This window comes from Aquibacillus saliphilus (assembly GCF_020404745.1).
In the GTDB taxonomy this organism is placed as follows: Bacteria; Bacillota; Bacilli; order Bacillales; family Amphibacillaceae; genus Aquibacillus; species Aquibacillus saliphilus.
Genome location: NZ_JAIZAP010000001.1, coordinates 57,672 through 115,342, shown reverse-complemented (window position 1 = coordinate 115,342; position 57,671 = coordinate 57,672). Strand labels below are relative to the sequence as shown.

The 57,671-nt window shown below is 34.9% G+C and carries 64 protein-coding genes and 1 riboswitch (1 of these 65 only partly in view); of the genes, 9 read left to right on the top strand and 55 right to left on the bottom strand.

Going from position 1 to position 57,671, the window contains the following annotated elements; translation table 11 throughout:
• The 16 genes from LD272_RS00640 to LD272_RS00565 form a co-directional block, all read right to left on the bottom strand.
• Positions 1 to 545 carry the beginning of an RsiX family anti-sigma factor gene (locus LD272_RS00640; RefSeq protein ID WP_226034651.1) on the bottom strand. It extends 670 nt beyond the left edge of the window, so 545 of the gene's 1,215 nt are visible here — the first part of the coding sequence; its start codon is at positions 543 to 545; the stop codon falls past the left edge of the window.
• Entirely contained in the window at positions 535 to 1,071 is a 537-nt protein-coding gene (gene sigX, locus LD272_RS00635) for an RNA polymerase sigma factor SigX (RefSeq protein WP_226034650.1), read from the bottom strand. The genes LD272_RS00640 and sigX overlap by 11 nt, the downstream gene beginning before the upstream one ends.
• A gap of 105 nt (positions 1,072 to 1,176) precedes the next feature.
• Positions 1,177 to 1,677, bottom strand: a complete 501-nt coding sequence (locus tag LD272_RS00630; RefSeq protein WP_226034649.1) for an ECF transporter S component — start codon at positions 1,675 to 1,677, stop codon at positions 1,177 to 1,179.
• Between the two features lie 5 nt (positions 1,678 to 1,682).
• Positions 1,683 to 2,108 (bottom strand): DUF4430 domain-containing protein, encoded by a 426-nt coding sequence (locus tag LD272_RS00625; protein ID WP_226034648.1) that lies wholly within the window; start codon positions 2,106 to 2,108, stop codon positions 1,683 to 1,685.
• A 181-nt stretch (positions 2,109 to 2,289) separates the two neighbouring features.
• Positions 2,290 to 2,492, bottom strand: a riboswitch (cobalamin riboswitch).
• 79 nt (positions 2,493 to 2,571) lie between these two features.
• Positions 2,572 to 4,341 carry an ATP-binding protein gene (locus LD272_RS00620; RefSeq protein ID WP_226034647.1) on the bottom strand — a complete coding sequence of 590 codons (1,770 nt, stop codon included), beginning with the start codon at positions 4,339 to 4,341 and terminating at the stop codon, positions 2,572 to 2,574.
• Complete coding sequence (locus LD272_RS00615; RefSeq protein ID WP_226034646.1) at positions 4,341 to 5,057, bottom strand: response regulator transcription factor; 717 nt, start codon at positions 5,055 to 5,057, stop codon at positions 4,341 to 4,343. Before LD272_RS00615 ends, LD272_RS00620 begins: the two co-directional genes overlap by 1 nt.
• A 52-nt stretch (positions 5,058 to 5,109) precedes the next feature.
• On the bottom strand, positions 5,110 to 6,300 hold the full coding sequence (gene ccsB / locus LD272_RS00610) for a c-type cytochrome biogenesis protein CcsB (protein WP_226034645.1): 1,191 nt from the start codon (positions 6,298 to 6,300) through the stop codon (positions 5,110 to 5,112).
• Between the two features lie 22 nt (positions 6,301 to 6,322).
• Entirely contained in the window at positions 6,323 to 7,996 is a 1,674-nt protein-coding gene (gene resB / locus LD272_RS00605) for a cytochrome c biogenesis protein ResB (protein ID WP_226034644.1), read from the bottom strand.
• A gap of 25 nt (positions 7,997 to 8,021) precedes the next feature.
• Positions 8,022 to 8,588, bottom strand: coding sequence for a thiol-disulfide oxidoreductase ResA (gene resA, locus LD272_RS00600; protein WP_226034643.1), 567 nt, complete (start codon positions 8,586 to 8,588; stop codon positions 8,022 to 8,024).
• A 56-nt stretch (positions 8,589 to 8,644) separates the two neighbouring features.
• On the bottom strand, positions 8,645 to 9,382 hold the full coding sequence (locus LD272_RS00595) for a pseudouridine synthase (RefSeq protein ID WP_226034642.1): 738 nt from the start codon (positions 9,380 to 9,382) through the stop codon (positions 8,645 to 8,647).
• A 289-nt stretch (positions 9,383 to 9,671) separates the two neighbouring features.
• A complete protein-coding gene (locus tag LD272_RS00590) occupies positions 9,672 to 10,205 on the bottom strand; it encodes a spore maturation protein (protein ID WP_226034641.1) in 534 nt (177 codons plus the stop codon).
• Positions 10,202 to 10,792 (bottom strand): nucleoside recognition domain-containing protein, encoded by a 591-nt coding sequence (locus LD272_RS00585; RefSeq protein WP_226034640.1) that lies wholly within the window; start codon positions 10,790 to 10,792, stop codon positions 10,202 to 10,204. Before LD272_RS00585 ends, LD272_RS00590 begins: the two co-directional genes overlap by 4 nt.
• Complete coding sequence (locus LD272_RS00580) at positions 10,793 to 11,896, bottom strand: D-alanyl-D-alanine carboxypeptidase family protein (protein WP_226034639.1); 1,104 nt, start codon at positions 11,894 to 11,896, stop codon at positions 10,793 to 10,795. It abuts the gene before it with no gap.
• Positions 11,897 to 12,041: 145 nt separating this feature from the next.
• Positions 12,042 to 12,926, bottom strand: a complete 885-nt coding sequence (locus LD272_RS00575; protein WP_226034638.1) for a superoxide dismutase — start codon at positions 12,924 to 12,926, stop codon at positions 12,042 to 12,044.
• A gap of 103 nt (positions 12,927 to 13,029) precedes the next feature.
• Positions 13,030 to 13,620 carry an SMC-Scp complex subunit ScpB gene (gene scpB, locus LD272_RS00570; protein WP_226034637.1) on the bottom strand — a complete coding sequence of 197 codons (591 nt, stop codon included), beginning with the start codon at positions 13,618 to 13,620 and terminating at the stop codon, positions 13,030 to 13,032.
• A complete protein-coding gene (locus LD272_RS00565) occupies positions 13,611 to 14,357 on the bottom strand; it encodes a segregation/condensation protein A (protein ID WP_226034636.1) in 747 nt (248 codons plus the stop codon). Before LD272_RS00565 ends, scpB begins: the two co-directional genes overlap by 10 nt.
• Positions 14,358 to 14,506: 149 nt before the next feature.
• Here LD272_RS00565 and LD272_RS00560 point away from each other — a divergent pair, with 149 nt between their 5' ends.
• Positions 14,507 to 14,590: a YjcZ family sporulation protein gene (locus LD272_RS00560; protein ID WP_226035003.1), complete on the top strand. Its 84-nt coding sequence runs from the start codon at positions 14,507 to 14,509 to the stop codon at positions 14,588 to 14,590.
• A gap of 116 nt (positions 14,591 to 14,706) precedes the next feature.
• Here LD272_RS00560 and LD272_RS00555 read toward each other — a convergent pair whose 3' ends face one another.
• From LD272_RS00555 to LD272_RS00455, 21 genes are all read right to left on the bottom strand, one after another.
• Positions 14,707 to 15,072 (bottom strand): GNAT family N-acetyltransferase, encoded by a 366-nt coding sequence (locus LD272_RS00555; protein WP_226034635.1) that lies wholly within the window; start codon positions 15,070 to 15,072, stop codon positions 14,707 to 14,709.
• Positions 15,073 to 15,453: 381 nt separating this feature from the next.
• The gene (locus LD272_RS00550) at positions 15,454 to 15,918 is read right to left on the bottom strand and encodes a site-2 protease family protein (RefSeq protein ID WP_226034634.1); all 465 of its coding nucleotides are present in this window, start codon (positions 15,916 to 15,918) and stop codon (positions 15,454 to 15,456) included.
• Positions 15,919 to 15,987: 69 nt separating this feature from the next.
• The gene (locus LD272_RS00545) at positions 15,988 to 16,422 is read right to left on the bottom strand and encodes a peptidylprolyl isomerase (protein WP_226034633.1); all 435 of its coding nucleotides are present in this window, start codon (positions 16,420 to 16,422) and stop codon (positions 15,988 to 15,990) included.
• 15 nt (positions 16,423 to 16,437) lie between these two features.
• On the bottom strand, positions 16,438 to 17,736 hold the full coding sequence (gene lysA, locus LD272_RS00540; RefSeq protein ID WP_226034632.1) for a diaminopimelate decarboxylase: 1,299 nt from the start codon (positions 17,734 to 17,736) through the stop codon (positions 16,438 to 16,440).
• Between the two features lie 156 nt (positions 17,737 to 17,892).
• Positions 17,893 to 19,362, bottom strand: a complete 1,470-nt coding sequence (locus tag LD272_RS00535; RefSeq protein WP_226034631.1) for a spore germination protein — start codon at positions 19,360 to 19,362, stop codon at positions 17,893 to 17,895.
• Positions 19,359 to 19,925, bottom strand: coding sequence for a stage V sporulation protein SpoVABEA (gene spoVAEA, locus LD272_RS00530; RefSeq protein WP_226034630.1), 567 nt, complete (start codon positions 19,923 to 19,925; stop codon positions 19,359 to 19,361). The genes LD272_RS00535 and spoVAEA overlap by 4 nt, the downstream gene beginning before the upstream one ends.
• 60 nt (positions 19,926 to 19,985) lie before the next feature.
• Positions 19,986 to 20,402 (bottom strand): stage V sporulation protein AB, encoded by a 417-nt coding sequence (locus LD272_RS00525; RefSeq protein ID WP_226034629.1) that lies wholly within the window; start codon positions 20,400 to 20,402, stop codon positions 19,986 to 19,988.
• On the bottom strand, positions 20,392 to 21,009 hold the full coding sequence (locus LD272_RS00520) for a stage V sporulation protein AA (RefSeq protein ID WP_226034628.1): 618 nt from the start codon (positions 21,007 to 21,009) through the stop codon (positions 20,392 to 20,394). The genes LD272_RS00525 and LD272_RS00520 overlap by 11 nt, the downstream gene beginning before the upstream one ends.
• Positions 21,010 to 21,120: 111 nt before the next feature.
• Positions 21,121 to 21,876, bottom strand: a complete 756-nt coding sequence (gene sigF, locus LD272_RS00515; protein WP_226034627.1) for an RNA polymerase sporulation sigma factor SigF — start codon at positions 21,874 to 21,876, stop codon at positions 21,121 to 21,123.
• 10 nt (positions 21,877 to 21,886) lie between these two features.
• Entirely contained in the window at positions 21,887 to 22,327 is a 441-nt protein-coding gene (gene spoIIAB, locus LD272_RS00510) for an anti-sigma F factor (protein ID WP_226034626.1), read from the bottom strand.
• On the bottom strand, positions 22,324 to 22,677 hold the full coding sequence (gene spoIIAA, locus LD272_RS00505; RefSeq protein WP_226034625.1) for an anti-sigma F factor antagonist: 354 nt from the start codon (positions 22,675 to 22,677) through the stop codon (positions 22,324 to 22,326). The genes spoIIAB and spoIIAA overlap by 4 nt, the downstream gene beginning before the upstream one ends.
• Positions 22,678 to 22,785: 108 nt before the next feature.
• The gene (locus tag LD272_RS00500) at positions 22,786 to 23,988 is read right to left on the bottom strand and encodes a D-alanyl-D-alanine carboxypeptidase family protein (RefSeq protein WP_226034624.1); all 1,203 of its coding nucleotides are present in this window, start codon (positions 23,986 to 23,988) and stop codon (positions 22,786 to 22,788) included.
• 125 nt (positions 23,989 to 24,113) lie between these two features.
• Complete coding sequence (locus LD272_RS00495; protein ID WP_226034623.1) at positions 24,114 to 25,415, bottom strand: pyrimidine-nucleoside phosphorylase; 1,302 nt, start codon at positions 25,413 to 25,415, stop codon at positions 24,114 to 24,116.
• 24 nt (positions 25,416 to 25,439) lie between these two features.
• A complete protein-coding gene (locus LD272_RS00490; protein ID WP_226034622.1) occupies positions 25,440 to 26,264 on the bottom strand; it encodes a purine-nucleoside phosphorylase in 825 nt (274 codons plus the stop codon).
• Between the two features lie 12 nt (positions 26,265 to 26,276).
• The gene (deoB, locus tag LD272_RS00485) at positions 26,277 to 27,455 is read right to left on the bottom strand and encodes a phosphopentomutase (protein WP_226034621.1); all 1,179 of its coding nucleotides are present in this window, start codon (positions 27,453 to 27,455) and stop codon (positions 26,277 to 26,279) included.
• Positions 27,456 to 27,558: 103 nt separating this feature from the next.
• Positions 27,559 to 28,446: a site-specific tyrosine recombinase XerD gene (xerD, locus tag LD272_RS00480; protein WP_226034620.1), complete on the bottom strand. Its 888-nt coding sequence runs from the start codon at positions 28,444 to 28,446 to the stop codon at positions 27,559 to 27,561.
• Positions 28,447 to 28,452: 6 nt separating this feature from the next.
• Complete coding sequence (locus tag LD272_RS00475; RefSeq protein WP_226034619.1) at positions 28,453 to 28,671, bottom strand: YqzK family protein; 219 nt, start codon at positions 28,669 to 28,671, stop codon at positions 28,453 to 28,455.
• 657 nt (positions 28,672 to 29,328) lie between these two features.
• Entirely contained in the window at positions 29,329 to 29,784 is a 456-nt protein-coding gene (gene fur, locus LD272_RS00470; protein WP_226034618.1) for a ferric iron uptake transcriptional regulator, read from the bottom strand.
• A 119-nt stretch (positions 29,785 to 29,903) separates the two neighbouring features.
• On the bottom strand, positions 29,904 to 30,542 hold the full coding sequence (spoIIM, locus tag LD272_RS00465; protein ID WP_226034617.1) for a stage II sporulation protein M: 639 nt from the start codon (positions 30,540 to 30,542) through the stop codon (positions 29,904 to 29,906).
• A 90-nt stretch (positions 30,543 to 30,632) separates the two neighbouring features.
• Entirely contained in the window at positions 30,633 to 31,796 is a 1,164-nt protein-coding gene (locus LD272_RS00460; RefSeq protein ID WP_226034616.1) for an endonuclease Q family protein, read from the bottom strand.
• Position 31,797: 1 nt separating this feature from the next.
• A complete protein-coding gene (locus LD272_RS00455; protein WP_226034615.1) occupies positions 31,798 to 32,343 on the bottom strand; it encodes an NUDIX domain-containing protein in 546 nt (181 codons plus the stop codon).
• 124 nt (positions 32,344 to 32,467) lie between these two features.
• Here LD272_RS00455 and LD272_RS00450 point away from each other — a divergent pair, with 124 nt between their 5' ends.
• On the top strand, positions 32,468 to 33,379 hold the full coding sequence (locus LD272_RS00450; protein ID WP_226034614.1) for an aldo/keto reductase: 912 nt from the start codon (positions 32,468 to 32,470) through the stop codon (positions 33,377 to 33,379).
• 32 nt (positions 33,380 to 33,411) lie between these two features.
• Here LD272_RS00450 and LD272_RS00445 read toward each other — a convergent pair whose 3' ends face one another.
• The 5 genes from LD272_RS00445 to LD272_RS00425 all read right to left on the bottom strand — a co-directional run bounded on the left by LD272_RS00445 (position 33,412) and on the right by LD272_RS00425 (position 37,587).
• On the bottom strand, positions 33,412 to 33,636 hold the full coding sequence (locus LD272_RS00445) for a DUF3886 domain-containing protein (protein WP_226034613.1): 225 nt from the start codon (positions 33,634 to 33,636) through the stop codon (positions 33,412 to 33,414).
• Positions 33,633 to 33,965: an iron-sulfur cluster biosynthesis family protein gene (locus LD272_RS00440; RefSeq protein WP_226034612.1), complete on the bottom strand. Its 333-nt coding sequence runs from the start codon at positions 33,963 to 33,965 to the stop codon at positions 33,633 to 33,635. Before LD272_RS00440 ends, LD272_RS00445 begins: the two co-directional genes overlap by 4 nt.
• 141 nt (positions 33,966 to 34,106) lie before the next feature.
• The gene (locus LD272_RS00435) at positions 34,107 to 34,898 is read right to left on the bottom strand and encodes an SDR family NAD(P)-dependent oxidoreductase (RefSeq protein ID WP_369413902.1); all 792 of its coding nucleotides are present in this window, start codon (positions 34,896 to 34,898) and stop codon (positions 34,107 to 34,109) included.
• Positions 34,899 to 34,907: 9 nt separating this feature from the next.
• Entirely contained in the window at positions 34,908 to 35,873 is a 966-nt protein-coding gene (locus tag LD272_RS00430; RefSeq protein WP_226034610.1) for an MBL fold metallo-hydrolase, read from the bottom strand.
• A 91-nt stretch (positions 35,874 to 35,964) separates the two neighbouring features.
• Positions 35,965 to 37,587: a M20/M25/M40 family metallo-hydrolase gene (locus LD272_RS00425; protein WP_226034609.1), complete on the bottom strand. Its 1,623-nt coding sequence runs from the start codon at positions 37,585 to 37,587 to the stop codon at positions 35,965 to 35,967.
• A 147-nt stretch (positions 37,588 to 37,734) separates the two neighbouring features.
• Here LD272_RS00425 and LD272_RS00420 point away from each other — a divergent pair, with 147 nt between their 5' ends.
• Entirely contained in the window at positions 37,735 to 38,487 is a 753-nt protein-coding gene (locus LD272_RS00420) for a glycerophosphodiester phosphodiesterase (protein WP_226034608.1), read from the top strand.
• Between the two features lie 26 nt (positions 38,488 to 38,513).
• A complete protein-coding gene (gene rnz, locus LD272_RS00415; protein ID WP_226034607.1) occupies positions 38,514 to 39,440 on the top strand; it encodes a ribonuclease Z in 927 nt (308 codons plus the stop codon).
• A 150-nt stretch (positions 39,441 to 39,590) separates the two neighbouring features.
• Here rnz and LD272_RS00410 read toward each other — a convergent pair whose 3' ends face one another.
• Both LD272_RS00410 and LD272_RS00405 read right to left on the bottom strand, forming a co-directional pair.
• Complete coding sequence (locus LD272_RS00410) at positions 39,591 to 40,658, bottom strand: CAP domain-containing protein (protein ID WP_226034606.1); 1,068 nt, start codon at positions 40,656 to 40,658, stop codon at positions 39,591 to 39,593.
• A 172-nt stretch (positions 40,659 to 40,830) separates the two neighbouring features.
• Complete coding sequence (locus tag LD272_RS00405; RefSeq protein ID WP_226034605.1) at positions 40,831 to 41,265, bottom strand: CBS domain-containing protein; 435 nt, start codon at positions 41,263 to 41,265, stop codon at positions 40,831 to 40,833.
• A 243-nt stretch (positions 41,266 to 41,508) separates the two neighbouring features.
• On the opposite strand from LD272_RS00405, the gene LD272_RS00400 reads away from it, so the two are divergent.
• Positions 41,509 to 41,874: a YugN family protein gene (locus LD272_RS00400; protein WP_226034604.1), complete on the top strand. Its 366-nt coding sequence runs from the start codon at positions 41,509 to 41,511 to the stop codon at positions 41,872 to 41,874.
• A gap of 200 nt (positions 41,875 to 42,074) precedes the next feature.
• The gene (ytvI, locus tag LD272_RS00395; RefSeq protein WP_226034603.1) at positions 42,075 to 43,133 is read left to right on the top strand and encodes a sporulation integral membrane protein YtvI; all 1,059 of its coding nucleotides are present in this window, start codon (positions 42,075 to 42,077) and stop codon (positions 43,131 to 43,133) included.
• Between the two features lie 903 nt (positions 43,134 to 44,036).
• On the opposite strand, the gene LD272_RS00390 is transcribed toward ytvI, so the two are convergent.
• The 9 genes from LD272_RS00390 to cyoE all read right to left on the bottom strand — a co-directional run bounded on the left by LD272_RS00390 (position 44,037) and on the right by cyoE (position 52,237).
• Entirely contained in the window at positions 44,037 to 45,209 is a 1,173-nt protein-coding gene (locus LD272_RS00390) for a GNAT family N-acetyltransferase (protein ID WP_226034602.1), read from the bottom strand.
• On the bottom strand, positions 45,202 to 45,708 hold the full coding sequence (locus tag LD272_RS00385) for a GNAT family N-acetyltransferase (protein WP_226034601.1): 507 nt from the start codon (positions 45,706 to 45,708) through the stop codon (positions 45,202 to 45,204). Before LD272_RS00385 ends, LD272_RS00390 begins: the two co-directional genes overlap by 8 nt.
• An 86-nt stretch (positions 45,709 to 45,794) precedes the next feature.
• On the bottom strand, positions 45,795 to 46,250 hold the full coding sequence (locus LD272_RS00380) for a DUF420 domain-containing protein (protein WP_226034600.1): 456 nt from the start codon (positions 46,248 to 46,250) through the stop codon (positions 45,795 to 45,797).
• Positions 46,251 to 46,282: 32 nt separating this feature from the next.
• Positions 46,283 to 47,173, bottom strand: a complete 891-nt coding sequence (gene ctaG, locus LD272_RS00375; RefSeq protein ID WP_226034599.1) for a cytochrome c oxidase assembly factor CtaG — start codon at positions 47,171 to 47,173, stop codon at positions 46,283 to 46,285.
• 169 nt (positions 47,174 to 47,342) lie between these two features.
• A complete protein-coding gene (gene ctaF, locus LD272_RS00370) occupies positions 47,343 to 47,666 on the bottom strand; it encodes a cytochrome c oxidase subunit IVB (RefSeq protein ID WP_226034598.1) in 324 nt (107 codons plus the stop codon).
• Between the two features lie 3 nt (positions 47,667 to 47,669).
• The gene (locus LD272_RS00365) at positions 47,670 to 48,293 is read right to left on the bottom strand and encodes a cytochrome (ubi)quinol oxidase subunit III (RefSeq protein WP_226034597.1); all 624 of its coding nucleotides are present in this window, start codon (positions 48,291 to 48,293) and stop codon (positions 47,670 to 47,672) included.
• Positions 48,293 to 50,149, bottom strand: a complete 1,857-nt coding sequence (gene ctaD / locus LD272_RS00360; protein ID WP_226034596.1) for a cytochrome c oxidase subunit I — start codon at positions 50,147 to 50,149, stop codon at positions 48,293 to 48,295. The genes LD272_RS00365 and ctaD overlap by 1 nt, the downstream gene beginning before the upstream one ends.
• A gap of 39 nt (positions 50,150 to 50,188) precedes the next feature.
• Positions 50,189 to 51,238, bottom strand: a complete 1,050-nt coding sequence (coxB, locus tag LD272_RS00355; protein WP_226034595.1) for a cytochrome c oxidase subunit II — start codon at positions 51,236 to 51,238, stop codon at positions 50,189 to 50,191.
• A 66-nt stretch (positions 51,239 to 51,304) separates the two neighbouring features.
• On the bottom strand, positions 51,305 to 52,237 hold the full coding sequence (gene cyoE, locus LD272_RS00350) for a heme o synthase (protein WP_226034594.1): 933 nt from the start codon (positions 52,235 to 52,237) through the stop codon (positions 51,305 to 51,307).
• 586 nt (positions 52,238 to 52,823) lie between these two features.
• On the opposite strand from cyoE, the gene LD272_RS00345 reads away from it, so the two are divergent.
• Positions 52,824 to 53,729 carry a COX15/CtaA family protein gene (locus LD272_RS00345; RefSeq protein ID WP_226034593.1) on the top strand — a complete coding sequence of 302 codons (906 nt, stop codon included), beginning with the start codon at positions 52,824 to 52,826 and terminating at the stop codon, positions 53,727 to 53,729.
• A 163-nt stretch (positions 53,730 to 53,892) separates the two neighbouring features.
• On the opposite strand, the gene ftsW is transcribed toward LD272_RS00345, so the two are convergent.
• Together ftsW and LD272_RS00335 are read right to left on the bottom strand one after the other, a co-directional pair.
• A complete protein-coding gene (gene ftsW, locus LD272_RS00340) occupies positions 53,893 to 55,074 on the bottom strand; it encodes a putative lipid II flippase FtsW (RefSeq protein ID WP_226034592.1) in 1,182 nt (393 codons plus the stop codon).
• A 247-nt stretch (positions 55,075 to 55,321) separates the two neighbouring features.
• Positions 55,322 to 55,603 carry an Fpa/YlaN family protein gene (locus LD272_RS00335; protein ID WP_226034591.1) on the bottom strand — a complete coding sequence of 94 codons (282 nt, stop codon included), beginning with the start codon at positions 55,601 to 55,603 and terminating at the stop codon, positions 55,322 to 55,324.
• Positions 55,604 to 56,320: 717 nt separating this feature from the next.
• Here LD272_RS00335 and LD272_RS00330 point away from each other — a divergent pair.
• Both LD272_RS00330 and LD272_RS00325 read left to right on the top strand, forming a co-directional pair.
• Positions 56,321 to 56,812: a hypothetical protein gene (locus LD272_RS00330; RefSeq protein ID WP_226034590.1), complete on the top strand. Its 492-nt coding sequence runs from the start codon at positions 56,321 to 56,323 to the stop codon at positions 56,810 to 56,812.
• Between the two features lie 240 nt (positions 56,813 to 57,052).
• Positions 57,053 to 57,655 (top strand): YhcN/YlaJ family sporulation lipoprotein, encoded by a 603-nt coding sequence (locus LD272_RS00325; protein WP_226034589.1) that lies wholly within the window; start codon positions 57,053 to 57,055, stop codon positions 57,653 to 57,655.
• Positions 57,656 to 57,671 lie beyond the last annotated feature (16 nt).

Sequence of the window (57,671 nt, the reverse complement as noted above, 5' to 3'; positions counted from 1 at the left end):
TAGTTCTCTAACTCATTTGAACCAGATGTATCAATAAAGGTTACAGGGATTACAAAATTCGCATTATAGTCCATTACTGCGCTGTAAATAACCGTTGTAGTTGAATTTTGATCATAAACAATGTTACTATTCCTATCAAAATTTCTAGAATTGATATTATCTTCCACTTTTGCTTCCTCTGAACTGGACTCTTCTGAGCCTGCTTCATCGAACGTAGAGATTTCATCTCCATCATTAGTTGATAATCCAGTATCAGCGCTTTCCTGTGTTGAATATTCAGCTTCTGAGTTACCCAACATATCATTATTTTGCGACATATAGTCATTTGGCAAACTTTGAAATAGAAACACTAATAAAAAGATGACCACCAAAGATGCAAGAGAAGGAACTAACCAAATAGGCCTCTTTTTAGATCGCTTTTGGTTATTTTCGTCTAATTTTAGTAAAATCTGATTAAAAATTCTGTCCTTATCCTGTTCATCTTCCATAACAGGCATATCCTTCAACATACTTTTTAACCGATCTTCGTCTAATTTACGACTCATATCCTACATCCTCCTTTCTAGTTGCATCTTCTACCAAACTTTTCAACGCTTTCATACCTCTATGTTGTGTTGTTTTCACCTTACTAACACTAAAACCCAACGTATCTGCAGTTTCCTGTATTGTAAATGATTGAATATACCTTAAAATAATGACGCTCTTTTGATCGATACTACATTTATCCAAACAAGTATAGACTAATTTCATTTCATCATTTAATATAGCGATTTCTTCAGGTAAATTATTGTCATCACTAATTAAATGCCCTTTTTCACCCCAATCAAAAAAATCAAGGACACGTTTTCTTTTTTGCTTTCTAAAAAAATCAATAGCAACATGTCTAGCAACCGAAAACAACCATGTTTTTGGAGAGCTTTCGCCTTTAAAAGTGTCATAAGAATGTAGAACTTTGATATAAACTTCTTGCACTAAATCTTCTGCTTGTTGTTTATCTTTAACCATATAAATTAAAAATTGAAATAAGTCTTTATGATAATTGTCATAAAGTTCTTCAAACGCGGTCCTCATATAAAACCCCCGTTCAACAATATAGTCGTATCTATCTATGTAAAGGTTACACTATAACTAAGACAATGAACATAAAAAAAACACCAACTTTAGTAAGTCGGCATTTTAATGAATCCATTGTTTGTTGTATTTCTTAAAAACTCTTGAAAGGACTGGAAATAATATGATCATAAATAAACCATTACCTATCGCATGGTAAGTGTCAAATGGCAACCCTGCTAAATAGTAAGGAATAAATTTCCCGGCAACAGCAGCAGTTGCTAGTGAAACTACTAATCCATAAAAATAACCACTAAAGATAGCAAAAATGACTAGTAAAAAAACAGGACGGTTCATTTTAATCTTTCCTAGAAATCCACTAAATAAGCCGATTAAAGCCCATCCAATTATTTGCCATATCGTCCAAATCCCCATACCTAAGATTAAATTGGACAAATAAGTTACTAATAACGCTAGAATAACAGCAGAAACAGGACCAAGGAAAAATCCTGAAATAATAATTAGTGTTGTTACTGGTTGAAAACTTGGTATGTATTGAAACATGAATCTTCCTACAACAGCAAGAGAAGCTAATAATGCAATTAAAGTTAATTTATAAGTATTCATTCAAATCATTCCATTGCTTGTAAATCAAAAGTGATTTGATCTCCTACCTCAAGCTCATATTCATTAGCACCAACTGTTGGCATTTCCCCATTTATAGAGTACATCCAATACTTTCCTGACTCATCATCTTGTGAAATTCCTTCAATTGAAGTAATAAAACCTTGATCAGTTCCTTCTACGTCAAAGTTATCTTTCATAACGTCCATTAAAACAGCACCTTCTTCAAACGCTATCTCTTCTTCAGCAACTATTTCTTCACCATTATCCTGTGAAATTGTGACGATCGCAGTTTCCTCGTTTTGTGTTTCACTGGTTTGTTCAGTTTCCTGATTTTCGCTTTGTTCAGAACTGGATCCGTCCTGCTGGCATCCAGCAAGGATAAAGATAGCAATTAGAGTTGACAAAATACTTAGATAAAACTTGTTATTCATTGTGTACCCTCCATTAGTTTAATTTGAGGACATTTTAATGGGCTAGTACCAACTAGAAAGCTGATAACTAAAAAAACTTATCCGCAAAAGGATAAGTTTAAGACAGACCAGTATTATTTAAAAAGACATGTAGTCCCTTTCACAAAAAACCAGCTATCCCAACTGCTCAATCCCCGAAGCTTTGAAAATGGAAATTTTGACAGGTCTACTGACTTGTGCCTAATCCTACTTTGAGTCCTTCCCATATTTTACTAAATACAGTGGATCACTCATTTCGTAAGCACCTACAGTTGCGAGGACAGTTCTGGCATCTAACCAGATTCCCTTAAAATAATTAAAAGTACAATTATTTTAGCAAATAGCATCAAAATCTCTTAATATTCGATTAACAAAATTATTTTATCATATAAAGCACCCTAAATAAAGCGTTTGTTTCATAAGAAACAAGATTATTCATCATGATTTATGATAATTCGATATTTTTTGGTATTTTAAACGTAAAAGTGGTACCTTCTCCTTGTTTGCTCTGCACAGCAATAGATCCTTGGTGCGCTTCAACAATATTTTTGGCAATAGCTAAACCTAATCCAGTACCTGGTTTTGCCTTCGTTCTTTTTCTAGACTTATCTGCTTTATAGAAACGTTCAAATACAAATGCTAAGTCATCCTGAGGTATACCAGAGCCGTCATCTCTAATTGCAAATTGAATAGCATCCTCGATTTGTTCAACGATAATTGAAACATTCCCATCTTCGTCTGTATGATTGATCGCATTATCAATTAAATTCGTTAACACCTGCTCAATCCGGTCTGGATCGAAGGATAACTTTTGTAAATCATTATCCATTTCTAAATTCAAGAATATATTTTTCTCTTTAGCTAATCCTTGAAACTTACGAACGATACGGTCAAGAAACAACTTTAATTCGACTTCTTCAGTATTTAGTACTATGTGGCCAGCTTTCATTCTTGCCAAATCAAGCAATTCATTTACTAAACGTCCGATTCGTAAAGACTCTTCATGAATTATTGTAGCTAGTTCATTCTTATCTTCTTTACTTTCAGCAATATCATCTACGATTGCTTCACTATATCCTTGCAACATCGATATTGGTGTACGTAATTCATGGGAAACATTGGCTATAAAATCTTCTCTGAGTTTATCTAATCTACGTTCTTCTGTCATATCCCTAAATACAGCTACTGCACCTCTAACATAAGATTGATCGTATAAAGGCGTCATAATCATTACCCAATTTCTACCTTGGATGAATATCTCTCTTGATTGTTCATTCTCGGAATCAATTACTTCTTCAAGAATATTTTCAATTTCTTTAGGCAAACCTTTTTTTCCGCTAGTATCCTCATCATTTTCAAAATGCCAATCTTCTAGGAACTTCTCAGCAGGTGGATTGGAAACTATAATTTCAGCCTTTCGATTTAAGGTTATTACACCATCAGCCATTGAACTAAGAATACTGTATAATTGCTCCTTTTCTTGTCTTAGGGCATTAATATGAAATTTTAATTGTCTACCCATCCGATTAAATGCCATTGCCAGCTCGCCAATTTCATCATGAGTTAGAATAGGAACCTTGGTATTGAATTCGCCTTTTGCTAATTCAATTGCCCCTTCTCTCATTTTTATTAACGGAGAGGTAATTCTTGTAGAAAGGAAAAAAGCAAATATAGTGGTCAAGACAATTGCAATTCCTGCAGCTAGTAGGATAATTCTTGTTGTTTGTTGTGTTGTTTCCTTTACTGCGTTTAAGGATTGATAAACAAAAACAGCACCACCACTAACTGGTAACGATGTTCCAACAATCATGATTTCATCTTTACCATTCGGAAGCTCTTTTTGAAATTCAGATTCAGTTGTACTCAAAATAATGTCCCTTAACTGATTATCTTCTATCAGCCATTGATATGTAATCTCGGGTAAGGCTGAATCATCAGTTTCCGATGTCCAAAAATCTTCATTATCAAATACAATAGCTATTCGACTAATTGGGTCTTTCACTCTTTCTGCAGTTTCTAGAACAAGCTCTCGGTCATCGTACTGTTCAATCATGACGGAAACCTTCGCTGCCGTTTGCATTAGGTCTTTTTCTGCTTCATTGACATGGAAGTTTTCAAAAAAACCTAAGAGTAAAAATGTTAAAATCATCAAAACAACTGATACCAACAATATGATTGTTATCCATAACTTGCCAACTACACTTCTTAAGAACATTATTCATCAGCTACTTCAAATTTGTAGCCAACACCCCAAACCGTAACAATCATTTTCGCTGCATCTTTAGAGACACTACTTAATTTTTCTCTCAAACGTTTAACATGGGTATCTACTGTTCTTAAATCGCCAAAGAATTCATATTTCCAAACTTCTTTTAATAATTGTTCCCGGTCAAATACTTTATCAGGGGCTTGAGCGAGAAAGTAAAGTAATTCGTATTCCTTTGGTGTTAATCCAACCTCTTTTAAATCAGCAGTGACACGGTGAGCGTCATTATCAATCATTAGATGTGGAAATTCAAGAATATCTTTTGCAACATTATCAGTCTTTAAGTTACTAGAAGTTGATGATCTTCTTAACAATGCCTTAACTCTTAAAACAACTTCTCTAGGACTGAATGGTTTGACAATATAATCATCTGTGCCTACTTCAAAGCCCTGAACCCGGTTTGCTTCTTCCCCTTTAGCTGTAAGCATAATCACAGGTGTTGTTTTTTTCTCTCTTATTTCTTTACAAACCTCAACTCCATCTTTACCAGGCATCATAATATCTAAAAGAATCAGATCATAATCATTTTCGAAAGCCATTACTAATGCTTCGTCGCCATCTTCAGCTTCATCAACAATGTAATCTTCTCTCTCCAAATACATACGAAGCAAGCGCCTAATCCTTTCTTCATCATCAACAACTAATATTCTTACGTTTGTTTCCATCCCAATTACCCCCTCACGATACTATATTAATTGTAACATTATCTTATCATCTCTATGCATATGAGTGTAAGCCAGCAAGAATTAAGTTAACAGCAATTAAATTGAACATTATTATCGCAAAACCACCGACTGCTAACCAAGCGGATTTTTCTCCATGCCAACCTTTAGAGAGTCTCAAGTGTAAAAATGCAGCATAGAAGAAAAATGTGATTAAAGCCCACACTTCTTTTGGATCCCAGCCCCAGAACCGATTCCAAGCCTCCTGGGCCCATATCATTGCAAAAATTAGACCTCCTAGTGTGAAAATAGGAAACCCTATTGCAACAGCGCGGTAAGAAATCTCATCAACTAAATCTTTATTTACTTTAACCAGAAATGGTTGTAAGGCTGCTGCAACACGTTTTCTTAAAACTAATCGTGAAAGTGCATATAAAGCTAATCCAGTCAATAATGACCACAGAAGTGTATTGAATTTCTGTGCTGCATTGACCCCTTGCATCCAACTTGGCACTTCAAATAGTGGGCTCATTTTATTTTCAGTTAGTAAAGTTCCATCGTTTGGTCCAGCAAGTGCAGGTAATTGATAGTCCACTGTCGAAATTTGATCTTCGAATGGAAATTCAAAAGTAGCTGTGTAATTCATTGCACTAAATGAAGAAGTAATAATTATGAATCCTAAGGTAGCAAAGATGAAATATACGATTGTTTCCAACCATGTAGTTTTCTTATTTCTTCTCGTTTGATCAACTTCTTTAATTAGGTAGATGATTCCACCAACAAAACTAATTGATAATATTGCTTGACCTAAGGAAACGGTTGTCACATGAATATATAACCAGTGACTCTTCAACGAAGGTACCAATGGAGCAATCTCAGTTGGAAACATGCTTGCATATGCAATAATTAGCAATGCGACTGGTAAGGCAAATAGGCCAAGAATATTTAGCCGATATATAAAATACAAAATTATAAAGGCTAATACAAGCATCATTCCAAAGAATGTTGTGTATTCAAACAAGTTACTAACTGGAGCATGTCCGCTTACTATCCAGCGTGTGATAAAATAAAGAATTTGTGAAATAAAGCCTACTATAGTTAATATAATCGCCATTTTACTAGCAAAATTCTTTGTTCCTTCCGAACGTTTGTCTTTAATAGTTCCACCAAAGAAAAAGGTAGCTACTAAATATAATATAAAGGCTAAGTACAAAAAGTTACTACTTAGCGATGCTAAATCTCCCATTTTTTTTCATCCTCTTTTATATTTATTTTTCTTTTTGCTCTTTTTGCTCTTTTTGTTCTTTTTGTTGTTGTTCTTCTTGGTCAACCACATTTACATTTGTGTCAATTATAATTTTTTCAATATCTTTCTTGATACCGAACCAATTTTTATTTGTATGTGCAGATATCCAAATTCCTTGGTCTTTCGGATGAATCCATATTCTTCTGTGCTGCCAATACATCCCTTGAATGACACCAATCATAAATATAATACCACCTAATGAGATTATCGGTAAGGTATAATCCCTCCGTAGACTCAAACCAGTTACATCACGCACATCGAAACCTTGAAGTCCTAATTTGAATTGATTCTCACCACTAGCATCAACGTTTCGACCTATTGCAGCAAAACTAATCTCTGGTTCTTCTTGGCCAGGAGGATAAACTAGAAAAACAAATGCTGGGTTCCTTGGATACTTCGTTTCAGACCTTGGTTCACCTTCATCAAGATAATAATCAGGAAAATATTGATCTATAACTACTCTAGAACCATTTTCTAAGTTGTATTCATCCTTAGGATTTGCTAAATCAATTGTGAATGAGCCCAACGATTCCTCTTGCTCATCATCCGTTTTATGCAGTTTAAATGACATAGATTTAAATTCATCTTGTTGATAACTAGATTGATAAAGTGCGTAGCCGTCAAATTTTATCGGATGATTCACCTTAATACTATCTTCCTTAATCATTTCTAAGTTCGGCTCTTCACCAACAACTGATTTCGCAGTATTTTCATAGATAACTGCATTTGTTTGAAAATTTTTCGCAACCATTCCACTTTGCTTATCTAGCGCTTCTTTGAAACGTTCATCTTCTTCAGTATCTCCATATGTTTCTAAAATGAAATCTTTATTTTCAACATAGTACAAACTATCTGTACTAGGTATAACTACTGTTTCACCTTCACGTACCCAAACAAAATCATCTATGTACATAAAAGGGACAAAACGTAACAAACAACCTAACAAAAATACAATTAGACCAATATGGTTCACATAAGGACCCCAACGAGAAAAACGCCCTTTTTCCGCTAAAACATGCCCATTGTCCTCAGTAACTTTATACCTATTTTTTTTGAGATTAGAGATCATGTTTTGTTTGCCTTCATCAGAAAGCTGCTCAGTTGAACCAAAAAGTCGTTGTCTTTTCAGGAAAGACTCGCTTTTCTTAGGTTTTTGCATCTTCAATGCTTTATATAATGGAACTACCCGGTCGATACTGGCTATTATAATTGATATTCCAATAAGAGCGATTAATATCATGTACCACCATGAGCTATAAAGGTTATGAAAACCAAGTTGATAGTAAATCTGACCTATAATCCCGTACTGATCACGATAATGTTCTGCTGCGATTACATTCGGAGGAATGTACATCTCCTGAGGAAAGATCGTCCCCGCAGCTGATGCTATCAAAGTGATTGCAATCAACCAAACTCCAACCCTTACAGAGGAAAAAAAGTTCCATAGTTTATCAACTATTGATTTATTATATGTTTTAGAACGACGCGCACTACCTTCATAGCGCATGTTTAGTAGTTGTGAATTTTGATTGCCATCAATGTGTTGGTTTTTCTCAATTGGATTTCCACAATGTTGACAAAGAACTGTACCTTCTTGATTTTCGTATCCACAGGACTTACATATTATATTTTTCATATTAACCCCTCACAATAAAACTCTATCAGTCTGGCTGTATTTTTTTAAGATAACTTTCTATACGATCCAACGTTAACCCACCTGAAACTATGTCAACTATTACACCATCTTCATCTATAAATAACGTAGTTGGTAATGGAACAATATTATATAAATCTAAAACCTGACCTTTATTATCATGTAATATCGGAAATGTTAATTGATACTTGTCCACGAACCGATCGATGACTAACTCTGTTGTATCTAGACTTACTGCTACAATCTCAATATTGTCCTTATATTTTGGATATAAAGATTCCATATAAGGCATTTCTTGTTCACATGGTTTACAGTAGGTCGCCCAGAAGTTCAGCATAACGCCTTTCCCCTTTAATTCGTCTAAACTTAAAGAATCTGACGTCCCATTTAGTTGCTTTAGTTTAAAATTCGGAGCTTGATCTCCTACACCAATCTCAGGATCGTCTTTGTTAAGATTAGACACCAATGCAAACACCACAGCAGCTAATAATATTACTAAAATAATAGAACGAAACAGGAGTCGTCTTCTTTTCTTTTTACTTTTTGTTATTTTGGCCTCTTCAATCTTGTTCATATGCTCACACCCCTACGCCATTGTATCATTGAAATCAACTAATAAATTTGACTATTCTATGACATTTTCTTTGCGAGCGAACGTAATTGTTTTACTTCATGTGGGGTCAATTCACGAGAATCTCCTGGACTTAGGCCATTCAGGGTTAAAAATCCATATCGCTCACGCTTCAATTTATCAATTGGAAAGTTTATTGCTTCTAACATTCTTCGCACCTGTCTGTTCTTTCCCTGATGTAAAATTAATTGAACAATGGCTGTGTTTTTTTTACTATCTGTAGACAGAATCTTAACGTGAGCAGCTTTTAATTTATCTCCATCAACTTCTACGCCTTTTTTAAGTTGTTGAATATCTTCTGTTCGTGGTATTCCTTTTGTCTTAGCAACATAGACTTTATCAATTTGATAACTTGGGTGCATGAGTAAGTTCGCAAAATCACCATCATTTGTTAACAGTAATAAACCTGAAGTGTCATAATCTAATCTTCCAATCGGAAATATTCTTTGCTCTACTTCAGGTAAAAAATCCGTTACAACTTTTCTGTCCTTATCGTCTTTCACACTTGAAATAACACCTCTTGGTTTATAAAGTACAAAATAAACCGGTTCTTCTTTTTCTAACGGGATACCTTCTACCTCGATTTTGTCATCTTGATTTACTTTTGTTCCTAATATTTTAGCTACTTGACCGTTCACCTTAACCTTTCCCTCTTCAATTAATTTTTCTGCTTTCCTTCTAGAAGTTACACCACTTTGTGCAATTACTTTTTGTAAACGTTCTTGAGAATTTGTCATTTATATCACCTTTTTAGTTTATTTTCACTCAATAGGACTAATAGCCTTGGCTCCAGTTTTTATAGTTTATTTTAAAGAAAGGTAACTAAGAGTCAAAGAAGAAAACTTGACATGCTAAGCCAGGGGCCACAAGCAAAGCCAAGTTTTTCGCATAGTTTTGACGTGATTTTTATAGAGTTAATACTAACTAGCTTATAATTAGAGCCTTTCATATGTACTATCACCTTAATATATTTAATAATTCATTCAACAGAACAAGAAAAGGAGCGTTAACTTAGTTGTTAACGCTTTAAGGTGCAAATACAATCGAAACGATCACGATTGATGCTATTATACCAATAAAATCTGCTATGAGTCCAACTTTTAGAGCATCACCCATTCTCCTTATTCCAACAGCACCAAAATAGACGGTTAAGATATATAATGTTGTATCAGTACTTCCTTGCATAGTGGAAGCAAGTCTACCTATGAATGAATCAGGACCATATGTTTTTATAAGTTCAGTGGTCATACCTAATGCTGCTGTACCAGATATTGGTCGTATCATTGACAATGGAACAATTTCTGAAGGCACTCCAACCACCGATAAAAACGGCGACATGAAATTAATCATTGCATCCATTGCTCCTGAACCTCGAAAAATGGAAATTGAAACCATCATTCCTAATAAAAAAGGAAGGAGGGAAACAGCCATCTTAATTCCTTCTTTTCCCCCTTCCACAAATATTTCATATGTCGGTAATTTTTTCCAAGTAGCAACTAAAAGTACGAGTAGTATAATACAAGGAATAATCCAAGTACTGGCAGTAGTAATTATACTCATTTTTTACTTTTACTCACCCTTCTATAATAAAATAAACGATCAACTGTAACTGCTGCTATCGATGTTACCAAAGTAGCCATTATCGTGGTACCAACAATCTCAGTTGGGGCAATTGAATTATACTGCATCCGAATAGCTATAACTGTTGAAGGAATCAAGGTTAAACTTGAAGTATTTATCACAAGGAATGTAATCATTGACCGACTTGCTTTGTCTGAACCACTTAACACTTTCATTTGTTCCATCGCTTTTATTCCCATAGGTGTAGCGGCATTACCTAATCCAAATAAGTTAGCTGTGAAATTAGATAGGATATAGCCCATTGCAGGATGATCTTTTGGTATTTCCGGAAATAATCGGATTACAAGTGGTTTGAATAGTCTAGTTAATTGTTTCAATAGGCCAGCTTTTTCTGCTACTCTCATTAACCCTAACCAAAATACTAATACACTAATTAATCCAATTGATAAAGTTACAGCGTCATCTGCACTCTCAAATAATGCAAGATTTACTTCCTCCATTGTCCCATTAAACATGGCGTAAACAATCCCGATGATTGCCATAGATGCCCATATTAAATTAACCATTTAAAAGACCCCGGTCATTTTATTTAATATGCTGACTATCTCATCAAGAAAACTTGTCTCTTTTTCCTTAGCAACGTTGTATATAGATGTTTCTGCTATAGGTTTACCATCTATTTTAAAAATTTTTTTCCCTATTTTTCGGATTCCGGTCTTGTGTTCTGCTGAAGGTTTTAAAAATGTTTCACTTTCTAACAGCTTACGTTCTTCATCAGTCAATGGGAACAAAACATCCTTCTTAATTAATCCCATTTCAACAGAATCGGAATCTTTCATCGAATACCTTTCACTGCCTTTATCTTGAATTTTGATCAGATTAAAATTATCAAACCCCCACTCAAACAAGCGCATATGATCTTTCCAATCATCAGATGCATTTAATGTGACCGCAACGAGACTTATCCCATCTTTCTCAGCAAAGGATACTAATGTTCTTCCAGCAGCCTTTGTATAACCTGTTTTTCCACCTGTTGAATAGTTGTAATATCTGGTGAGTAATTTATTTTTATTTCCCCAAGCATAATTTCTTGTTTCTGCTGTATAGGATTTAGATCCTGTAATTTGTTTGAACACGTCGTTCTCCATTGCATAACGTGCAAGTATCCCCATATCATAAGCAGAAGAATAATGAGCTTCTGAATCTAGACCATGCGGATTATCAAAGTGGGAATTTGTCATTCCAAGCCACTCAGCCTTTTCATTCATCATATAAGCAAAGCCTTCCAAGCTACCACCAACATGTTCGGCAATTGCTACGGCTGAATCATTTCCTGAACGAAGCATTAAACCATATACTAGGTCTTTTAACTTCATTTTTTCTCCCTCTTTTAGATAGATAGAAGATCCCTCAGTATATACTGCCCGATGACTTGCAGTAACCATCTCATCCATCTTTCCTGACTCTACCGCAATTATAGCTGTCATAATTTTTGTAATGCTTGCGATAAGATGTGGTTCATCCGCTGCTTTTTCAAACAAAACTCGACCAGATGACTGTTCAATTAAAACAGCGTTTTGAGCAGAAACACTCGGCTTTGCGTTTACTTGTATGGGTAAACTACATAACAGTAAAATAAGACAACTCGAAATTATTAATACTTGTTTCAACTTGCTACCTCCCTACCTACATACGTCTGTACAATTTTATGAAAAAAAGGACATGCATATGATTAATTTAAGGAAATAGCTTATTTAATACTTCAGAAAGAAAACACGAAAACCCCCTTTATCTGATCTGATAAAGGGGGTTTTATTAAAATAATGGCCACTGTAATTGCCTTGCTTTTTCAAATCTTTCTAGTACATGCTTCCAGTTAACAATGTTCCACCACTTTTGAATATATTCTGATTTGTTATTTTCATATTGTAAATAATAAGCGTGCTCCCATACATCAAGCACCAATAGAGGAACTGTGTCCCATAAGCTAAACATTTGATGTTTCTCAACTGTTTGAATTCCTAGCCTTGCCGCTCGCGGTTGCCAAACTAAAATTGCCCATCCTACACCTTCGACAGATTCAGCTGCTTTTGTGAAAAGTAGTTTAAATTTCTTAAAAGATCCAAAGTCTTTTTCTAATTGCGCTAACAACTGATTACTCGGAGAACCTCCGCCCTTTGGCGACATGTTATTCCAGAAAATAGTGTGTAAGTAATGACCCGAACCGTTGAATGCTTGCTCTCTCATCCAATGCTTTACAAATTTATCATCAGGGTTGTTTTTGTACAGTTCTTTTTCCGCTTTATTTAACCCATCAACATATGATTGATGATGTTTATCATGGTGTAACCTCATAATTCGTTTGGAGATATACGGCTCTAGCGCATCGTAGGAATATGGTAAGGGAGGCAATCGATGTGATCCTGGTTTTATTGAATCTGTTTCTTGCCTTGGTTTTTCTAGTAACTCCGTAAGCAAAGAAATTAGTTTTTGACTTTCCTTTTGCAAAGCTTTTATCGACTCATCAGTTACTTCTTCATCAGAATCTATTTTTTCTTGTATTAGTAACTTCCAATCATTTAATTTATTTTGCCAATCTAACAATTCTTGTTTGTCAGTTTTCATACTAATTACTTTTTCTTCTACATTAGCAGCCCAAGATAGTAAAGAAGATAAGTATTCCTTCTTATTATTTTCCATGATATCACCTCTGGAAATATCCTATGACACAGATTAGGCTAAGGTGATTATTTATAGGCTTTAAATAATAGCTATTATCCAACTATCTTCGTAATTTGAATAACTAATTTTTTTCATGAAGCTGATCCTTAAATTTCTCGAAGAATAGATCCGCTTCTTGTTCAACATCAGACTCCTCAATTCCTTCAGGTAATGGGGGTAATTCTTCAATTGACTTAAGTCCAAAATAAATTAGAAAGTCAGTTGAGGTACCAAACATCATTGGTCGTCCAATCCCGTTTTTTCTACCAACTTCTTCTATTAATGATTTTGCAATCAAGGTTTGTACCGGGCGGTCACTTTTCACTCCTCTAATTTCTTCAATCTCCGTTCTTGTTATCGGCTGTTGATAAGCAATAATAGCTAACGACTCAAGTGCAGCTTGAGAAAGCTTAGAGTTTTGAGGCGTATCAATTAGTTTCTGGTAATAATTAGAGTGCTCCGGTTTTGTCGTTAAATGTAAGACCTCTTTCGATTGCATTAATGTAATGCCTCTTTCAATATGTTCATAATCGTACCGTATTTCATCAATAATATGATCTATTGTTTTTTTATCTAACTCGAGTATCCGCTCTAACTGTTTCTTTGTTATACCTTCGTCGCCTGAAGCAAACAACAACCCTTCTGTAATTGCTTTGTATTCTGTTATTTCCACATTTCACCCTCCATATCATAAACCATTAATTCGTCAAAATGCTTTTCTTGTGTACAGTATATTTCTTTCACTTTCATTAATTCTAAAATAGCTATGAAGGTAACAACGATATGTGATTTAGATGGATATTGAAATAGCAGTTCAAACCTCACCCCCGTCTTATGGAGTTTAACCTGTTCTAACACTTCTTCCATCCGTTTTTTTATAGGTATTTCTGAGCGCTGTATTCTGGTTTCTAGTGGGTTGTCCCACTTTTTTCTTTCAAATACCTTATTCATCGCTGCTATCATCTCATAAATGGAAATATCACCTTGAACGATAGTTTTTTTAGTTGAAAGATCCTTAAAAGCTTTGGGTGGCCTAGTGTATATATGGTTTGCATCTAATTCTTTTTCTTTTAACTGAATTGCTGCATCCTTATATTTACGATATTCGATTAATCGTTTCATTAGCTCTTCTCTTGGGTCTTCTTCATATCCTTCGTCGTCAACTTCTAAATCTTGATTAGGAAGTAGCAATTGGCTTTTAATGGCTAATAATGTCGCCGCCATAACTAAATATTCACTAGCTACATTCAGTTCAAGTTCCTGCATTGTATTTATGTAAACCATATATTGCTCGGTAATTTGTGCTACTGGTATATCATAAATATCAATTTCATATTCATTGATTAAATGTAACAAAAGATCTAAGGGACCTTCAAAGGCATCTACTTTAACTTTGTACGATTGTTGCATCTAATCTTCCTTCCTATTTGAAGATGACGTTGATTTACCTTCTTAACTAAAATCTAAAACAATTAACTGCGCTTATACAACGATAAGACTTTTACCATAGGGTGATATGTAAAGTCATTTGAGGTTCTTTAACCATCAAAAAGGGGATAATGTCTGCAGCTTATGGTAGTAGATTTTTATTAATTATTATATTGTTCATTTTTTTAATTATCGTTGGTGCTGCTTGGCTATAAAGTGAAATCCAAAAAATTCACAAGACCTTTGCTATCTAATATAGCAAAGGTCTTGTTACTAAGATAGTAAAAATTTAGATAGATTGAAAATGTCAGCTCTATTTGAGCTGACATTTTCAATCTTCTTCGTCTGTATGCATTTCACACTTCTCTAAAAAAGCTTTTGTAAATTCATCTGGCTTTACATCAGCTCTGTCTTTATATAACTCTTTTACTGCCTGAACCATTTTCTTGCCAATACCTGAATTACGATGTGATGGATTGACAGTAATATGTTGAATTACTGCACAGTCTTCCGTTTCAAAATACACCCCTACAGCACCTAAAATGTCTTCTTCTTTCCACAAGTACAAGTGCCAGTTTGGATTTAAATCATACTCTTTAATCGTATGTTGTAACTTTTTCACATCTTTTTCCTCAGGCATGAACGAAAGAAGTCCCATTGCAATCTTTTCAAAATTCTTTTTATAACGAATTAACATATTTACCCCTCATTAAGAAAATACTTACCTACTAGTGAGAGCAGAAAAATAACGCCAACAGCTTCCATAAGTTTATCTAGGTACTGTTATTTAAAGCAATCCACCTTCAGCCTCGATGATAATACTTAATAAATGACTTAGCTTTGATCATTATCAGTATCTCGCAACCTTATGATAAGACAATAAAAAACCAGTAAACAAGACCCCAAATAGTACCTAAGGCAAGTAATAATCCAAATAATATCCAGTTTTTCTTTTTTTGACTCAATTTCATACATTCCTTTAAGACGGTTTAATCCAATTTATTTTCAAGATAAATAACATATCTATCTTACATGATACCTCATATATAATAAATGATACTACTTTTTTATAGAATTGTCATGAATTAAATGAATTATCTTTAACAAAAATGGATTTACAAACTAAAAATCCATCCGATTGTTTTCCGTTAACCGAAAATGGAATTAAATTCACAATAGCGAGCCACCAATTGTATAAAGCAAAAATATTAATAAGTAGGTTGTCTATTAGTAATAACTCAAGAAAAGTAGCAATAATAGCATTTAGCAGCGGACCACTTAACGCAATAATAGCTGTTTCACGACCATTAAAGGCTGTTTCTCTATTGCCTGTTGCATATCCACCAAACAGTAAAAATAAATTGAGTGTAATCTTTAAATGTCCGATAGAAAACTGTTTGATTTGTTTACCGCTTCCAATAGTAAGTTCTCCGTAATTCGCCTTCATTAAATATGCGCCAATCAAATGACCAATTTCATGTATGATCGCTCCCAGTGGTGCAATAATCAAAATCACAAAGAGTAATAGTAACCAAACAGACACAGGACCACACCTACCGATAGCTTTTTTCTTTTTATAAAACAAATAAAGCGAGTCCGAAGACTCACCTCATTATTTTTCCTCTACACGAACCCTTTTCATAACATCGCCTTGTTTAATTCGTAAAACTGTATCTAAACCTTCTGTAACTTGTCCAAAAACTGTATGAACACCATCTAAATGTGGCTGTTTTTCGTGGACAAGGAAAAATTGACTACCACCAGTGTCTTTTCCAGCGTGCGCCATGGATAATGATCCTGCAACGTGCTTGTGAGGATTTCCTTCTGTTTCACACTTTATTGTATAACCTGGTCCACCAGTACCTGTACCAGTTGGGTCCCCGCCTTGAGCAACGAATCCTTGAATTACTCTATGAAAGATTACTCCATCATAAAATTCGCTATTTGCCAATTTTTCAAAATTTGCAACTGTGTTGGGTGCTGCCTCATCATACATTTCAATTTCAATTGTTTCTCCATTTTCAAATTCAATTGTAGCTTGTTTCATAAATCTTCCTCCTAATTATTCATATGATAAATCATTACGTGTTAAGTCTTGATACGGTTCTCTTTGGATAACTAATTTGTCTTTACCATTTTCAATAAACACAACGGCAGCTTTTGGAAAGCGATTATAATGATTTGACATCGAATAACCATAAGCACCTGTACTGAAAACAGCTAAAAAATCTCCGTGATCAATAACCGGAACGTCTATATCCCATATTAACATATCACCTGATTCACAGCACTTACCTGCGACAGAAACCTTGTCTGTTAACGGTTGGTCTGCCTTATTAGCAACAATGGCATCGTATTTCGCTTGATAAAGTGCCGGCCTTATATTATCGGTCATGCCACCGTCTATTGATATATAGTTTCTTATACCGGGAATTACTTTTTTGGAACCTATACTATATAAAGTTATCCCTGTATTTCCTACTATCGCACGACCTGGCTCAATCCAAATTTCTGGAAAAGACATGTTATAATCTTCGGCTTGCTTTTGCACTTCATTTACCAGCGTTTCTACGTACCCTTCTAGAGGTAATGGTTCATCTTCACTAGTATAACGTATTCCAAACCCACCACCAAGATTTAAGACTTCAGGTGCAAAATTATACTGTTTATGCCATTGATTTAATGTTTCAAATAGTCTTCTTATAGCCATAACAAATCCGTCAGTCTCAAAAATTTGCGAACCTATATGACAATGCAACCCTTTTACATGAATAGAGTCAATTTCCTCCAGAACCTTAAATGCTTTTTCTGCTTGACCATTGGATAAATCAAATCCAAATTTAGAATCTTCATTTCCAGTCAATATATAATCATGGGTATGTGCTTCAATTCCAGGCGTTACTCGTATCAAAACATCTACACTAGAGTTGTTTTCTGCTAGAATTTGTTTCAATAATTCTATTTCAAAAAAGTTATCTATAACAATACAACCTATATTATGTTCAATTGCCATCTCTAACTCTTGGTAACTCTTATTATTACCGTGCATATGAATCTTCTCAACAGGAAAATCAGCCTTTAGTGCTGTGTACAACTCTCCTTGTGATACGACGTCTAGGCTCAAGTTTTCTTGTTTTGCTACTTGAAGCATAGCAATAGATGAAAATGCTTTGCTAGCATATGCAACTTGTGCCTTGACTCCTAGTTTTTCAAATGTCTTAACAAACGCTCTAGCATTTTGGCGAATGGCTGTAACATCATATACAAATAGAGGCGTTCCGTATTTATTAGCTAAGTAAGTGGTGTCTACTCCATCAATCAACAAATTTCCTTGTTCATTTATTTCAAAAGGATGATTCATATTTGCACCTCCATATCAAATGACACTGTATAACAGCAAATCAAAATCCCTTATCACCATGGAGACAAGGGACCTAAGGTTATTTTAAAATAGCTTTTCAAAGTTATAAAGATAGAATTAATTTAACACAACAATGTATTTGGTTCAACCTTAAAATTACGGTTGGCGATAATTGTTTTTTGGGTGAACAATACTCGGACGATCCTTTGTCTTAGGTACAGATATGCGGAATAGGATATGTACCATAGCTTTACCATTAAAAGGTAAGAATGGCCATAAATATGGTGTGTTTAGTGATCGAGTGCAAGTTAGCAAAAATACATAAAGGGTAGAACCTACCACGAAACCTTTTAAACCAAAAAAAGCAGTTATTGTAAGTAGTAGAAGTCTCGTAATTTTATTTGCAATACTAAGTTCATAACTAGGAGTAGCAAAGGATCCAATCGCAGCAATCGCAACATATAAAATTACTTCCGCACTAAACAACCCTACATCGATAGCTATCTGTCCAATTAATACAGCTGCTATTAAACCCATTGCCGTAGCAAGGGGGGTCGGGGTATGAATTGCGGCCATCCGAAGGAACTCTATCCCTATATCTGCCGCTATTAGTTGAAAAATGATTGGAATGTTTCCTACTTCGTTTGGCCCTATAAATTGTAGAGCTTCTGGAAGTAAATTTGGTTCATCTACCATTAGAAACCAAAACGGAAGCAAAAAAATGGAAGCTACGATACCAATAAACCTTATCCAACGAATAAACGTTCCTACTGTTGGGGATTGTCTGTACTCTTCTGCATGCTGTACGTGGTGAAAATAAGTAGTAGGAGTTATAATCATACTTGGCGAAGTATCCACCATTATTAACACATGTCCTTCAAATAGATGGCTTGCAGATACATCAGGTCTTTCTGTATATCTAACAAGAGGAAAAGGATTATGTCCCTGTTTAACTAAAAACTCCTCAATTGTTTTGTCGGCCATCGAAATGCCATCAATTTCAATATTTTCTAACTCTTCTTTAATAAGCTTAACTAAACCTTGGTCAGCAACATCTTGTAGATAAGATATACATATGTCTGTTTTCGAACGTTCTCCGACTTGGATAATCTCATGACGCAAACGTTCATCTCTAACACGCCGTCTAGTAAGTGCAGTATTTTCAACAATATTCTCGGTATAGCCATCCCTTGCCCCACGAACTACTTTTTCTGCATCTGGTTCTTTAGGAGATCGTCCAGGATAACTTCTTACATCTATGACAAAAGCTTGATCTTCACCATCTAGAAAAATAACGATTAAACCCGATAACAGTTGATCAACTGCCTCATCCATTGTCTTTACTTTTGTGACTTGTTGATGAACTAAGCGATTGTCTATTATCTCCGGAATTTTGGTTAAACTTCGCTCATTATCATTAATTTCAATAAGTTTTTTCAAAATTTCTACAATAATAGGAGTTTCACAAAGTCCAGTTAAATAGTATAAATGTGTGATTTTTTTTAATATCTTTATTTCTCGAAAGCCTACATCAAAGGAAGTTCCAACTCCTACGTTTTCTTTCATATATCTTTCTACTTCTTTTATTTTAGGTGATATGGGACTTTTTTGTTTTGCTTTCCTCATGAATTACCACCTCTTTCTAAAATTAGTTCTATTGCTTTTCTGGTTATTGGCGAACCCTTCTTTATATCATCCTTACCATACATTTTACCAATATCACCTATTGCAATAACTATGGGTAATTGTAATTGATCTAATGAATATACCGTGTCACCATTTATTCGACCTAAGTCTGGTATTGGCACTCCCTCTTTATCAACACCATTTGGAATTAATTCACCATCATTGTCTATGGCTAATGTAAAGCGTGTCCATTCCATATTTTTAGTATGTGCCGCTACAGCTATAGCGCCAATAATTTCAGTTGAGGAATCATTATGTAGCGCTAATAACACTTTTTCACCAGCACCTACCCCCGTAACTCCTGCATCATCAATTAAAACATAGACTGGTTCAGATTTTGCATTGTGTACAGCTCGAACTACCTGACCTGAAGTAACACTGGTAGGATTATCAGATAAATAAGACAAACAGGTCCCACCAATTTGAGTTGCTAAATAATCTAGCGTTCTCTTTGCATACTTATCACCGTCAGTAATGATGATTACTTTTTTCCTTTTCGCCATTATAGTTATCCTCTCTTTCCAACAAGGAAAGTGGTATCAGATCTTCAATTATAATCAACTTTATTTAACAAAGATGATCCATTGAAAGAGAGAGCCGAATATCTTGCCGAATACTAAAGCCATTAATAACCAAAGTAGATAATGCTCTAAACCAACCCTTTTAGCTAAAAGAGGGAAAACATTCAACACTTCTGTTAACGCGGCAGCAAGCATCCCTATAAATATGCCGTGGAACGTCCCCCATATGACAATAACGATAGTTGAAACACTAAATGGTTCACTACTGAATGATAAATAAATACCAAACAATGCTCCGAGAATAACTCCTACTTCATAGGTTTTCATAAAATGCTCAGTTTTACTCAATTGAATTAACCTCGGAATAATACCTAAAACAGTCAAAAATGCAACAAAACCTGTACCAACAACAAGGCCAGAGGCAAATCCAATAAAAACTTCAATCAGATTATTTATCATGTTTCTTATAATTCAACGTGTTTTCATAGTAAGCAAAATAACCATCAAGGTCTTGTTGGTACTTGAACATTTCAATTTCTAATGGGCTTGGCTCTTCATTAAACCGCTTCTTAAATAAATGATTAAAAAATAAAATCATCCCTACTCCTAGTCCAATTGAATAAGGTATCTGAATCCAAAGCGGGTACTCAGTTTCCTCACCAGTCATAAGGTAATGTAGTCTTTGCTGAACTTCCTGCATACTTACATCGTAATGAAAATTCATTATTGCCATAGAAGCTCCGATAAACAGCAATAACCAAATAATAGTGACTATTAATACAGAACGCTTTCTTATTGTTTTTTTTATGTTAATAATTGTCTGATTTGGGCCAAGTAATTGAAATTCAGTTTCAGGAAAAAGATTAACTAACTTGTCTACAACAGTAAATCCTTCTATTACTGAAATAGTTTTATCCGATTTTGTCACTTTATATATAAATGTCTTACCCAGTTGTTCAATAATAGAATACTCTCCTGTAATAAAGGCGATATCCTTGAGTTGTAGACTTTTATTTTCATTAACTTCAATCGTTTTTTTCATCCGTAAGTAAATCATGTTCCCCATAAATAAATTTCCTCCCTTCAAGGGAAATTTGTAATACTTAGTATGAGTAGGAACAGAGATAAACATGCATTTACAAGAAAAAAGAGCTGCCCTCGGAAGGACAACCCTTTTCTACAGACCAATTTGGTCTTTAATAAATTGGAGTATTCGTTTTTCTAATCTAGAAACTTGAACTTGCGATATACCTAATCGGTCAGCTACCTCTGATTGCGTCTGGTCTTTATAATATCTGAGATATACAATCAAACGCTCTCTTTTATCTAGCTCTCTTATTGCCTCTTGAAGTGCAATTTTATCAAACCATTTAGTATCTTGGTCAGCAATTTGATCTAGTAATGTGATCGGATCACCATCATTTTCATATACTGTTTCATGAATAGAGTGTGGTGACCTAGCTGCTTCCTGGGCATGTACCACTTCTTCTGGTGATATCTCCAGCGCCTCAGCTAATTCGTTAACTGTTGGGGTCCTCCCAAATTCTTTTGTCAACTCATCTTTTTTCTTCCTAATTTTATTGCCAATTTCCTTTAGTGACCTACTTACTTTCACACTACCATCATCTCGAATAAAACGTTGAATCTCACCAATTATCATTGGAACTGCATAAGTAGAAAACCGAACATCATAGGACAAATCAAATTTATCTATCGACTTTAACAACCCTATACATCCAATTTGGAATAAATCATCTGGATCATAACCACGATTAATGAACCTTTGAACAACTGACCAAACTAGGCGAACATTCTTCTCAACAAGGAGATCCCGTGCTGATTGATCTCCTTGTTGACTCATAGTAATATAATGTTTTACTTCCGCGTCAGTGAGTTGCGTGCCTTTTTGAGAATTCTTCAGTTCTATTTCCATAGGCATCCCCTTAATTGCATAAGGTTTTACTTTTCTTAAATTGTTTTATTAATTTGACTGTGGTCCCCTGATTAGGACTTGAAGTGATTTCTACTTTATCCATGAAGTTTTCCATGATAGTAAAGCCCATGCCCGATCTTTCTAACTCAGGCTTTGATGTATACAAAGGCTGGGTAGCTTCATCAATATTATCGATACCTACTCCATCATCCTGAATAATTAACTCAACCTCATCTTCACTTAACGTACAAGATATATAGATTTTTTGATCGGTTTGATTGGTATAGCCGTGAATGATCGCATTCGTTACTACTTCCGATACCACTGTTTTTATTTCCGTTAACTCATCCATAGTCGGATCCAGTTGCGACACAAATGCAGCCACTGTAACGCGAGCAAACGATTCATTAGAACTCACACTTAAAAACTCAACGCTCATTGTATTCTTCATGAAGCTACCCCCAAACTGATAAGGGCAAATTTTTCACTTTCTTCTAAACGAATAATCTTGAATAGACCTGACATTTCAAATAAACGTTTTACAACAGGTGAAATTGAACAGACCACCATTTCTCCCCCCAATTGCATAACTTCTTTGTACCTTCCTAAAATAACTCCTAGGCCAGAGCTATCCATAAATGACAGTTGTTCAAGATTTAAAATTACGTGTTTTACATTTCTCTCTTTCATCGCAATTTGCCATTCTTTCTTTAAATTCTCTGTAGCGTGATGATCTAGTTCACCTGAAAGACGTACTAACAATACATTTTCTTTCGTTGTTAAATTAACAGAAAGACTCACTACTGTTTCCTCCTAACATAAGTTCTGTAGTAAACCTTTTTCTGTATGAACTAATCAAATACCTGCTAGTCGACAAAACTAGTGTAAATTCGAAAAAGAATGATTCAATTAACCTTTTTTCACTATTTCATCCATAGATCGTTTGAATAACGTCCAAAGTCCTGCTTTTTCGACATCCTGATCTATAATTAACGATGTCTCTGAAAGCACTTTGCCATCTAATTCAACAACGAGTTCTCCTACCTTATCTCCCTTTTTCAAAGGCAAAACAATATCTTGATTTACTTTTATTGTTGTCTTTATCCCCTCTAATTTTTCGCCTTTTTTGTGGACTAATGAAACGGACTCCTCTGTTACAATATCCACGTTATTCTTATCTGCTTTAATTAAGTCTAGTTTGGAAATTGGTTGTTTGCTTTGAAATAGCTGCTTGGTATCGAAGTGATTAAAGGCATAGTCAAGCATTTGGCTGACATCGCTATTACGTTTTTTAGGTGTGTCAGCACCCATTACAACTGCTACTGTACGCATACCGTTTTTCTTTGCAGTTGCTGTTAAACAGTATTTTGCTTCAGATGTATAGCCCGTTTTCAAACCATCAACACCATCATAAAATTTCACTAGTTTGTTTGTATTTACTAACCAGAACTCATCCTCCGTATCTTTTCGTAAATAATCTTCATAAATACTAGTATATTCAGTAATTTCCTCGTACTTTAAAAGTTCCTTTGCCATAAGCGCCATATCATAGGCTGTAGTATAGTGATTTTCTGCAGGTAATCCAGTTGTATTTTGGAATAGTGAATTCTCAAGGCCAAGCATTTTAGCTTTTTCATTCATCATCCTGACAAATGCCTGTTCACTTCCAGCAATTCTCTCAGCTAAAGCAACGCTTGCGTCATTACCAGATGCAACCGCCACTCCTTTTAACAAGTCTTTAACTATCATTTCTTCACCAGCTTCTAAGAAGATTTGAGATCCTCCCATTGAAGCTGCATAATCACTTATTCTAACTGTCTCATCTAACTTAATTTTTTCATCCTCGAGTGCTTCCATAATTAAAACAAGTGTCATTATCTTGGTCATACTTGCTGGCGGCAATTTTTCATGTGCATTTTTTTCATACAAAATTTTTCCGGTATCACGTTCAAGCAAAAGCGCAGACTTAGAATTTTCAGCGAGCTTTAACTCATCTGAATTTTCTTCCTCTGTTGTCTCTTTCTTTTGATCCTCTTCCGCATATATCGGCACTGTCCCAACAACAAATAGAAACGTTAACATTGTTAGTAGCGGTAATAAAAACTTTTTCATAGCAATACTCCTCCCAAACTTTATTATTCATATATTTTCCAGTAAATGAATATTTTATAAGTTTTTATTACAAAAAAAAATAACTCGAGTTTTTCTCGAGTTATTTTCAAGGTCAAATATTCCATTTATTTGATTACTTTATAGATCAGTTTTTTAGCTTCTACTGGGCTTGATTCAATTTTATAAGAGGCCAATACTTTATTAATTGAATCTTTTGGTTGGTCAGAATCACTGTGAATGATAACTAGCGTTTCACCAGCTTTCACTGAATCACCAATTTTTTTTCGTAATGTTATTCCAACACCATGATTAATTTGATCTTCTTTTGTTGCCCTCCCGGCACCTAAATACATCGCAGCTATTCCAATTGATTCAGCATCGATTTCAGTTACAAATCCGTCCTGTTCAGCTTTTACATCAATGTGATGTTTTGAGGTCGGAAGCTTTGAAAGATCGTCAATCATATCGATATTTCCGCCTTGAGCCTGTACAAATGTTCTAAATGCCTCGAACGCTTTACCATTATCAAGGTTTTCTTCCAACGTGCTATAAGCCTGTTCATAGCTTTCAAATACTTCTGCAAGTACTGTCATATGCGATGCAAGCTCCAATGACAGGTTTCGTAGATCAGTCACTTTTTTTCCTTGTAACACTTCTGCAGCTTCTTTCACTTCATTAGCGTTTCCAACCTCAAAACCAAGTGGCTGATTCATGTCACTTATAACTGCTACAGTGTTACGCCCTAAATTCTTTCCAATTGAAACCATCTCATTTGCTAATTCTTCTGATTCAGACAATGTTTTCATAAATGCACCAGAACCAGTTTTCACATCCAAAACAATACTATCTGCACCCGAAGCTAGTTTTTTACTCATAATTGATCCAGCAATTAATGGAATGGAGTCAACAGTTGCAGTTACATCTCTTAGTGAATATAACTTTTTATCAGCTGGAGCCAAATTGCCTGTTTGACCTGCTACTGCGAGCTTATGAGTATTTACATTTTCAATGAATTTTTCCTTGGTCATCTCAATAGTAAATCCTTCAATCGACTCTAACTTATCAAGTGTTCCGCCTGTATGACCAAGTCCTCTCCCTGACATTTTGGCAACTGGAACTCCGACAGAGGCAACAAGCGGCCCAACAATAAATGTTGTTTTATCACCAACACCACCAGTTGAGTGTTTGTCGACTTTATGGCCTTTAACCTGCGACAAATCAATTGTTTCTCCTGAGTCAACCATCGCTTTGGTTAATCTTGCCGTTTCTTCTGCTGTCATTCCTGTAAAATAGATGGCCATCAATAAAGCTGATACTTGATAATCAGGGATTGTTTCCTTTGTGTAACCCTCAATAAAAAATTGTATTTCTTCCTCTGACAATTCCTTACCGTTACGTTTTTTAGTTATGACATCAACCATTCTCATTTTCTATCACACCTTTTTCTAGGATTATCTTACCGGAAGTGTTTGAATGATTTTTTTAACAAATTTCAAAAAATCTTCTCGCACTTTTGCTGTTGTTTCGATTACTTCATCGTGGGCTAACGGTTGGTCTAGAATTCCAGCTGCCATATTAGAAATACAAGATATCCCTAATACACGAAGACCAGCATGGTTAGCAACAATCACTTCAGGTACGGTTGACATACCAACCGCGTCCCCTCCTAGTGTGCGTAGCATTCTGATTTCCGCACCGGTTTCGTATGAAGGACCTGTATTCCCTACATATACCCCTTGTTTAACAGTAAGATTTAATTCTTTAGCAGCCGTTTGGGCATGTGTGACTAGTTCTTTATCATATGCGTTTGACATATCCGGGAAGCGAGGTCCGAGCTGTTCGTCGTTTGTTCCGATAAGTGGATTCGTTCCCATGTTATTAATTTGGTCATCAATAATCATTAAGTCTCCAGGTTCAAATGATTCATTAATACCTCCTGCCGCATTCGTAACAACTAGCGTTTCAATCCCAAGTTGTTTCATTACTTGTACAGGGAATGTTACTTGCTCCATGGTGTAGCCTTCATAAAAGTGAAAACGACCCTGCATCGCAATTACTTGACATCCTTCTAAGTCTCCTATTACTAGTTGACCTTTATGCCCTTCAACAGTCGACACAGGAAAATGAGGTATGTCCTTATAAGAAATAGTAATAGCATGGTTAATTTGATCTGCCAATACTCCAAGTCCAGAACCAAGAATTAATCCTAATGTAGGCTTATCTGTAACTTTTCCTTCAATATTTTTTGCTGCTTCCATAACTTCAGAAATCTTCATTGTCAATTCCCCCTATTTAATATCGTTTAAGAAACTAATCCCATATTCTGGCATGTTACTATTGAAATTATCTGCAACCGTAGCCCCAATATCTGCAAAACTTTTTCTGACTGGTAGCTCTTTCCCGACTTTTATATCATTATGAACAACTAGAAGCGGTACATATTCTCTCGTATGATCTGTACCGTGATGGACTGGATCATTCCCGTGATCTGCAGTAAGAATTAACAAATCATCATCTCTCAACTTTCCCAAAATTTCTGGGAGACGTGTATCGAAAAATTCGAGTGCTTCTCCGTATCCTTTTGGGTCTCTACGATGGCCGTATTTTGCATCAAAATCCACTAAGTTTAAAAAGTTTAATCCTTTAAAGTCTTCATCCATTGATTGAATCATTTTTTCGATACCATCTTCATTGCTTTTTGTACGGATTGATTTTGTTACACCTTCCCCGTCGTAAATATCGGAAATTTTGCCGATTGCAATGACATCATAATTATCATCCTTCAAGTCATTCATCACCGTTCTCCCAAATGGCTTCAAGGCATAGTCATGACGATTAGAAGTGCGTTCAAATGCTCCCGGTTCACCTACAAATGGACGAGCAATTACGCGTCCAACCATGTATTTCTCGTCTAAAGTCAATTCCCTAGCTATCTCACATATTTTATATTGTTCTTCGATTGGAACGATATCTTCATGCGCAGCAATTTGGAGTACCGAGTCTGCAGAAGTATAAATAATTAATGCACCCGTTTTCATATGTTCTTCCCCGAGCTCTTTTATGATCTCGGTTCCTGAAGCTGGCTTATTTCCAATAATGGCTCGTCCAGTTTTTTGTTTTAATTCATTGAGTAGCTCGTCTGGAAATCCATCTGGAAAAGTACGAAATGGTTGTTCGATATGTAAGCCCATAATTTCCCAATGACCTGTCATCGTGTCCTTACCATTTGAAGCCTCTTCCATTTTAGTATAATGAGCTTTTGGTTCAGCAGCCTTCTCTATACCTTTAATTTTTTTAATGTTGCTTAATCCTAACCCACCTAAGTTCGGCATACTCAGTCCATTCATGTGCTCTGCAATATGTCCAAGTGTATCCGCACCTCGGTCATTAAATTGATCAGCATCAGGTGCCTCTCCAATACCAACGGAATCTAGAACAACCAAAAAAATCCGTTTAAATTCCTTCACTTGTAATCCCTCCTACTCATTTATAGTTATTTTCCCTAGATTCGTTTAATTTATGCCACTATCTTTATCATCTATGATATAAACAAGGCTTGGTAACTAGTTATTAAGCGCGCGGATGATAAGATTGATAGATATCTTTTAATCTAGCTTTCGTAACATGTGTATAAATTTGTGTAGTAGATATATCAGCGTGCCCTAGCATCTCTTGAACAGAACGTAAATCAGCACCATTTTCTAATAAGTGTGTCGCAAATGAGTGACGCATTGTATGAGGTGTAATTTCTTTTGTTATCCCTGAATCACGTGAGATACCTTTCAAAATCTTCCAAAACCCTTGTCTTGATAGCTGGTTCCCGTGATGATTAATAAAAAGAAAATCTGTATTCTTCTTTTTGAGTAATATACTTCTACTGTATGACAAATAGGATTCTACCGAGTCCCTGGCTACATCACCCAACGGTACAATCCTTTCTTTAGAACCTTTTCCTATACATCTAACAAAGCCCATTGTTAAGTGAAGGTCACTAACTTTTAGTGACATTAACTCTGATACCCGTAAACCCGTTGCGTATAACATTTCTAACATTGCCTTATTTCGGATGCTAAAAGCGTCATTTCCTTGAATAGTTAGTAGTTTTTCAACTTCCTCTGTCGATAATACTTTCGGCAATTTCCTATCCTTTTTTGGAGTTTCAATATGTAAAGTCGGGTCATTCGTTACTTGATACTCACGACTCATAAATTGATGAAATAAACGCAATGAAGATAATGCTCTTGCAATTGTCGCAGGTGATCTCCCTTTATCATTAAGTTGATAGAGATACTGTACGACATGATTTCTAATAACAGAATCCCATTTATCAATTTTGTAAGCCCTAACTAAGTATTTATGATAGTTTACTAAATCCCTCTGATAAGAATCCAGCGTATTTTTAGATAATCCTCTTTCTATTCTTAAATAGTGAAGGAAGTCATTTAACGTATCTTGCATCGTATATTACTCTCCTAGTCGAAAAAATATAGATAATCGATCAATCAATTCTTTCTGATCGTAATTAAATACTTTGACAGCCTTACCCTCAGGTGGATCATATCTGTGATATTCCTGATATTCTGTATGCATAGCACGTAGACCAAAATAAAAGAGTAACGTGCATGCTGTAAATATAATAAATATCTTTAAGGTATCTTTTACTAATCCGTATATCGGTCTCATAACATATCTCCTCAAGTAATAATTAAAAGTTACTCGTTAAAGAGTATTAACATTTCCTATAGGGGAAAGATACTTCATTTATTATTTACATCTACTATAAGAGCAACTATTTTTTGCTAACTCATAGTACAAAGATATGCCAAAAAACCAATAAAATATACGTATGTAGAATTAATTTCATAATTACCTTATGCAGTAATTGTCATCCGCATATAGTTTGGGAACGTTCTATCCCAACTAGAGGTGGATGACAACTACAAAAAACAGTATTATGAAATTGATTAACGTAAACTAAAGATATCGAAAAAAGTTGCGTCTGTAAATAAAATACTTTTCGATGGTTTAAAAGTATTTCCTCTTAATACTTATTATTTTCTAACAAAGAACAAAAACGCAGAAGCCCTTCGAAATAAGAAAGACACTTATTCTAAGTTGTCTTCCTTAGTGCTCACGTCGCCCTGCGCTCTTTGCACATTAGAGGATTGAATTAAGACCTAAAGGGTGTGCATTCAAAATAAGCAAACCGCTTGTTTCCGGGTAGGCGCCGACGCCTGAGACGTGGCGCAATCCTATCATTATTTTTCCACATGGCAACAAGCTTATCGTATCCTAAACAACAAAAAAAGCCTTCTAAAGTGTAAAAAGGCTTCGTAAATATTATGACGTTTGAGCGACCTCTTTTTGACATTGTCTACATACCCCGTGGAATGTGAGTCGATGATCCTTTACTTGGAATCCCCAATCATCTTGAACAATTTTTTCAACATCATCAAGTAAATCTTCAACAATTTCCTCAACAGAGCCACATTCCATACAAACAAGGTGATGATGAAAGTGGGCTGCACCTTCTTTACGAAGATCATATCTGGATACACCGTCTCCAAAATTTATTTTATCAACAATCTTTAATTCAGATAATAACTCCAGCGTTCGGTAAACCGTTGCTAAACCTATTTCAGGCGCTTTTTCTTTTACAAGGAGGTAAACTTCCTCTGCACTTAAGTGGTCTTCTTCGCGCTCTAATAAAACCCGTACTGTTGCTTCCCGTTGTGGAGTCAATTTATAGCTTTGTGAATGCAGTTGTTTTTTAATCCGATCAATTCGATGTTCCACGTCTGAAAACCTCCCTCATAATCCCAATTTCATTATAAGCAGACATGAAACAAGTGTCAATTACAATCATTATAATTTATAAATGATAATTAATAATTAATATTAAATTATATTAATTATTAATTATAAACCCACCGAATAACAATTTGCATGGCTTCATTAGCAACAAATGATTCGACAATTGCAGCAAGTGCTATCATTAAAATTAACGATAGATATAATGTTGTGTACCTTAAAAAAGGTTGTAAAATAGGTTGTTGTAATTTTCGTGTAAAAAGCTTTCTTAATAAAGTTAGAGAAAATATCATAGCTAAGCTACCTGCAACCAAATAAATAGGAATGATTAATAAATTTTGAGGCGCAATGGATGCAGCGGCAAACAGTAATCCATGCCACCCCATCTGATTCACAAAAAAACCTACTGAAAACCCTACTACTAAACCTTTCACAAACAGCAAGATCCAAATAACAGGTAAACCAATTACTGATAAACCTAAAATGAATAATAAAAGCAAGTACTTAAGATGGTAAAAGAAACTACTCTTTAGCATTTCCTGTCTATCAAGAATTGGTCCCTCCATCAATTGACCAAAAAACCTATCTAAATAAAAAAACAAGTCCTGTTTTTGAATAAAATTCATACTATTTACGATAACTGCTCCAAAAATAATTCCAATCAAAAATAAAACTAACATAAAAAAATAAATAACAGCATGATTATTAAAATGGTCCGCTACTAAAGTCCTTTTTTTATACATGAGTTTTCCCCACTCTTTCTACCTGAAATATTGCGTTTAGTAAAATCTATGAGGTACTCGTATAAAATAGACCAAAAAAGAGGAATTCTACTAGAGTAGCTTCCCGTATTTTCCTCCACCACCTGATTTAAACTTAAGTGTTCCCGCTCGCATCTTCATAATAGCATCAGCTATCCTAGTTCCAACAACATTCTGTAACTCATCTTTAGGTACTTGATGGATGATATTCATCTCCGTATCAAAATGATCTAATAGTTTTTCGAACGTTTTGGGTCCTAAAGATGGTATATATTCAAGTGGTACTTGATATATGTATGGTGGTCTAGTTAGTGAGTCTATTGTGGAATTTTTTATTTCTTCAATTCTATTTACCACACCTTTTATTATTTTCGTTGAACCACAAAAATCACATTTTGCTTTGCCGTCAGTAAAATTTAGGCATTTGCCACAGACGGACTTATGATATTTCCCCAATAAGGGATTCATCCCAAAATTTGTTATAATTTCTCTTTCATTTAGACCACGAAGCGCCCAATTAAGTTCCTTGAAGCTAGGTTCAAGAAACTTAATTTCCTGGTATTCTCGAGCAATCTTGGAAAGCGAATGGGCATCAGAATTCGTGACGAAGGTATAATTATGTAATTCTGTAATTTGGTCTGCCATTTTAGAGTCGGCACTTAGTCCCAACTCAATTCCATCAATCAATTCTGCGTCAAAGACCTCTGTAAATGATTGTTTTACACCTTTCCCATACAAACTTTTGAACGGAGTAAAAACATGAGCTGGGATAAATAAGCCACCTAATTCTTTCACCTTTAATTGGAGTTCTTTCCCAGATCCATAATATCTCTGCGAGCTAAGATTGATATTAGTCATTTTTGTAGCTAACCATTTTGAAAAAGTTTTCATAGTAGAAAGATAAGGCATAAAACAGAGAACATGAATAGGGCCATTACACAGTTGATCATAAACCTCAATTTCTGATCCTAGGATTAATGTTACATTCTCGTAATAAATCCCACCATCGTTTGACTCTGTTGCACTACCATTTGCTAAAAGCTCTTCCATTTCCAATATTACTGCTGGAGAGTGACTATCTATTACTCCAACCATATCAATTCCCTTATTACGACTAGACTCTTTTAAAATGTTAGTCAATGTAAGTGTTTTTGATCCTGTAATTTTAACCGGTTTATTAAACATGTCCCTACCAATATGAACATGGAGATCAACAAAAAATGAAGCTAGCGTCATCTTATATCATTCCCTCGGACTTTAAGTATAGAACTGCATAATTTGTCTTCACATCATGAATCCGTTGTTCTTTAATCAGTTGTTCTGCTTCCTCTAATGTTAACTCTAATAATTCAACAAATTCATCCTCATCTAATGATTTTGCTTGCTCTAATGGCTTCAAATCGTTAGTTATGTAAAGATAAATAAGCTCATCAGCAAATCCTGGTGATGTATAAAAAGATGTTAAAAATTTCAAATTGTCAGTTGTGTAACCCGTCTCTTCTTCTAACTCACGCAGAGCAGAGATTGCTGGCTCTTCGCCTTGTTCCAATTTACCAGCAGGTATTTCTACTAAACTCTTCTCCAGTGGTTTTCTATATTGTTCGACAAACACAATTTTATTGTGATTGGTAACTGCAATCACAGCAACAGCTCCAGGATGATTTATAATTTCTCGCTTGGATGTTTTTCCGTTTGGTAAACGAACATCATCTACCTTTAAATTAACTATTCTTCCCTCAAAGATTGACTCAGAATGAATTGTCTTTTCTTCAAATTTCTTCATAAGTTAAAATCTCCTTTCTCTTATAGAGGTATTTTAACATAGACTACTATTCACATTAGTTGTAATTCCTATGTATTATTTCTAAAATATATAAATAGAGATAATTGTAATAGGAGGAGAGAAAGTGAAAAAAAATAGATTAGGAAGTTCAGATCTTTTCGTATCAGAATTAGCACTTGGTTGTATGTCACTTGGAACAGACGAAAACAAAGCCAAAGAAATAATTGACCGCGCCCTTTATTCTGGTATTAACTACTTGGACACTGCAGATTTATATGACAAAGGTCAAAACGAGGCGATTGTTGGGAATGCAATAAAAGGGAAACGAGAACAAATTGTGTTAGCAACCAAGGTAGGCAATCATTTAAAAGAAGATGGAAGTTGGTTTTTTGATCCTTCTAAAAATTATATTAAAAAGCAAGTGAAAGAAAGTTTGAGAAGATTGAAAACCGACTATATTGATCTTTATCAACTACACGGAGGTACAATTGAGGACCCAATTGACGAAACAATTGATGCCTTTGAGGATCTGAAAAAAGAAGGTCTCATCCGCTATTATGGAATTTCTTCAATTAGACCAAATGTCATTCGAGAATACGTAGAGCGTTCAAATATTGTAAGTGTTATGATGCAATATAGCTTACTTGATCGTAGACCCGAAGAAGAAGTTTTGGATCTATTATCAGAAAATAATATTAGTGTGGTTTCTCGTGGTCCCGTTGCTAAAGGAATGCTTAGTGATAAGTCCAACGAGAAGGTAGAGCAAAAAGGTAAGGACGGGTACTTAGATTATTCTTATGATAAGCTTTTATCTGTGTCTAAACAACTAGACACTTTTTCGCCTACTTCTAAAACAACTCTTGCATTACAATATGTCTTGCAACACCCAGCGGTTGCGAGCGCAGTATTTGGAGCTAGCTCACTAGAACAGTTAAATAGTAATCTGAACTATGATAAGGCAGAACCGTTGTCTCAAAAAAAGTTTGATCAATTAAAGAAAATATCTTTACCAATAAAGTATGACAAGCACAGATAAAAAACAAGTAGCCAGTTCGGCTACTTGTTTTTTTACTTATAGTTTTGCCAATCTTGATTACTACCTTCCAGTAGTTCTTCAAAACTTTTAGCTTTTTCCTTCTTTTTTTGTTCTTCTATCAAGCGCTTTTTTTCATTTTGTTCAGCCTGTATTTCTTGTTTTTTTAAAGCTAACTTTTTTTCTTTCAGTTTATTGAATAATTGATCATTTAAGCGATCCTGTACCATATTCTTTTCATTTTGGTTTTTCTTGTTCATGCGACATCGCCATTAATCAGGTCATTCACAGGAATAACAGGATTGAGAATACCTTCTGTGCTAGATAAGCGGAAACTATTATTTATATAATCAAGTTTCATATCATCAGCAAAGAATACAGCTTGTTGATGGTGGACAATAACTTGATATTCATTACTTGATATAAGTTTAAAAGAATCTGCTTTTGTATTGGTTAGACGGACTGTAGGCATCCCACTTACCCCGCAACCACACCCCTCTGTATCAAAATATAACCAAAGATACTTAAAACCAGATCTTGGCAGTTTTTCGATACAATCCAACGCTTTTGTGGTTATTGTTAATTTCATGGTATCTACCTCCGGGATTGTTGATTAATGGCCAAAGACTAAAACCTATAGCTTTTAGTCATATAACCTTATTCTCTCCTAGTATAAGTTTTTACTGCCTATTGGTTCAACTATTTCAAGTTATAGCTTTACTATTTAGGTTTATTTTTTATTAAATTGTTTTTGTAATACTCGCTCAATTAGACTAGGAAAAAGTTGATAAAGACGACTTCCGATATCCATCCAATATGGTAAATTTATTTCTCTTTTATTAGTAAATAAACTGTTAACTATTCGCTTAGCAACTTGGTCTGGATCTAGCATGAACTTATCAACTGATGATTGATAACTACCAGACGGATCAGCAACTTTAAAAAAATTTGTTCGAACAGGCCCCAAATTGACTGTAGTTATCTGAATCCCCTTACTTGCCACTTCTAGTCGTAAAGCATTGGTAAATCCTATAACTGCATGCTTTGTAGCACCATATACTGCTGATTTTGGCGTAGAAATTTTACCCGCGATGGAAGCAATATTTACAATGTGCCCCTTTTCATGTGTTAGAAAATGAGGAAGTATTTGTTGTACTCCTTTGATAAGCGATAAAACATTTAATTTCATCATTCTTTCAGTATCATCCCAATTAGAATCTTCAATCAAACTAAAAATTCCAATTCCTGCATTATTTATAAGTGCGTCAATTGTCTTTCTTTCACTTAGTATTTGATGTAATGTCAATTCCCATTTGTTAAGGTCGGTTAAGTCAACAGAATAATAACTACAACTTACCTTGTATTTATCTATCAATTCCTGTTGAATTTTTCTTAACTTCTCTTCTTGGCGTGCTACTAAAACGGGATTCCCACCATTTTTGGCTACATGAAAGGCAATTTGTTTTCCAAGCCCTCCAGATGCACCAGTAATGATTATGTTTTTCCCTATTACTCTTGTCATCAAAATCACCTAATTCTTAGCAGTATAGATTTGCACACCATTTTCACTATTACGATCAACTAGCCCTTTTTCTTCAAGATAGTCCAACTGACCAATTGTTTCAGACATCGTAAGTCCAAACTGTTTTTCAACATGATTTGGAAATAGGTGCTGGCATAACTGAAATGGGCTCAAACTGCTTATTTTCAAAATATCAAGAGCTCTATTTGCTCTTTGTTCTTGTTTCAGAAGTCGCTTATTAATTATCTCAGTCAAGATAGAAAAGTTTGGTCCATGGCCTGGTAATACAAGATTAACATCATATTTCAAGCATTTTTCTAAACTTTCCCGATACTGTAATAAAGGTTTGGGTCTTTCAGATTCTGTAGTGTCAGGTGGCTCTAACAACGGATTTGATGAGCTATTCAATAGTATTAAATCGCCACCAATCAGCAGCCCATCCTTTTCCCTATAAAACGCTAAATGACTTTGAGCATGCCCTGGAGTCTCAATAACTTTAAAATCCGAATGACCTGGCAGTAAATGGCCATCAGCTAATACATCTGTTAAAGTTGCTTTACCTGTAAATCTCAATGGAGCTCTCAACGTCTTTAAAAAAGATTGATATTCCTTAGGTGTTCCACATGCATGATAAAGCTGATAAAAGAACGTTTCATAGTTGTTGAAAAAACTTTCATCTTTTATTAACCAGGGTTCATTTCTCCAATGTCCATAAACTGCATGTGCATTCGGAAATTGATCTATTAAACCAATATGATCCGGATGATGGTGAGTTAAAATTATCTGCTCAATATCTCCCGGTATTAATCCAACATTTTTTAGTTGTGTTTTAACTAGTTCCCAGGCTTCATTCGTTTTCACTCCAGCGTCTATTAGAGAGATCGTTTCCCCTTTAATTATGTACATGTGGACATCGCCAACAACAAACGGTGTGGGAACTGTAATTTTTACTATTTCATCATTGCAATTAGTCATTTTAACGCCTCCAAAAATGAATAGTCATTCATTTGAAGACAATTGTACAACCTTTTAACTGATTTGCATACTAAAAACTACCATGTTACACTCATTTTTTTTCCAATAGTGAATGAATCGCATCAGTTAATAATATTGGTAAGTATTCAAAGCTGTATGTTAGCTCTAGCCGTTCCGTCCACTGATGAGGGTCTTTGCCCATTGGGCCAATATTGATAATAGGCATTGATACAGACTCCATTACATCTTCAGATAATTCAAATCCATTGTTTTGAAGAGGTAAGTTTTCAAGTAACGATGTTAGACTATCATTTGAACTGACAGGTCCAATGTAGCTTAGATCTGATAATCCAGGAAAATATTCAACTTCTTCAATCGCTAAATCAAATTTAGATATTGCTGCTTTTTGCACTTGTTCTACAACATTTTTGATATATGGATCTTGGTGAGACGTTACAGACGGATAAAATGGCGGACTGTAAAACAAAACAATCATCGGTGCCAAATCCTTGCATAGCGCTGCTAAATCTTGGACAAGTAATGTAGAAAAATCACGATCACCTTTATCACGTTGGCTTATCAATAAATTTTGTCTTCGCTCTACTTCATGACGACCAAAGCGCTTGAGGGCTATGTCGAATAGTTCTTTATACATAAATACATTCACATTCAAATCAGGCTTGGTAAATTTATCAGTAAACTTTGCGTATTTGTCTACTTTTTCACTAAAGTGCTTCTCAATCGATTGACTTGCTTGTTTAGCTGCAGATAATAGTTTTTCATTAATAGTATCAATTGATTGTTTTAAATATAAAACGTTATACATAGAAATTGCTGTAGTTGGAGTTTGTACCGAATAGGATTCTTTTAAATCTCTTTGCATCAAACTTACTGGTGGCGGTGTTACTTCATCACCTACTTTTTCCACAAAATCTTCACTTAGTTCTAACTTTTGAGATATGAAACTCGTCATAAGATTAGCATTCAAACCAGCGAAAGGTTCTCCGACATGAGTTTCTTTTCCATAACAAAAGAAACCAGGTAATACTTTTCCGATTGAACCTGTGTATAGATAGTTATTCTTATCTCCTGGATATTTACTGAACATGGGTTCCCCGTTTAAGCAAGCACGATAGGTTAAATTATATTGTTCTTTTAGATGTTCCAATACAGGTAGAGCCGTTAACATCCCTTCTGAATTAACCTCTTCATCAGGAACCGATAACAAAAGAATATTGCCTTTAAATTCCCCTGCCATTGCCTTCTCAAGCATAGATAAATGAACACTCAAGCCCGCTTTCATATCCATCGTTCCTCTACCAAATAACCACTCGCCATTTTCTAGATCTTGTTGCACTAAATTAGGTAAATCACTTTTTCTTTTGTTCATTTCAGATGTCAGTTCCAAGGGATGGAATGCTAAGTTTTTTAAGGAACCATAATCATCAATTGAAACCACATCAAAATGGCTCAATAGAATAATTGTGTCTTGACAATCGTCTTGTTTAACTAATGCTGTTAATAGCTGTCTCCCATCTTTAAGTGGATGTAACTGTAAATGTCCTGAATTTTGCTGATAATAGTCTTGGTCAACGAGTAGATAGTATAAGTATTCTGCTAAAGCTATTTCTTCATCACTTCCAGTAATACTAGGATAATTGACAAGTGAACATACCAAATCAGTTAATTGTTGCTTTGATTGCCATTTGCTCATTTTATTACTCCCCATCAAATTGACTTTTTTGGTATACTGTAGCATAGTATAACCTTGCATAGGACTTATGATATTAACTTAATATTTAAATAAGTAACTCGGATTGAACATGAAACGTGAAATTTATAAATAGTAGAGGTGACACTTTTGAAAACAATTGTATTTGCCCATCGCGGCGCTAGTAAACTAGCACCAGAGAATACAATGCCTGCTTTTGAACTCGCCTATCAAATGGGTGCAGACGGTATTGAAACAGATGTACAGTTGACGAAGGATAATATTCCTGTTTTAATACATGATGAAAATGTCAGACGTACAACTAATGGCACAGGCTTTGTACAAGATTATACCTTCGAAAAACTACAAAATCTAGATGCTGGCTCATGGTTCCAGAACCGTTATTCAAATACATCCGTCATTTCTCTTGAACAATTTTTAAAATGGGCTCAGCACAAAACGTTAAAGTTAAATTTAGAATTGAAAAATAACATCATCGAATATAAAAACTTAGAAGACAAAGTATATTCATTACTCGACTCTTATAATTTGGTCGAACAGTCAATCATATCTAGCTTCAATGCGAAAAGTATAGAAAGATTAAAAAAGATCGATAAAGACCTGTCAACAGCGTTCTTAACTTCACAAAAAATAAAAGGACTTGTTGACTACACGAAAGCATTAGGTGCCCAAGGATTACATATAAAGTACCGATTATTAGATAAATCAATAATCGAGTCTAGTCATCAAAACAATCTAGACGTTCGTGTATATACTGTGAATCGACCTATACAAATGATGCGTTGTTATAAAATAGGATGTGATGCTATTTTTACTGATGTACCGCATATAGCATTAGAATACCGAGAATTGTATAAGTATAAAAAAGAACAAAACGATTAACTGATCTATTAAGTAGGAGGAAAATGATGAAATTAATTTTTTTAGGGACAGGTTCAGGTGTACCCTCAAAAAAAAGGAATGTCTCTTCCATTACACTAGAAATGCTTCAAGAACTAGGTAGTATATGGATGTTTGATTGTGGTGAATCTACCCAACATCAAATATTGCACACAAATATTCGTCCGGGGAAGATAGACAAAATATTTATTACACATTTACACGGAGACCATATTTACGGTCTTCCTGGTTTCATAAGTAGTCGCTCCTTCCAAGGGGGAGAAACTCCATTAACAATCTATGGACCAAAGGGTATCAAAGAGTATATTGAAACAAGTTTGAAAATTAGCGGTTCAAATCTTACCTATCAATTACTATATCAAGAGGTGTTTGAAGGACTTATCGAAGAAAATGATAAATTTCAAGTTTTCGCAAAAAAATTAGATCATGGTATCGACAGCTTTGGCTACCGATTAGTTGAAAAAGATCGACCTGGACAATTACAACCAGAAAAACTTATACAAGTTGGAATTAAGCCAGGTCCTATCTTTCAAAAAATTAAAAATAACGATGTAGTCTCACTTGATAATGGACAAGTTTTACATAGACAAGACTATATTGGACCAAACAAACCTGGAAGAGTAATATGTATCCTTGGCGATACAAGATACATGCCAGGAATTAGTTCATTTATTAAGGATTCAGATGTCCTTGTGCACGAAGCAACTTTTTCGACTGATAGGGAGGAACTTGCCTACCAGTATCATCATTCAACAACAACACAAGCCGCTAAATTAGCCTATGATAGCAATGTAGATCGTCTTATCTTAACCCACATATCTTCACGTTACCAAGACGAACATCTCTCTGAATTGTTGAACGAAGCACGTAGTATATTCCATAGGTCAGAAATTGCTTATGACCTATACGAAATAGATATCCCAGCTAAAGATTAGGCAATCTGAGTACGAAATTGCTTATTTCTACAAAGTTGCTGTTTAAAATTATGATACGTATTTTTATCTCTCACATTTTATCCAATAAAAAATCGGTCAACCATCGTGGTCGACCGATTTTTTATGATAAATAGAGTAATTCTGAAACAATTATTCAAATTTTTGTAAAAAGTTTTGCGTGTAGTAATATTTATAAACACCAACACCTAAATGTGTGTAATCATTTTTAAGTAAAGCTTCGCGGTGCCCTTCACTATTTAACCAGCCCTCAACTGCCGCTGGGCCATCAGTATACTGAGCAGCGATATTCTCACCTGCTGATAAGTAATGTATCTCATTAGTAGTCAGTCTCTCTCTTAAACCCTCACCAGCTTGTGTGTAATGAGAAAAGTAGTTATTTTCTGACATATCCTTACTATGACCAAAAGCAACACTTGCAATTGGATCATCCCAATCAAGCAACCTTCGTTCAAAGCGAGTCCGAACTATATTCGTTATTTCAAAAATCTGTTGTTCCATACCTTTTTCTACTTCTTTCCATTGATCATGATTAAGTAATGGTGGATCTGGCAAATCACCACGGTAAAAAACTTCATACGGTCTTTGAGTTAACAGTATGTCCGCAGTCAGAACACGAATCGAAGACAGACGTTCTGTAAATGTGTCAAAATAAAATTGAACAAAGCTGTCATCTCCAATTTGGACTAAGGGGCGCATCCTCATATCATTAGAAGTTAGGTGGAAACGATAGGATGTTGCTCCTTTTGAGAAGGAGACATCATTATCAAGTTCAAATTTATCATTTATCTGGTCGTATGATTGACCGATACTAATTGGGTCAGTAGATAGTTTATCTCCAGTAGCAAAAACAGTAACAATTTTGTTGTCTTTGACGCCAAATTGAATATGCTGTTCTGCTTTATTTGTATACACCCACCAAGTATAACCATATGAACTCAAGTCTTTTCTATGGGGCTTCCCTAATCTATTTTCTAATTCAAGACCTCCCTTCCCTATCCATTTATATAAATCACCTTCAAGTCCCGTGATTGCAGTTAAATTTGTAGGGGAGGCTTTTATTTCAAGTGATGTTTGTTTGGAGTCTATTAATAGATCTAAACTAGAGAATGTATCCTCAGTCGCTAGTTTTCCTTGAAATAAATAGAAGAGACCAGCCCCTAGTACAATTAAAGATAATATACCTTTTAATCCCCTCATAATTAATTATCTCCTTTGTTCCTCTGTAAACTATATAAATTATTATAGTATTAGAATAGCTCTTTTATGAAAAGAAAAACATTTATTTATGCTAGTATAAAGTGAAGAGACGCTTTTTTATACAGTAAACAGAAAAACCTTGCTGCTATATGTTAACAGCAAGGTTTTTCTATTAATGGAATTCTTTGTGATCCGTTACAGAAATATCTTCAAGTGCATGTCCTGCGGCATCATTAGACTGTTCTTCTAATGCAAGATCACCTAATGATACAATACCAATTAACTTACCATTATCAACTATTGGTAGTCTTCGAATTTGTTTTTCAGCCATCAAACTACTCGCCTCTTGAACTGTTGCATCAGCACTGACAGAAAACAATTGATCGCTCATAACGTCCTTGATATTCGCCGTACCCTGCTTATCATTAGCATAACCCCTGATAACAAGGTCTCTGTCCGTAACCATTCCTAACAGTTCTTTATCTGAACTACAGATAGGGATAGAACCAACATCCTTATCTTTCATTTTTGTTGCTGCTTCAATAATGGTATCATCGGCAACACAATAGCTAATATCTGTTGACATAATTTCTTTTACAGACTTCATAGCGTCCTCCTTTATATAATTAATTCCATAGATTTTCCATACAATATTAGTATTGTCCAATTTGCTAAATATCTTGCAAAAAACCGTTCCTAAAAAATTAATCTATCCATAAACTATTTACTTTAATCAAAGAAAAATACAAAAACAGAAGATAAACTTTCTGTAAGTTGCCTATATCAATTGCAACTTGTTGTATTTCATACTATTATAAGTTTAGATACATATATTTTGTGAGGTGAAGGTATGAAAATGGAAAATACTGGAATAGAAGGTATGGTTTTAGATTTGAAGCCTTTAGACCATTCAATGAATAACATTGCATTTATTCGTGCGGGTCAATGGGACTATGAAAGAGTAACTTATGATTTTAAAATAAGCTCTGCTGAAGAAAATATTACTTATTATATTAGAATCCAAGGTTATGCACTAGAAGGTGACGTTGATCGCGGAGATGCTGTTATTAAATTGAACACTCCACTTCTTGGTAAACATTATTATCCACATGGCGTGGAATACGGAGAAAAAGAAAATTTTCCTGAAAGTGTTCTTGATAGAGCTAAACAACAACTAGCAAAAGCAAAAGAAGAATTGGAAAAGCATAAACAATAAGGTAATAAACTGTTGGTTAAAATACCAACAGTTTATTTTATCTATAATTAAAGCAAATTCATAAATGTATTTTTTACATAAATATAAGTTTTCGTGTTACTATTTATTTAAGTGAATTTACCATTTTTAGCTATTCAAAGAACTGTCTTCATGCTATATTTTGATTAACGTTTTCCTTAGAAAGGAGTTTCATAAACAAATTGTTTCGTTATCTTACAAAACGCCAATGGATACTTATAGTCTTAGCATTACTCTTAATTATTGTGGGATACTTCATCTTACCAGTATCAATACCATTAATTTTCGCTTTTTTTACGGCACTTATTTTAAATCCATCAATAAGATGGATGCAGTTTAGATTTAAAATAAACAGAAAAATTTCTGTAATAATTATATTTCTTCTGTTTTTAGTGATTGTTGGTGTTACCGGTACATACTTAGTGACTAGAGCGGTTACACACGTTGTGAATTTTGCTGAAAATACTCCTATATACGTCAATCAAATTAACTCAAAATTATTAGAATTAGATTCTGATATTGATCGATTTACAGAGGATTTACCGATTGAATTTGTTAATGAATTAAAAGACGGAATTAGCGAAAGTGTATCAGGACTTGGAGACACTGTTAAAGAGAATTTACAATTAGAACAAATTGCTTCAGCGGTTGGTAAGGTTCCGCAGTATTTAGTTAGTCTAATTGTTTATTTAATAGCACTTTTCATGTTCATGATAGAAATGCCAAAGCTTAAATCAATGAGCTATTCTCACCTCACGGATGAGACTGCAGAAAAAGTCAAATTTATGAATGCACGACTAACTTATGTTGTGTTAGGGTTTTTGAAAGCCCAATTTCTAGTAAGCATTATCATATTTGTCGTTACTTTACTTGGTTTATTGTATATTGCACCCGAATACGCTATTATTATGGCGATTGTAGTTTGGTTAGTTGATTTTATTCCAATTATCGGTTCAATAGTAGTGATTGGTCCTTGGTCACTTTACGTATTCATAACTGGGGACGTAGTTATGGGTACTCAACTAGCTGTTCTAGCTATTGTTTTGTTGGCAATTAGAAGAACAGTAGAACCAAAAGTAATGGGGCGTCATATTGGCCTCTCTCCACTTGCGACTTTAATTGCTATGTACATCGGCTTACAATTGATTGGTATTTTAGGATTTATTCTAGGCCCATTACTAGTAATTGCGTTTAATTCCGCCAAAGAAGCTGGAATAATAAAATGGAAATTCAAAATTTAAATGAATAAAAGCGCAGGCGCCGGAGCTGGACGTAGCTAACTTAATAATTAATTATCCAAAGCAGTCCATTTTAAAATTCCTAGATCATAAGAAATAAAGCATAGTTAGCTATGACTGAAAACAAGTCTAGCTTAAACTATGCTTTTTAAATTTGGCTGTTTTCTAAAAAATTGGGACTGCGGTTACTCGTCCCAGCGAAAAATATTGGTTGTTATTGACACAAAATCTATAGATTGCGCCGTAACTACTGAGTTGATTTCCGCTCCGGGCAGTCGCTTTCCGCGGGCAACGCTTCAACTTCCTCGGAAGAAAACCGCTTCCTGCGGGATTTTCAGCTGCTCCTGCGGTTACTCGTCGCACGAAGAGCTTTGTTGCTTTTCCCGCAGGAGTCGACTGCCCTCTGCTCCAATCAATCAGTACAACTATATTTATAAATAATAGGTGTTTAGTAAGTACTATACCAGCGTCCGCAAACTAGAATAACTTTCTGTTCAAAGTAGAAAAGCCCATGAAAAATATAGTTACACGGGTTGAATTCTTCGATAATCAGAACACCACTACTCAGCGTATGCAAAATACGAAGACTCCTCGAAAATTAAAATCGATTTTCTTCGTGCGAGGCAATGCTTTCGAAGTATCTCTTGTCCTGTGGGAACAGCGAAAGGTTTTCGATGGGACGAGTAATCGCAGTCCCACGAGCCGAAGACCCCGGAAGAATCGTTCTTTGATTCTGAGGCTGGCTTTAGGCCGTGCCCACGGAAAGCGAAGTATTCTGCCGAAGCGATCGTATGGCACTCGATTTAATTAGAGCGGAAAAAGCAAATCCTAACAAGGTTACGTCGCAATTTCTATCAACTGCGAAACAACACTTACAAAAAGAGCCCTAAACTTTAATTAAATAGCCTAAAAGAAATCCAATAGAGCTGGTTCTAAAGGTTGAATTACTTGCTTAAGTAATTCAATATCACCTTCGACAACTAAGCTACCAAGTGCAATTAAACGGTCGATAGGTTCACTACCGAATAATAAAGAAGCCAAGGTTTGAACATCGGTCGTTACTGCTATATCACATTTCTTCTGCACGTTATTTCTTACTTTACTGACCGAGTTATTATTTAATTCTATCGTCCAACTTCCATTATTCCACTCGGCAACATGATCACTTAGATGAATAGCCATTAACAATTTATCATTCGATCTAAAAAATGGATAAACGGATATTAACGTTTGAAAATCAACTATTCTCGTCATGAAATAAGCTTCTTTTTTAAAAGTTATTTTAGGATTATCAAAGTAAAAAGCTATTTGGTCACGTGGTTGGACGACCAATTCTACTTCTGTTGTCATAGAGTCATGGTTTCTAATCCACTCTAATAAACCGTAGCAAGCATCCCCATTATTAAAAATGAATTCTTCTACCTTTAATGTTTCGTCCACGATATTGGAAATCAAATATCCTTGAGGCACATTAAATGAATCAAAATAAATAACTATCTGGTCACCTTTTGACAATACCTTTTTCTCCCACCACCATTCTTCTCGTTTCATCATTAAACTATAACTGCTTGCACTTTTTTCATATAATGTCTGAAGAATATCCTTGTATTTACAGTAATTCACTCTCTGCGTGTACCCGTCTACCTTTTTAACTGATAAATCTAAAGGTTTGAATTGATATTTATGTACATACTGTGTTAGTTCAAAGCCATACCTTCGATAAAAGCTTATAGAAAAAGGGTGTAACATCGAAATTGGTAACGATTTACTTTTCATTTCTTCCAAAGCTTTCCTCATTAACTGTTGAACGTGTCCTTTTCTTCTATGCTCTGGCCAAGTGGCTACACCTGCGATTCCACCAAAAGAGAGCACCTTGGAGCCTAGAAACAGTTCCATTGGCAGCACGTGTAATTTTGATGCTAATTCGCCATCAGTATACGAGCCTAGTATAAGTTGATTACCCATTAACATATGGCGGTCTGTACGGTCCTGATCAGAAAGTGTATAGTTAAACGCGTATTCACCTAATTTTAGTACCTGATCATAATCTCCCCGATTTATTTTTTTTATGTTACTCATTTTTACTGCACCTCTTTTCAAAGAGTATAAAGTTCTTTTCTAATCCAATATTACGAAAACCAGAATTTTTTAGAACTTTTATTGATGGAGCGTTTTTAATATCACAGGAAGCTGTTACGACTGTCACATTTTGATTGAATAACCAGTCACATAACATAAAAACAGCTTCAGATGCATAGCCATTTCCTCTGAATAACGGGTAGATATTATATCCAAGATCTACCGTATTGTTTACTGATAGAAAGTTTTTAAGGCCTAGCTCTCCAATGATATGATATTTGTCCTTGACAAGCCAAGGTCCAAATCCCAACTCATCATTATTATTATCTAAGCGTTCCAAGTAATATGGCAGTAGTGATCGTAATCCATTGGATGGAAATTGATTTCTAAGCGGAATATTGTATATTTTATGGAACTCTTCTCGATTATTTAGTAATAATTGTCCCATTTTAAGATCGATGGCTATTAATACTATTCGCGAATTCTTTAGTAAAAGCACCTCATCATCTCCTTGATAAAAGCTCATACTTATTATTGTAAGATAAAAATATAGAGATTACCTATAAATATAGGTAATCTCTATGATTATAATCCTAAAATTGCTTTAAACATACTTGTAGTTTCTCCACCCTCATAAATAATGTAAAGTAACAAATAGACTGTAACACCAGTTATTGCACTGAAGAACCAGATAACACTAGTAACTGGACCAATCTTTCTATGCTTGGTGATTTTACGCTTGAAAGCAAGGACAAGCGTTACAATACCGAATCCCGCACCCACTGTAGCTAAACAGATATGAAAAATAAGAAAGATCGTATAGTAAATCTTTATATCCTCCGGCCCACCAAAGCTAGTATTTCCGATAAAAATTGTACGAGATACATATACAATAAAAAATAATAATGCACTGATTGCAGCACTTATCATAGTTTTTTTATGAGCCTGATATCTCTTTTTAGAAACTAAAATCCACCCAATTGCAACTAAAATTGCACTTAAAGCAATAAATATAGTACTAATAGTCGGTAATAATGGCATAAGTCTATCCTTTCTTTAATTACTATTGGTAATCAAGTCTCGCTTGGAGTTGCTGAGGTTGGTATAGGATCAATCTTATGACTTTCTTTTCCAAACCAACCAAAGAAAATTCTTGCTAATACAGCCCCATACACAATTTCCTGCGTAATCTTCATTAATATTCCCCCAAGCTGTTGATCTTCTACAATAGGCATTGACGAGAACATCTCAGGTCCAGTTAATGATAGACCACTTAAAACTGAGCCAGGAACACATAAAGCAAGTGCTTGAATCCAACCACCAGTCTCTCCATAGGTAGCATATAAAGAATAGTCAGCAAAAATTATTAACCCGCAAGCAGGTGTTATCAATACACCATTGGCAAAAATATAGCCAATTTTCATAATAGGTGACAACTTTTCCATTTCTTTAATAGGCGTAAAAATTGGCCACCACATACAAAAAGCAGTAAATAGAATCACAGTAGTTATCACCGCATGAGCAACTGGTGTTGCTTTTGTAAAATCAAAAATACTTGGAATGTGATACATCGAAAAAAGACCATTAAATAACAGTAATGCTACTAAGGGACTTGTAGTGATCTTTAAAATTCGTTTTAGAAATGGAAGTTTGAATATTTTTTGCCAAATCCAAACTGGTATTCCCTTGATAATTAATATCGGGAAAACAAGGTAATATAAAGCCATTTGAACCATATGTGACGTAAACATAATATGTGAAAGTAAATCGACCGGAGAACCTTTAATGATATATAATAAAAGTAAACCTAAATAAAATGATACATGTTGAAATGCACTTGGTCGTGCTTGTGCTGTAAACTTATTTGTTACTAAATAATAGATAATGCCTAACCCTAAAACAAATAATGCGTAATAAGGGCTCCACATCGCTCTAAATCCAAATATCTGTAGCTCTAACCACATTTTATCTCACTCCATATTTTTTGCGCTATTTCTATTATAGCTTATCCCCTATTAGAAAGACGAAGCTTATTATGACAATTCAAAGACAATTATGACTATCATCACCTGTTTGCTTGAATATTAAAATCAAAAAAGAGGCCAGGGCCAAGCGGCCTGACCTCTAGTTATTCTACCACCAAACCAATACCAGCATAGTTAGTATTGTTAGAAATGCGACAGAAACCCCACCATAAAACATTAGTGAAGGCATCTCATGGCCTTTATGACTCATATGCATGAAGTAATAAAGCTGAAATCCTACCTGTACTATAGCAAGCACCAAAAGTATTGGAATAACAAACAATTTATCCAAATCTGCCGTAACCATTGTAAAGGCTATAATAGTAAACACAATCATCAACGCAAATGTTACTACTTGTTGCTTCATTTCTTCTTTTCTTTTAGCTCTTTTATATTCTAAGTTGGTATTTGTGGAATTGGTATTTTCAACCATTATTTACCCCACCTTTCCCATTAGATAGACAACTGTAAAGATAAATACCCATACAACATCGATAAAGTGCCAGTACAAGCTAGCGACATAGAATTTTGGCGCATTGTATAGGCTTAATCCTCTTTTCGCGTTACGTACCATTAACGTAATAATCCATAGGAGACCAAAAGCAACGTGACCACCATGGAACCCGACTAAAGTATAAAAAGCAGATCCAAACGCTGAAGAACTAAAGGTAAACTCATATTCATGAACGTAATGGTAAAACTCATAAATCTCGCAACCAAGAAAAGCAAGTCCAAGGACTACTGTTATACCCAGCCATAATTGCATTTTAGGAAAATCATTGTTTTTCATGTGATACATTGCGTAAACACTAGTTAACGAACTAGTTAATAACAACATAGTCATGATGAACACTAATTCTAGTCCAAATAGATTCTCAGGAGTGTTGTCCCCCATAGTAGAGCCTCTGAGTGCTAAGTAGGTACCAAATAAACTAGCAAATAATACAGTTTCTCCACCAAGGAAAAACCAGAAACCTAAAAATTTATTTTTGCCTTCAAGGGTGGCTTTTTCCGGTTCATCTGGCATTACCTCGGGATTTAATGTGTGTTCTTGACTCATTATAATCCAGCCCCCTTATCTAAATCTTCTTTGTGAATATGATGACCATGGTCATCTTTGACGGAGCGTATGAACATTGCTCCAAACGTAATTCCCATACCAATAATTAAGACTACCAACCAAATTGGATTATCTATTTGATAAATAGCACCAAATCCTGCTATAAAAAGACCTAATGACATAACAAATGGTAGTATCGAAGGATTCGGCATGTGAATGTCCCCTATAGGTTCTGCCGGCGTCATACCTTTTCTACCTTCTGTTTTTTCAATCCACAATGGATCTAATCCACGTACTAGTGGAATTTGTGTAAAGTTATAATGCGGTGTTGGATTTGGAATTGACCATTCAAGTGTACGACCATCCCAAGGATCCCCACTAACTTTGTCACCTTTAATAGTAGTGATAATGACATTATAGAGAAATACAATAGCACCTATCGCCATTAAGAAAGCTCCTACTGTACTTATAACGTTTCCAAGTTCTAATCCTTGATCGGCACCATATGTCCAGTACCTACGTGGCATCCCCATCAACCCAAGGAAATGTTGAATAAAGAATGTTAAGTGAAATCCTGTAAAAAATGTCCAAAAAGTAATTTTACCTAGCGTTTCATCTAAAATTTTACCAAACATTTTTGGCCACCAATAGTGAAGACCTGCGAAAATACCGAACACAACCCCACCAACAATTACATAGTGAAAGTGAGCAACAATGAAATAGGAATCATGGTATTGATAATCTGCTGGTGCAGCAGCTACCATTACACCTGTCATTCCTCCAATTGTAAACGAAGGAATAAATCCTAATGCCCATAACATCGCTGTGTTAATCCGAATACTTCCTCCCCACATTGTAAAGAGCCAGTTAAATATTTTAATACCGGTAGGAACTGCGATAGCCATCGTTGCAATAGCAAAGATAGAGTTTGCTGCTGGTCCTAGCCCAACAGTAAACATGTGGTGAGCCCAAACCATGAAACCTAGAAAACCAATTAACACGGTTGCAAACACCATAGCAGTGTATCCGAACAAGCGTTTTTTAGAGAAAGTGGGTAATACTTCACTAAATATCCCGAAAGCCGGAAGTATTAAAATATACACTTCTGGGTGCCCAAAGATCCAAAATAGGTGTTCCCAAATTACCGAATTACCGCCCATGCTTGCATCAAAGAATCCTGAACCAAATAAACGGTCAAACATAAGTAAGAACAATCCAACAGTTAAAGCTGGAAATGCAAATAATATTAGCGCACTAACAACAAATGTTGTCCATGTAAAAAGTGGCATGCGCATATATGTCATTCCAGGGGCACGCATATTAATAATTGTCACCAGAAAATTAATACCTGCAATTAACGTTCCAGCACCAGATATTTGCAAACCTAAAACATAAAAATCTACCCCGTGACCCGGTGATGTAGTTGATAATGGAGCATATGCTGTCCAACCAGCATCTGGTGCCCCACCTAGAAACCAACTAGCATTTAATAAAATTCCACCGAATAAAAATAACCAAAACCCTAATGAATTTAAAAACGGAAATGCAACATCACGCGCACCAATTTGTAATGGTATAACAGCATTCATTAAGGCAAATATCAGTGGCATTGCTGCTAAGAAAATCATGGTCGTTCCATGCATTGTTAAAATTTCATTATAGAAACCAGCACTAACAAAATCATTTGCAGGTTTTATTAATTGTATTCGGATAGCCATTGCTTCAAGTCCACCTAGTATGAAGAAAAAGCCGCCACCGATTAAATACAAGACTGCAATTTTTTTATGGTCAACAGTGGTTAAATAATCCCACAGTGTAGCGCCGAATCCTTTATTTTGCTCAATCGTAGTGCTCACTCTATTAAACCTCCCTTAACTCTTCCATCCCTGTTTTTGCTACTCTGTAGCACTTTCCGGAGTGACTTCTGATGGTTGTAATTGTAATAAATAATCTGCTATTTTCTCAGCTTCTTCTGGCTCAGGAACTGAATAATTTCCTGACATTTTATTACCAGGCTTAAATTCTTCTGGATTTAATATCCATTTAACTAAATTTTCTTTTGAATAATCAACAACTCCAGCAATTTTAGACCGATCACCGAAATTGGTTAAATTAGGACCGACTGCTGTAGGTGAAGAACCAATTGCATGACAACTTAAACAACTGTTTTCAAAAAGGGCTTGCCCCTCTTGAGCACTAGCTGTTTCGGGTGTTGCATCTGGATTAACATTTTGCATATCTTCCACCCATTGATCAAACTCCTCTGGACTAACAGCTATTACTTTAAAGTCCATCAAAGAATGCGATGGTCCACATAATTCAGCACATTTACCGTAATAAACCCCTTCTTCATACGCTTCAATGTACATTGTGTTTTCATTTTCTGGATTTGTATCCATCTTACCTGCTAGAGTTGGTACCCAAAAAGAGTGAAGAACATCGCTTGACATCATATTTAAGTACACTTTTTCACCAGTTGGTATATATAGATCCTGACTGGTTTGTATCTCTTCTTCACCATAATTAAAATGCCACCAGTACTGATTACCAGTTACGCTAATGTTTAGCGAGTCATTTTTTTCAGTTGTATCCGCAAGATCAAACGTTGCAGAGACTGTTGGAACAGCAATAATAATTAATAAAATAATTGGTATTACAGTCCAAATAACTTCTAAAGCCTTATTCCCCTCAGTCTGTTTTGGAACAAAATCTTCTTGACCTTTTTTCTGACGGTATCGGATCAAAACGATTGTATAGATAACCATAACGACTATAAATACAAAGATCATGACCAACAAAGAAATAATAATAAGATTTAATGATACCTCAGCCCCATATCCTTTAGGTGAAAAGGCGGTCAAGTTTTCTTTTCCGCATCCTGAAAGTAGTAATGATAGTAAGCTTAACAAAAACAGAGTACGGATTTTTCCCATCCAACCTTTCATGAATATACCTCTCTTCCTTTTTTGAATCCTTTATTATTAATAAAATGGAGTATATGTAATACTCTATTAATAAACTACGTGTGGTATTGTTACAACAATCATTGTTAAGAAAAATACCATTAAATAATTGAGAGAATACACGAACATAAGGTTCGCCCATTTCAAATCATTCTTCATAAAAAAACCTGCTACTCCTAAAGCTAACCAACCCACATTTAATAGCGTGGCAATCACTAAAAAAACATTGCCCAGCGAGAATAAATAAAATGGTAAGGGCAACATACAAGCCGAATAGATGACCATTTGCCTCTTTGTTATTGCAAATCCATATACCACTGGTAACATTGGGATTCCAGCAGCTTTATATTCTTCACACTTTTTCATTGCTAATGCAAGAAAATGTGGCGTTTGCCAGATAAACATAATTAAAAATAATATGAATGCAGCCATGTGTAAATTGGGATCAACGGATGCCCAACCGATTAAAGGTGGAATGGCCCCAGATAAACTTCCAATTGCGGTATTGATTGTGTACCTTCTTTTAGACCATACTGTGTAAAGTACAAAATAGCAAAACCATCCTAAAACTCCTAATAAAGCAGCTTGAATGGTTGTTAACATTAGTAACAAAACGCCAAGAACAGATGTAGAAATTCCAAGTAGTAAAATAAATTGTAAAGGAATACTACCGGTAACTGTTGCGCGCTTTTTTGTCCTTGACATAATTGGGTCAATGTCGCGATCGAAATAGTTATTTAGAATACAGCCACCAGCAATTACTAGTGCTGTCCCGGCCATGGTGATTAGAAAAGTATCCCAATGATTCGAGAAGGAAAGTCCTGAATAGTAGAGGGCTAACCAAAAACCAGCAAATGCTGTCATTAGATTAGAATTAATAATTCCTACTTTTATCAGTGCTTTAAGGTCTTTTAATAAGCTTATTTTGTCACTGTTGCTAGTATTGCCAACCATCTGTGTTGTTGTTTCCACCTTGTGCATTATAAACTACACTCCTCCTTCCGCATCATGTAAGTTCGAAATTTTATAAAATAGGTCTTCCATAATCCGTTAAAAAGTAACCTAATGTCATCCTCGCTATTAGGCTCATCAGCAATATTGTATCACGTATTTTAATTTCAATCTATTTAACAACTCAAGTTGAGTAAAAATGTGACAAATTTGTTAAATATGATCTTAAAGTATACCAAACGACTTAGAAGCACTTATTATAGTCACTAGCATAACGAATTATATAGTAGTTTTAGGCGCTTTCTAGTTTGTATGTAGAAATGGATGAAATCCTCTTATTTATTTCTAGCAAACAAAGGTCAACAATGCAAGTCTTTTTATATTTTTTAGTGAAATAAGTTTAAAAACGTGATATTATAACGTTTGGTATTTGAATAACACTACTATTATTGTCCTGTCACTCATCTTCACACTCGTATTTTTATTATAAGTGAAGTTACCATTATTCATCCATGATTCAATTCAATACTTAATGTAATATGAAAAAATAAACTCCGAGGGTAACATTCTTATAGCTATCTTAAGAAATTAGTCCACTTGGATGTGAGGTGGTCACATGATTAGAATACTTAAAAAGCTTTCAATAATAGCAACTTTTTCAATGATTTTAGTTTTAATTGGTGGTGCTTTAGTAACAAAAACGGATTCAGGAATGGGTTGTGGAGCTAATTGGCCTATTTGCGAAGGGGAAATTTCCGCCCAATTGATAATTGAACTAAGTCACCGGCTAGTATCTGGAATTGCAGGAATTGTAGTTTTACTTTTATCTATATTATCCTGGAAATACATTGGTCATATTCGAGAAGTTAAATTTTTATCATTTATTTCTACATTTTTTCTTATTTTACAAGCGTTGATAGGGGCAGCAGCAGTATTATGGTCACAATCTGATTTTGTATTAGCAATGCATTTCGGTATATCTCTAATTTCATTTGCAGCTGTCTTTCTTTTAACAATTTTAATATTTGAAATCGACATAAAGTTTGATGCCAAATCATTAATTATTGGTAAACCATTAAGAAAACAAATATACGGACTTACTATTTATATAATGGTCGTCGTATATAGCGGAGCACTTGTTAGACATATCGACTCAAGTTTAGCTTGTGGTAGTTGGCCTTTTTGTGATAATAGTACCCCATTAAGTTTAACTTACAATTTTGGGCAATGGGCTCAAATGGGGCATCGTTTGGCCGCAGGAATAGCATTCATATGGACGATTTATTTGTTTTTCCATGTTAAAAAGAATTATCAATATAACCGAGTTATGCTATGGGGATGGACTGCAGCTATGTTACTTATTATACTTCAGGTAGCTTTAGGTGCACTTATAATACTAACTCTAGGAAACTTAGTTGTTGCATTGTTACACGCTTTAATTATAACTATTTATTTTGGATTATTGTGCTACTTCATTCTTCTCTGTTCGAGAAGTGCCAAAGACGAAAAGTTAAAAAAATAAACAAAAAATGATAACTCCCCTACTTTTAACAGGGAGTTATCATTTTTTTGGATTTTTTATTTAGTAAAGCTTTTTAATCCTAAAACTAGCTGTTTGTTTCTACCGTTAAGTAGTTTAGAAGATTTTCAACGAATCTTAGTTTTCTTCAGGCTTAAGACTTTTATTATTTTGAATAAGTAGTTCTTGTTGGATAAACAGTTTCCTGTTCAGCAATTGATTCGCTTCCAAACTTTTGCTCCTTTAGCTTAACGTTAAGTGCTATATTATTTAAAATACCCATAGAAATCATCAATACTAACAACGAAGATCCCCCATAACTAATAAATGGTAGTGGTACTCCTGTTATGGGCAACAAACCGCTTATGGCACCTAAATTAACGAACGTTTGAATTCCAACCATTGATGAAATACCTATTGCTAATAATGAACCGAAGCTATCTTCACAAATTCTTGCTATATAAATTCCTCTAAGAACAATGATAGCCAACATACCTATCACAATCATAACACCGATAAATCCTAGTTCTTCAGCGATAACAGCCATAATAAAATCATTATGAGGCTGAGTTAAATAACCAAGTTTTTGAATGCCGCTACCTAGTCCATCACCAGTAATGCCGCCTGTACCAATAGCAAGATAGGATTGTATTAATTGATACCCTCCATCGTCTGGATATTCAAACGGTTGATAAGCTCCCGTGAAGCGAGAAATCCTTTCCTTATTTACCATCTGTGTAGCAGCACCGCCTATTAATACAAAGCCAATAACAACTAGTATTGATAGATGTCTAAACTTTATACCCGAACTAAATATAACAGAACAAGCAATAAGAAAAATAATTGCGGCAGTCCCTATATCTGGTTGTAAGAGGATTAATCCAAGGAGAACTCCAGTTAAAATTAACGGTGGTAAAACACCTTTATTAAAATCCGCTATGTAATTTTGCTTTTTCGAATAAATAGATGCCAAATAGATAATCAACCCTAATTTCACAAACTCAGCAGGTTGAATTGAAGAGGATCCAATTAATATCCATGACTTAGCACCATAAGCTTCTGTACCAAATGCAAGTACGGCAATTAACAGTACAATTAAAACAAAGACAATAAGTTTCATGAGCTTTTGATAATGTCGATAAGGGATTACACAACATCCGATAAACCCAACCAAACCAAGCGAGAACCAAATTAGTTGTCTAATCAAATAGTAGTTTCCAGGTTTATCATCCATAACGGCGATTACCATACTAGCACTGTAAATCATTACAATACCAAAGCTGACAAGGAGTATTGGAGTTATTAATAGCGTAAAATCAAAAGATTTCCATTTCTGTTTTTGTTTCATTAAAATACTCCTTACTGTATATTCTAATAGAAAGGTGTATTTTAATGAAGATTAGCTAATCTCACAAAATAACCTCTCCTTCTAAATATATCATAATCGATTCACTTAATAGTAAAGACAATTTTGAATCTTTGAGGAAATTCTCCACAGGAACCTTTTATAATTTCCTGATGTATAAAAAAAACCTTGCCAATATTCAGGCAAAGGCTTTATCTTTTGCAGCGTGTATTACACATTTACGCTAGATCTATGTGTTTTGGGCAGTCTCATGTAATACATTTAATTGTCTTTCAAGGTTTTCCAAAAGCTTTTTTCCATCATCTGCATTTACAAGATTTAAGCGTACTGCAAAATCAATTTCTCTTGATAAGCCAAACATTTGTGTATCTAAAACCTCTTCATATAAAGGGCATTGAGGCATTGTCAAATTATCCATCTGAACTTTGATTAGTTTTAGGATTTTATCAGCATCAGCCTTTAGAAGGGCATAGGCCTTTTCATTATTACTTACAGCCACTTCGGATATCAAAAAAATCCCCTCCGTTAAAACTAACTTTCTTTTATTTATATTAGCGTTAATAACCTAAAAATGCAAGATGTGTAGGTAATATTTAAAAAAATATTAAAAATTAATGAAACTTTATTTAGCTCGGACTTCTTCTAACCCATTAAGTTAGATGTTTAACATATATCAAAATACAGACAATTGATAGTGATTAGAAATCTTTTCTAAAAGATTAAACTACTTTTTGAACAATCGAGTACTAGGCTATATACAGCAATTCCTCCAATGTCCGTTATACTTACTAAAATCACACCAGATACTCCACACTATGCCTTGTATCTTATTTTAATAGCAAACGCTCCTGAAGCCTCATGCAAGCCACTAGTAACCATGAAGGCTTTACAACATTCTAGCATAATAACTAAGTATAATAGTAGAGCCTGTGTTAACATTCAATGTATCATTGGTAAGCACACATTTTTTCACTGCCCCCTGACTTACTGAAGAAAAATCTATTGGATAAAGGCTTAACGGATATCATCACGGTCTTGATTTGCCAAATCTGGGATAACCGGCAACCTTTCCCACACGCCTAAGGTGACTTGCGTTTAAAACCATTCACGGAGAGCTTCATCTGAATTTTGATTCACTTGTTCCATTAATAGGTCCTCCCTCGTGAAATCTCAGACAATTTCTGCTATGCTTAAAAGTGAGAATTTTAAGCTGATGGGGGCAATCGATGTGATCGTACAACTAACTGGCAATGTTACATACTCAATAACTTTAGATCCAACGGTATGGATTTTTGATGACAGGAAAGTAGAATTTGATCAAGCTTTTTCAAATGAAAATCCAAAACAAAATAAAGATGACAATGAATTAAAAAAAGCATCAGAAAGATTTGATAGAGAAGTTAACCAACATAGAATTAAACCTCCTGTTAATAAAAGCATTTCTAGATTTGAAAGAAACAAAATATTGGAAAATACATATGTGATGCCTATTAAAGACTTTTTAGAGACGGCTCAAATTAATAATAGTGCAAAACAAGCAAGGCTTGTAACTACTAATACTGAAAATACTATATCTTTAGATGAACTTACCAATTGTTTCTTACTATTCGCAAAAAAAGGTAAGCCCTTGACTGAAGATGGACCTGTTCATCTATTCTTCAAAGATGGTTCAAATAAGGACGAGCCTATTAAGGGGATAAATAAAATTATAATTGAGTAAAATAAAGATTCTAGGTATAAGACCAACGCATTTTATGTGTTGGTCTTTTTTATGGTCAGGGAATTTATAAAACTGCTGTGGATAATTAATTACTAAGTTAGCCATGCCGATCTCCTGTGTCATTGTTCTTTCAAAATTGTGGCACCTGTTTATTTTTAGATTCTCAAATCCTCCTCGAATTTATGTATAAACTTTTCTAAACAACGAAAAATAACAACAGAAAAAGGAGGAGTGTTTTAAATGCTTAGGCATATTATCTATTTAATATTAACGTTAAGTATCACTTTTTCTCTATTTGGTTGTCAGCAGGAAGAAGAGAACAACTTATCACAACGAGGTGATACGAGCGGTACATTACAAGTTAAAAATTCAGATCCAATTGATCGTGAGGATCAGTCAAATCAACAAATTGCTCAGCGTTTAGCCAATATTGCAGGTAGTGTTCCAAATGTAAATGATGCAACAGCTGTAGTCGCGGGTTCCTATGCAGTAGTTGGTATTGATGTGGATAAAGACTTAGACCGATCTAGAGTCGGCACAATTAAATATTCTGTCACTGAAGCCCTTCACGATGACCCCTACGGAAAAACAGCAGTAATTGTAGCTGATGCAGATGGCACACAAAGAATTAGAGAAATGGCTGACAAAGTTCAGCAAGGTCACCCCATTCAGGGCTTCACTGATGAAGTGGCAGAAATTGTAGGTCGGTATATGCCCGAGTTCCCAATCAATGAAGATCAACCAAAGGAACCAGATCAAAATAAACGTGTCATTCCTGAAGGTGAAGAAGAAGAATTAGAAGATGTTGAGGAGGAACAATCAAAAAATCACATTGACAATTGAGATTTAAGAAGAAGCT

Excerpts from the sequence above, each read along its gene's own strand:
- sigX (WP_226034650.1), bottom strand. The coding sequence starts at position 1,071 with ATGAGGACCGCGTTTGAAGAACTTTATGACAATTATCATAAAGACTTA.
- LD272_RS00630 (WP_226034649.1), bottom strand. The coding sequence starts at position 1,677 with ATGAATACTTATAAATTAACTTTAATTGCATTATTAGCTTCTCTTGCT.
- LD272_RS00625 (WP_226034648.1), bottom strand. The coding sequence starts at position 2,108 with ATGAATAACAAGTTTTATCTAAGTATTTTGTCAACTCTAATTGCTATC.
- LD272_RS00620 (WP_226034647.1), bottom strand. The coding sequence starts at position 4,341 with ATGTTCTTAAGAAGTGTAGTTGGCAAGTTATGGATAACAATCATATTG.
- LD272_RS00615 (WP_226034646.1), bottom strand. The coding sequence starts at position 5,057 with ATGGAAACAAACGTAAGAATATTAGTTGTTGATGATGAAGAAAGGATT.
- ccsB (WP_226034645.1), bottom strand. The coding sequence starts at position 6,300 with ATGGGAGATTTAGCATCGCTAAGTAGTAACTTTTTGTACTTAGCCTTT.
- resB (WP_226034644.1), bottom strand. The coding sequence starts at position 7,996 with ATGAAAAATATAATATGTAAGTCCTGTGGATACGAAAATCAAGAAGGT.
- resA (WP_226034643.1), bottom strand. The coding sequence starts at position 8,588 with ATGAACAAGATTGAAGAGGCCAAAATAACAAAAAGTAAAAAGAAAAGA.
- LD272_RS00595 (WP_226034642.1), bottom strand. The coding sequence starts at position 9,382 with ATGACAAATTCTCAAGAACGTTTACAAAAAGTAATTGCACAAAGTGGT.
- LD272_RS00590 (WP_226034641.1), bottom strand. The coding sequence starts at position 10,205 with ATGAGTATAATTACTACTGCCAGTACTTGGATTATTCCTTGTATTATA.
- LD272_RS00585 (WP_226034640.1), bottom strand. The coding sequence starts at position 10,792 with ATGGTTAATTTAATATGGGCATCTATGGCAATCATCGGGATTGTTTAC.
- LD272_RS00575 (WP_226034638.1), bottom strand. The coding sequence starts at position 12,926 with ATGGAAAATAATAAGAAGGAATACTTATCTTCTTTACTATCTTGGGCT.
- LD272_RS00565 (WP_226034636.1), bottom strand. The coding sequence starts at position 14,357 with ATGCAACAATCGTACAAAGTTAAAGTAGATGCCTTTGAAGGTCCCTTA.
- LD272_RS00560 (WP_226035003.1), top strand. The coding sequence starts at position 14,507 with ATGTCTGCAGCTTATGGTAGTAGATTTTTATTAATTATTATATTGTTC.
- LD272_RS00555 (WP_226034635.1), bottom strand. The coding sequence starts at position 15,072 with ATGTTAATTCGTTATAAAAAGAATTTTGAAAAGATTGCAATGGGACTT.
- LD272_RS00545 (WP_226034633.1), bottom strand. The coding sequence starts at position 16,422 with ATGAAACAAGCTACAATTGAATTTGAAAATGGAGAAACAATTGAAATT.
- lysA (WP_226034632.1), bottom strand. The coding sequence starts at position 17,736 with ATGAATCATCCTTTTGAAATAAATGAACAAGGAAATTTGTTGATTGAT.
- LD272_RS00535 (WP_226034631.1), bottom strand. The coding sequence starts at position 19,362 with ATGAGGAAAGCAAAACAAAAAAGTCCCATATCACCTAAAATAAAAGAA.
- spoVAEA (WP_226034630.1), bottom strand. The coding sequence starts at position 19,925 with ATGGCGAAAAGGAAAAAAGTAATCATCATTACTGACGGTGATAAGTAT.
- LD272_RS00525 (WP_226034629.1), bottom strand. The coding sequence starts at position 20,402 with ATGATAAATAATCTGATTGAAGTTTTTATTGGATTTGCCTCTGGCCTT.
- LD272_RS00520 (WP_226034628.1), bottom strand. The coding sequence starts at position 21,009 with ATGGGGAACATGATTTACTTACGGATGAAAAAAACGATTGAAGTTAAT.
- sigF (WP_226034627.1), bottom strand. The coding sequence starts at position 21,876 with ATGGAAATAGAACTGAAGAATTCTCAAAAAGGCACGCAACTCACTGAC.
- spoIIAB (WP_226034626.1), bottom strand. The coding sequence starts at position 22,327 with ATGAAGAATACAATGAGCGTTGAGTTTTTAAGTGTGAGTTCTAATGAA.
- LD272_RS00500 (WP_226034624.1), bottom strand. The coding sequence starts at position 23,988 with ATGAAAAAGTTTTTATTACCGCTACTAACAATGTTAACGTTTCTATTT.
- LD272_RS00495 (WP_226034623.1), bottom strand. The coding sequence starts at position 25,415 with ATGAGAATGGTTGATGTCATAACTAAAAAACGTAACGGTAAGGAATTG.
- LD272_RS00490 (WP_226034622.1), bottom strand. The coding sequence starts at position 26,264 with ATGAAGATTTCTGAAGTTATGGAAGCAGCAAAAAATATTGAAGGAAAA.
- xerD (WP_226034620.1), bottom strand. The coding sequence starts at position 28,446 with ATGCAAGATACGTTAAATGACTTCCTTCACTATTTAAGAATAGAAAGA.
- LD272_RS00475 (WP_226034619.1), bottom strand. The coding sequence starts at position 28,671 with ATGAGACCGATATACGGATTAGTAAAAGATACCTTAAAGATATTTATT.
- spoIIM (WP_226034617.1), bottom strand. The coding sequence starts at position 30,542 with ATGTATAAAAAAAGGACTTTAGTAGCGGACCATTTTAATAATCATGCT.
- LD272_RS00460 (WP_226034616.1), bottom strand. The coding sequence starts at position 31,796 with ATGACGCTAGCTTCATTTTTTGTTGATCTCCATGTTCATATTGGTAGG.
- LD272_RS00455 (WP_226034615.1), bottom strand. The coding sequence starts at position 32,343 with ATGAAGAAATTTGAAGAAAAGACAATTCATTCTGAGTCAATCTTTGAG.
- LD272_RS00445 (WP_226034613.1), bottom strand. The coding sequence starts at position 33,636 with ATGAACAAGAAAAACCAAAATGAAAAGAATATGGTACAGGATCGCTTA.
- LD272_RS00440 (WP_226034612.1), bottom strand. The coding sequence starts at position 33,965 with ATGAAATTAACAATAACCACAAAAGCGTTGGATTGTATCGAAAAACTG.
- LD272_RS00435 (WP_369413902.1), bottom strand. The coding sequence starts at position 34,898 with ATGACAAGAGTAATAGGGAAAAACATAATCATTACTGGTGCATCTGGA.
- LD272_RS00430 (WP_226034610.1), bottom strand. The coding sequence starts at position 35,873 with ATGACTAATTGCAATGATGAAATAGTAAAAATTACAGTTCCCACACCG.
- LD272_RS00425 (WP_226034609.1), bottom strand. The coding sequence starts at position 37,587 with ATGAGCAAATGGCAATCAAAGCAACAATTAACTGATTTGGTATGTTCA.
- rnz (WP_226034607.1), top strand. The coding sequence starts at position 38,514 with ATGAAATTAATTTTTTTAGGGACAGGTTCAGGTGTACCCTCAAAAAAA.
- LD272_RS00410 (WP_226034606.1), bottom strand. The coding sequence starts at position 40,658 with ATGAGGGGATTAAAAGGTATATTATCTTTAATTGTACTAGGGGCTGGT.
- LD272_RS00405 (WP_226034605.1), bottom strand. The coding sequence starts at position 41,265 with ATGAAGTCTGTAAAAGAAATTATGTCAACAGATATTAGCTATTGTGTT.
- LD272_RS00400 (WP_226034604.1), top strand. The coding sequence starts at position 41,509 with ATGAAAATGGAAAATACTGGAATAGAAGGTATGGTTTTAGATTTGAAG.
- LD272_RS00390 (WP_226034602.1), bottom strand. The coding sequence starts at position 45,209 with ATGAGTAACATAAAAAAAATAAATCGGGGAGATTATGATCAGGTACTA.
- LD272_RS00380 (WP_226034600.1), bottom strand. The coding sequence starts at position 46,250 with ATGCCATTATTACCGACTATTAGTACTATATTTATTGCTTTAAGTGCA.
- ctaG (WP_226034599.1), bottom strand. The coding sequence starts at position 47,173 with ATGTGGTTAGAGCTACAGATATTTGGATTTAGAGCGATGTGGAGCCCT.
- ctaF (WP_226034598.1), bottom strand. The coding sequence starts at position 47,666 with ATGGTTGAAAATACCAATTCCACAAATACCAACTTAGAATATAAAAGA.
- LD272_RS00365 (WP_226034597.1), bottom strand. The coding sequence starts at position 48,293 with ATGAGTCAAGAACACACATTAAATCCCGAGGTAATGCCAGATGAACCG.
- coxB (WP_226034595.1), bottom strand. The coding sequence starts at position 51,238 with ATGAAAGGTTGGATGGGAAAAATCCGTACTCTGTTTTTGTTAAGCTTA.
- cyoE (WP_226034594.1), bottom strand. The coding sequence starts at position 52,237 with ATGCACAAGGTGGAAACAACAACACAGATGGTTGGCAATACTAGCAAC.
- LD272_RS00345 (WP_226034593.1), top strand. The coding sequence starts at position 52,824 with ATGATTAGAATACTTAAAAAGCTTTCAATAATAGCAACTTTTTCAATG.
- ftsW (WP_226034592.1), bottom strand. The coding sequence starts at position 55,074 with ATGAAACAAAAACAGAAATGGAAATCTTTTGATTTTACGCTATTAATA.
- LD272_RS00325 (WP_226034589.1), top strand. The coding sequence starts at position 57,053 with ATGCTTAGGCATATTATCTATTTAATATTAACGTTAAGTATCACTTTT.